The 53,180-nt window shown below is 53.1% G+C and carries 71 protein-coding genes (1 of these 71 running past the window's edge); 16 read left to right on the top strand and 55 right to left on the bottom strand.

Features of this window, described 5'->3' with window-relative positions; all coding sequences use genetic code 11:
* The 8 genes in view from JFQ59_RS10620 to JFQ59_RS10585 are tightly spaced (at most 38 nt apart) and all read right to left on the bottom strand, a layout consistent with a single transcriptional unit that may run on beyond the window.
* Positions 1-287 carry the start of a DEAD/DEAH box helicase gene (locus JFQ59_RS10620; protein ID WP_202320414.1) on the bottom strand. Its footprint begins 1,150 nt before the window's first position, so 287 of the gene's 1,437 nt are visible here — the first part of the coding sequence; it begins with the start codon at positions 285-287; its stop codon lies beyond the left edge, outside the window.
* Between the two features lie 38 nt (positions 288-325).
* Positions 326-1,090: an ATP-grasp domain-containing protein gene (locus JFQ59_RS10615; protein WP_202320413.1), complete on the bottom strand. Its 765-nt coding sequence runs from the start codon at positions 1,088-1,090 to the stop codon at positions 326-328.
* A 5-nt stretch (positions 1,091-1,095) separates the two neighbouring features.
* Complete coding sequence (locus JFQ59_RS10610) at positions 1,096-1,506, bottom strand: ASCH domain-containing protein (RefSeq protein WP_202320412.1); 411 nt, start codon at positions 1,504-1,506, stop codon at positions 1,096-1,098.
* Positions 1,507-1,517: 11 nt separating this feature from the next.
* The gene (locus JFQ59_RS10605; protein ID WP_202320411.1) at positions 1,518-1,718 is read right to left on the bottom strand and encodes a hypothetical protein; all 201 of its coding nucleotides are present in this window, start codon (positions 1,716-1,718) and stop codon (positions 1,518-1,520) included.
* A 6-nt stretch (positions 1,719-1,724) separates the two neighbouring features.
* The gene (locus JFQ59_RS10600) at positions 1,725-1,880 is read right to left on the bottom strand and encodes a hypothetical protein (RefSeq protein ID WP_202320410.1); all 156 of its coding nucleotides are present in this window, start codon (positions 1,878-1,880) and stop codon (positions 1,725-1,727) included.
* Positions 1,874-2,215: a hypothetical protein gene (locus JFQ59_RS10595; RefSeq protein ID WP_202320409.1), complete on the bottom strand. Its 342-nt coding sequence runs from the start codon at positions 2,213-2,215 to the stop codon at positions 1,874-1,876. Before JFQ59_RS10595 ends, JFQ59_RS10600 begins: the two co-directional genes overlap by 7 nt.
* 6 nt (positions 2,216-2,221) lie before the next feature.
* Entirely contained in the window at positions 2,222-2,437 is a 216-nt protein-coding gene (locus JFQ59_RS10590) for a hypothetical protein (protein WP_202320408.1), read from the bottom strand.
* Positions 2,430-3,188, bottom strand: coding sequence for a DUF5131 family protein (locus JFQ59_RS10585; RefSeq protein WP_202320407.1), 759 nt, complete (start codon positions 3,186-3,188; stop codon positions 2,430-2,432). Before JFQ59_RS10585 ends, JFQ59_RS10590 begins: the two co-directional genes overlap by 8 nt.
* Before the next feature lie 137 nt (positions 3,189-3,325).
* Between JFQ59_RS10585 and JFQ59_RS10580 the strand changes: the two genes are divergently transcribed.
* The 3 genes from JFQ59_RS10580 (at position 3,326) to JFQ59_RS10570 (ending at position 5,050) form a co-directional block, all read left to right on the top strand.
* Entirely contained in the window at positions 3,326-4,114 is a 789-nt protein-coding gene (locus JFQ59_RS10580) for a ParA family protein (RefSeq protein WP_202320406.1), read from the top strand.
* Positions 4,115-4,118: 4 nt separating this feature from the next.
* The gene (locus JFQ59_RS10575) at positions 4,119-4,466 is read left to right on the top strand and encodes a hypothetical protein (protein ID WP_202320405.1); all 348 of its coding nucleotides are present in this window, start codon (positions 4,119-4,121) and stop codon (positions 4,464-4,466) included.
* Positions 4,467-4,750: 284 nt separating this feature from the next.
* Positions 4,751-5,050 (top strand): hypothetical protein, encoded by a 300-nt coding sequence (locus JFQ59_RS10570; protein ID WP_202320404.1) that lies wholly within the window; start codon positions 4,751-4,753, stop codon positions 5,048-5,050.
* Here the strand turns inward: JFQ59_RS10570 and JFQ59_RS10565 are convergent.
* The gene (locus JFQ59_RS10565; protein WP_202320403.1) at positions 5,040-6,299 is read right to left on the bottom strand and encodes a Cdc6/Cdc18 family protein; all 1,260 of its coding nucleotides are present in this window, start codon (positions 6,297-6,299) and stop codon (positions 5,040-5,042) included. The genes JFQ59_RS10570 and JFQ59_RS10565 overlap by 11 nt on opposite strands.
* Before the next feature lie 247 nt (positions 6,300-6,546).
* Here JFQ59_RS10565 and JFQ59_RS10560 point away from each other — a divergent pair, with 247 nt between their 5' ends.
* The gene (locus JFQ59_RS10560) at positions 6,547-7,074 is read left to right on the top strand and encodes a lectin MOA-related protein (protein ID WP_202320402.1); all 528 of its coding nucleotides are present in this window, start codon (positions 6,547-6,549) and stop codon (positions 7,072-7,074) included.
* 294 nt (positions 7,075-7,368) lie between these two features.
* Complete coding sequence (locus tag JFQ59_RS10555; RefSeq protein WP_202320401.1) at positions 7,369-7,665, top strand: winged helix-turn-helix transcriptional regulator; 297 nt, start codon at positions 7,369-7,371, stop codon at positions 7,663-7,665.
* 16 nt (positions 7,666-7,681) lie between these two features.
* Here JFQ59_RS10555 and JFQ59_RS10550 read toward each other — a convergent pair whose 3' ends face one another.
* Positions 7,682-8,728, bottom strand: coding sequence for a tyrosine-type recombinase/integrase (locus tag JFQ59_RS10550; protein ID WP_202320400.1), 1,047 nt, complete (start codon positions 8,726-8,728; stop codon positions 7,682-7,684).
* Positions 8,729-9,102: 374 nt separating this feature from the next.
* Between JFQ59_RS10550 and vapB the strand changes: the two genes are divergently transcribed.
* The 5 genes from vapB (at position 9,103) to cas6 (ending at position 11,338) form a co-directional block, all read left to right on the top strand.
* A complete protein-coding gene (gene vapB / locus JFQ59_RS10545) occupies positions 9,103-9,324 on the top strand; it encodes a type II toxin-antitoxin system VapB family antitoxin (protein ID WP_202320432.1) in 222 nt (73 codons plus the stop codon).
* A complete protein-coding gene (locus JFQ59_RS10540; RefSeq protein WP_202320399.1) occupies positions 9,314-9,736 on the top strand; it encodes a type II toxin-antitoxin system VapC family toxin in 423 nt (140 codons plus the stop codon). The genes vapB and JFQ59_RS10540 overlap by 11 nt, the downstream gene beginning before the upstream one ends.
* A gap of 93 nt (positions 9,737-9,829) precedes the next feature.
* Positions 9,830-10,162: an SAM-dependent DNA methyltransferase gene (locus JFQ59_RS10535; protein ID WP_202320398.1), complete on the top strand. Its 333-nt coding sequence runs from the start codon at positions 9,830-9,832 to the stop codon at positions 10,160-10,162.
* A gap of 76 nt (positions 10,163-10,238) precedes the next feature.
* The gene (locus JFQ59_RS10530; RefSeq protein WP_202320397.1) at positions 10,239-10,580 is read left to right on the top strand and encodes a hypothetical protein; all 342 of its coding nucleotides are present in this window, start codon (positions 10,239-10,241) and stop codon (positions 10,578-10,580) included.
* A gap of 14 nt (positions 10,581-10,594) precedes the next feature.
* Positions 10,595-11,338, top strand: coding sequence for a CRISPR-associated endoribonuclease Cas6 (cas6, locus tag JFQ59_RS10525; RefSeq protein ID WP_202320396.1), 744 nt, complete (start codon positions 10,595-10,597; stop codon positions 11,336-11,338).
* Between the two features lie 210 nt (positions 11,339-11,548).
* Here cas6 and JFQ59_RS10520 read toward each other — a convergent pair whose 3' ends face one another.
* The 5 genes from JFQ59_RS10520 to JFQ59_RS10500 form a co-directional block, all read right to left on the bottom strand.
* Positions 11,549-12,127, bottom strand: coding sequence for an AAA family ATPase (locus tag JFQ59_RS10520; RefSeq protein ID WP_202320395.1), 579 nt, complete (start codon positions 12,125-12,127; stop codon positions 11,549-11,551).
* 153 nt (positions 12,128-12,280) lie between these two features.
* Positions 12,281-13,177 carry a site-specific integrase gene (locus JFQ59_RS10515; RefSeq protein ID WP_202320394.1) on the bottom strand — a complete coding sequence of 299 codons (897 nt, stop codon included), beginning with the start codon at positions 13,175-13,177 and terminating at the stop codon, positions 12,281-12,283.
* A gap of 85 nt (positions 13,178-13,262) precedes the next feature.
* Entirely contained in the window at positions 13,263-13,814 is a 552-nt protein-coding gene (cas4, locus tag JFQ59_RS10510; RefSeq protein WP_202320393.1) for a CRISPR-associated protein Cas4, read from the bottom strand.
* Positions 13,802-14,053 (bottom strand): hypothetical protein, encoded by a 252-nt coding sequence (locus tag JFQ59_RS10505; protein WP_202320392.1) that lies wholly within the window; start codon positions 14,051-14,053, stop codon positions 13,802-13,804. The genes cas4 and JFQ59_RS10505 overlap by 13 nt, the downstream gene beginning before the upstream one ends.
* A gap of 72 nt (positions 14,054-14,125) precedes the next feature.
* Positions 14,126-15,676: a hypothetical protein gene (locus JFQ59_RS10500; RefSeq protein WP_202320391.1), complete on the bottom strand. Its 1,551-nt coding sequence runs from the start codon at positions 15,674-15,676 to the stop codon at positions 14,126-14,128.
* A 136-nt stretch (positions 15,677-15,812) separates the two neighbouring features.
* Here JFQ59_RS10500 and JFQ59_RS10495 point away from each other — a divergent pair, with 136 nt between their 5' ends.
* Both JFQ59_RS10495 and JFQ59_RS10490 read left to right on the top strand, forming a co-directional pair.
* Positions 15,813-16,715: a PAS domain-containing protein gene (locus JFQ59_RS10495; protein ID WP_202320390.1), complete on the top strand. Its 903-nt coding sequence runs from the start codon at positions 15,813-15,815 to the stop codon at positions 16,713-16,715.
* A gap of 86 nt (positions 16,716-16,801) precedes the next feature.
* Complete coding sequence (locus JFQ59_RS10490; RefSeq protein WP_202320389.1) at positions 16,802-17,521, top strand: phospholipase C/P1 nuclease family protein; 720 nt, start codon at positions 16,802-16,804, stop codon at positions 17,519-17,521.
* A gap of 61 nt (positions 17,522-17,582) precedes the next feature.
* On the opposite strand, the gene JFQ59_RS10485 is transcribed toward JFQ59_RS10490, so the two are convergent.
* From JFQ59_RS10485 to JFQ59_RS10325, 34 genes are all read right to left on the bottom strand, one after another.
* Positions 17,583-18,074: a hypothetical protein gene (locus JFQ59_RS10485; protein ID WP_202320388.1), complete on the bottom strand. Its 492-nt coding sequence runs from the start codon at positions 18,072-18,074 to the stop codon at positions 17,583-17,585.
* A 5-nt stretch (positions 18,075-18,079) separates the two neighbouring features.
* Positions 18,080-19,075, bottom strand: coding sequence for a hypothetical protein (locus tag JFQ59_RS10480; RefSeq protein WP_202320387.1), 996 nt, complete (start codon positions 19,073-19,075; stop codon positions 18,080-18,082).
* Positions 19,076-19,096: 21 nt separating this feature from the next.
* Positions 19,097-20,209 (bottom strand): bifunctional DNA primase/polymerase, encoded by a 1,113-nt coding sequence (locus JFQ59_RS10475; protein ID WP_202320386.1) that lies wholly within the window; start codon positions 20,207-20,209, stop codon positions 19,097-19,099.
* 10 nt (positions 20,210-20,219) lie between these two features.
* Positions 20,220-20,678 (bottom strand): hypothetical protein, encoded by a 459-nt coding sequence (locus tag JFQ59_RS10470; RefSeq protein WP_202320385.1) that lies wholly within the window; start codon positions 20,676-20,678, stop codon positions 20,220-20,222.
* A gap of 8 nt (positions 20,679-20,686) precedes the next feature.
* Positions 20,687-21,658: a transcription initiation factor IIB gene (locus tag JFQ59_RS10465; RefSeq protein WP_202320384.1), complete on the bottom strand. Its 972-nt coding sequence runs from the start codon at positions 21,656-21,658 to the stop codon at positions 20,687-20,689.
* Entirely contained in the window at positions 21,655-21,816 is a 162-nt protein-coding gene (locus JFQ59_RS10460) for a hypothetical protein (RefSeq protein ID WP_202320383.1), read from the bottom strand. Before JFQ59_RS10460 ends, JFQ59_RS10465 begins: the two co-directional genes overlap by 4 nt.
* Positions 21,817-22,041: 225 nt before the next feature.
* Positions 22,042-22,176, bottom strand: coding sequence for a hypothetical protein (locus JFQ59_RS12600; protein WP_269140586.1), 135 nt, complete (start codon positions 22,174-22,176; stop codon positions 22,042-22,044).
* The gene (locus JFQ59_RS10455) at positions 22,173-22,346 is read right to left on the bottom strand and encodes a hypothetical protein (RefSeq protein ID WP_202320382.1); all 174 of its coding nucleotides are present in this window, start codon (positions 22,344-22,346) and stop codon (positions 22,173-22,175) included. Before JFQ59_RS10455 ends, JFQ59_RS12600 begins: the two co-directional genes overlap by 4 nt.
* A gap of 10 nt (positions 22,347-22,356) precedes the next feature.
* A complete protein-coding gene (locus JFQ59_RS10450; RefSeq protein ID WP_202320381.1) occupies positions 22,357-22,683 on the bottom strand; it encodes a hypothetical protein in 327 nt (108 codons plus the stop codon).
* Positions 22,680-23,378 (bottom strand): hypothetical protein, encoded by a 699-nt coding sequence (locus JFQ59_RS10445; protein ID WP_202320380.1) that lies wholly within the window; start codon positions 23,376-23,378, stop codon positions 22,680-22,682. The genes JFQ59_RS10450 and JFQ59_RS10445 overlap by 4 nt, the downstream gene beginning before the upstream one ends.
* Positions 23,379-23,404: 26 nt before the next feature.
* The gene (locus JFQ59_RS10440) at positions 23,405-24,895 is read right to left on the bottom strand and encodes an ATP-binding protein (RefSeq protein WP_202320379.1); all 1,491 of its coding nucleotides are present in this window, start codon (positions 24,893-24,895) and stop codon (positions 23,405-23,407) included.
* Positions 24,896-24,949: 54 nt separating this feature from the next.
* Positions 24,950-25,783, bottom strand: coding sequence for a hypothetical protein (locus JFQ59_RS10435; protein WP_202320378.1), 834 nt, complete (start codon positions 25,781-25,783; stop codon positions 24,950-24,952).
* Positions 25,784-25,890: 107 nt separating this feature from the next.
* Positions 25,891-26,931: a zincin-like metallopeptidase domain-containing protein gene (locus JFQ59_RS10430; protein ID WP_202320377.1), complete on the bottom strand. Its 1,041-nt coding sequence runs from the start codon at positions 26,929-26,931 to the stop codon at positions 25,891-25,893.
* A gap of 40 nt (positions 26,932-26,971) precedes the next feature.
* Positions 26,972-27,427, bottom strand: coding sequence for a hypothetical protein (locus tag JFQ59_RS10425; protein ID WP_202320376.1), 456 nt, complete (start codon positions 27,425-27,427; stop codon positions 26,972-26,974).
* Positions 27,424-27,762, bottom strand: coding sequence for a hypothetical protein (locus tag JFQ59_RS10420; RefSeq protein ID WP_202320375.1), 339 nt, complete (start codon positions 27,760-27,762; stop codon positions 27,424-27,426). Before JFQ59_RS10420 ends, JFQ59_RS10425 begins: the two co-directional genes overlap by 4 nt.
* 222 nt (positions 27,763-27,984) lie before the next feature.
* Complete coding sequence (locus JFQ59_RS10415) at positions 27,985-28,443, bottom strand: hypothetical protein (protein WP_202320374.1); 459 nt, start codon at positions 28,441-28,443, stop codon at positions 27,985-27,987.
* A gap of 1 nt (position 28,444) precedes the next feature.
* Positions 28,445-28,954: a hypothetical protein gene (locus tag JFQ59_RS10410; protein ID WP_202320373.1), complete on the bottom strand. Its 510-nt coding sequence runs from the start codon at positions 28,952-28,954 to the stop codon at positions 28,445-28,447.
* Positions 28,954-29,598, bottom strand: coding sequence for a hypothetical protein (locus JFQ59_RS10405; RefSeq protein ID WP_202320372.1), 645 nt, complete (start codon positions 29,596-29,598; stop codon positions 28,954-28,956). The genes JFQ59_RS10410 and JFQ59_RS10405 overlap by 1 nt, the downstream gene beginning before the upstream one ends.
* Positions 29,588-29,842, bottom strand: a complete 255-nt coding sequence (locus JFQ59_RS10400) for a hypothetical protein (RefSeq protein ID WP_202320371.1) — start codon at positions 29,840-29,842, stop codon at positions 29,588-29,590. The genes JFQ59_RS10405 and JFQ59_RS10400 overlap by 11 nt, the downstream gene beginning before the upstream one ends.
* Before the next feature lie 308 nt (positions 29,843-30,150).
* Entirely contained in the window at positions 30,151-32,310 is a 2,160-nt protein-coding gene (locus tag JFQ59_RS10395) for an SNARE domain-containing protein (protein ID WP_202320370.1), read from the bottom strand.
* Between the two features lie 11 nt (positions 32,311-32,321).
* Positions 32,322-33,128, bottom strand: a complete 807-nt coding sequence (locus JFQ59_RS10390; RefSeq protein WP_202320369.1) for a hypothetical protein — start codon at positions 33,126-33,128, stop codon at positions 32,322-32,324.
* A gap of 16 nt (positions 33,129-33,144) precedes the next feature.
* Complete coding sequence (locus JFQ59_RS10385; RefSeq protein WP_202320368.1) at positions 33,145-33,306, bottom strand: hypothetical protein; 162 nt, start codon at positions 33,304-33,306, stop codon at positions 33,145-33,147.
* A complete protein-coding gene (locus tag JFQ59_RS10380; RefSeq protein WP_202320367.1) occupies positions 33,303-33,782 on the bottom strand; it encodes a hypothetical protein in 480 nt (159 codons plus the stop codon). The genes JFQ59_RS10385 and JFQ59_RS10380 overlap by 4 nt, the downstream gene beginning before the upstream one ends.
* 9 nt (positions 33,783-33,791) lie before the next feature.
* Positions 33,792-34,391 (bottom strand): hypothetical protein, encoded by a 600-nt coding sequence (locus JFQ59_RS10375; protein WP_202320366.1) that lies wholly within the window; start codon positions 34,389-34,391, stop codon positions 33,792-33,794.
* Positions 34,392-34,589: 198 nt separating this feature from the next.
* Positions 34,590-35,873 carry a vWA domain-containing protein gene (locus tag JFQ59_RS10370; RefSeq protein WP_202320365.1) on the bottom strand — a complete coding sequence of 428 codons (1,284 nt, stop codon included), beginning with the start codon at positions 35,871-35,873 and terminating at the stop codon, positions 34,590-34,592.
* A gap of 37 nt (positions 35,874-35,910) precedes the next feature.
* The gene (locus JFQ59_RS10365; RefSeq protein ID WP_202320364.1) at positions 35,911-37,140 is read right to left on the bottom strand and encodes a hypothetical protein; all 1,230 of its coding nucleotides are present in this window, start codon (positions 37,138-37,140) and stop codon (positions 35,911-35,913) included.
* Between the two features lie 174 nt (positions 37,141-37,314).
* Entirely contained in the window at positions 37,315-38,223 is a 909-nt protein-coding gene (locus tag JFQ59_RS10360) for a hypothetical protein (RefSeq protein ID WP_202320363.1), read from the bottom strand.
* On the bottom strand, positions 38,214-38,366 hold the full coding sequence (locus tag JFQ59_RS10355) for a hypothetical protein (RefSeq protein ID WP_202320362.1): 153 nt from the start codon (positions 38,364-38,366) through the stop codon (positions 38,214-38,216). Before JFQ59_RS10355 ends, JFQ59_RS10360 begins: the two co-directional genes overlap by 10 nt.
* A 412-nt stretch (positions 38,367-38,778) precedes the next feature.
* The gene (locus JFQ59_RS10350) at positions 38,779-39,039 is read right to left on the bottom strand and encodes a hypothetical protein (RefSeq protein ID WP_202320361.1); all 261 of its coding nucleotides are present in this window, start codon (positions 39,037-39,039) and stop codon (positions 38,779-38,781) included.
* Positions 39,040-39,043: 4 nt separating this feature from the next.
* Entirely contained in the window at positions 39,044-39,622 is a 579-nt protein-coding gene (locus tag JFQ59_RS10345; protein WP_202320360.1) for a TSCPD domain-containing protein, read from the bottom strand.
* Positions 39,623-39,891: 269 nt separating this feature from the next.
* Positions 39,892-41,379 carry a UvrD-helicase domain-containing protein gene (locus JFQ59_RS10340; RefSeq protein WP_202320359.1) on the bottom strand — a complete coding sequence of 496 codons (1,488 nt, stop codon included), beginning with the start codon at positions 41,377-41,379 and terminating at the stop codon, positions 39,892-39,894.
* A gap of 84 nt (positions 41,380-41,463) precedes the next feature.
* On the bottom strand, positions 41,464-41,955 hold the full coding sequence (locus tag JFQ59_RS10335; protein ID WP_202320358.1) for a hypothetical protein: 492 nt from the start codon (positions 41,953-41,955) through the stop codon (positions 41,464-41,466).
* Positions 41,956-42,789, bottom strand: a complete 834-nt coding sequence (locus JFQ59_RS10330; RefSeq protein WP_202320357.1) for a hypothetical protein — start codon at positions 42,787-42,789, stop codon at positions 41,956-41,958.
* Between the two features lie 96 nt (positions 42,790-42,885).
* Entirely contained in the window at positions 42,886-43,692 is an 807-nt protein-coding gene (locus tag JFQ59_RS10325; RefSeq protein WP_202320356.1) for a DUF2080 family transposase-associated protein, read from the bottom strand.
* A gap of 84 nt (positions 43,693-43,776) precedes the next feature.
* Between JFQ59_RS10325 and JFQ59_RS10320 the strand changes: the two genes are divergently transcribed.
* Positions 43,777-44,034 (top strand): hypothetical protein, encoded by a 258-nt coding sequence (locus tag JFQ59_RS10320; protein ID WP_202320355.1) that lies wholly within the window; start codon positions 43,777-43,779, stop codon positions 44,032-44,034.
* A gap of 28 nt (positions 44,035-44,062) precedes the next feature.
* On the opposite strand, the gene JFQ59_RS10315 is transcribed toward JFQ59_RS10320, so the two are convergent.
* The 5 genes from JFQ59_RS10315 to JFQ59_RS10295 form a co-directional block, all read right to left on the bottom strand.
* Complete coding sequence (locus JFQ59_RS10315) at positions 44,063-44,398, bottom strand: hypothetical protein (protein WP_202320354.1); 336 nt, start codon at positions 44,396-44,398, stop codon at positions 44,063-44,065.
* Between the two features lie 178 nt (positions 44,399-44,576).
* Positions 44,577-45,104: a ribonuclease HI gene (gene rnhA, locus JFQ59_RS10310; RefSeq protein ID WP_330999876.1), complete on the bottom strand. Its 528-nt coding sequence runs from the start codon at positions 45,102-45,104 to the stop codon at positions 44,577-44,579.
* A 52-nt stretch (positions 45,105-45,156) separates the two neighbouring features.
* The gene (locus tag JFQ59_RS10305; protein WP_202320352.1) at positions 45,157-45,930 is read right to left on the bottom strand and encodes an MYG1 family protein; all 774 of its coding nucleotides are present in this window, start codon (positions 45,928-45,930) and stop codon (positions 45,157-45,159) included.
* Positions 45,931-46,212, bottom strand: a complete 282-nt coding sequence (locus tag JFQ59_RS10300) for a hypothetical protein (protein ID WP_202320351.1) — start codon at positions 46,210-46,212, stop codon at positions 45,931-45,933.
* A gap of 20 nt (positions 46,213-46,232) precedes the next feature.
* On the bottom strand, positions 46,233-46,385 hold the full coding sequence (locus JFQ59_RS10295; protein WP_202320350.1) for a hypothetical protein: 153 nt from the start codon (positions 46,383-46,385) through the stop codon (positions 46,233-46,235).
* A 182-nt stretch (positions 46,386-46,567) separates the two neighbouring features.
* On the opposite strand from JFQ59_RS10295, the gene JFQ59_RS10290 reads away from it, so the two are divergent.
* Entirely contained in the window at positions 46,568-47,104 is a 537-nt protein-coding gene (locus tag JFQ59_RS10290) for a hypothetical protein (RefSeq protein ID WP_202320349.1), read from the top strand.
* A gap of 409 nt (positions 47,105-47,513) precedes the next feature.
* Here JFQ59_RS10290 and JFQ59_RS10285 read toward each other — a convergent pair whose 3' ends face one another.
* Entirely contained in the window at positions 47,514-51,092 is a 3,579-nt protein-coding gene (locus JFQ59_RS10285) for a type IV secretory system conjugative DNA transfer family protein (protein WP_202320348.1), read from the bottom strand.
* A gap of 54 nt (positions 51,093-51,146) precedes the next feature.
* On the opposite strand from JFQ59_RS10285, the gene JFQ59_RS12820 reads away from it, so the two are divergent.
* Positions 51,147-51,353: a MerR family transcriptional regulator gene (locus tag JFQ59_RS12820; RefSeq protein ID WP_407928342.1), complete on the top strand. Its 207-nt coding sequence runs from the start codon at positions 51,147-51,149 to the stop codon at positions 51,351-51,353.
* Positions 51,350-53,180, top strand: a 1,831-nt coding sequence (locus JFQ59_RS10275) for a PKD domain-containing protein (RefSeq protein ID WP_202320346.1), incomplete at its 3' end; no start/stop codon positions are given. The genes JFQ59_RS12820 and JFQ59_RS10275, both read left to right, overlap by 4 nt.

The following is a 53,180-nucleotide window of genomic DNA, read 5'->3' as shown; positions in this document are numbered from 1 at the left end:
AGCTCGGTGAGCCACGCGGTGTAGCGGTTGATAACGAAGACGTTGTAGCTCTCGGTCTGCCTCTCCAGCCAGCCGACGTGGAAGTCGACGAACCTCGGAACGATCACGTAGTACTCGTCTCTGGACTTGGGCAGCAGGAGGTAGGGCTTTCTCAGGAAGGCCCTGAACTCTTCACCGTCGAACGGTACGACAGGTCCGTGGTCGGCCTCGAGGAGGTCCTTAAGACTCCGGAGTTCCTCGATTATCCTGTCCACCTTCTCTGCGACGGTCTCGTTCTCCCTCTCCATATATACGCCTCCTCTTTCGGAAAACTATAGGAGTGGTGTCAGGGGAGATCGAGCGTTTCTTTCAGGTCTGGAACAGTTTCGGTGTAGTTCCCGGTGAGTTCGGGTCTCCAGGACACCTCTCCGAGGGCCATGTCTATCAGGATCCACCGGCCGTCTCTCGTTCTCGCGAAGTCCACGCTCCAGTAGTCGTCGAACTCCGTGGCCACCTCTCTGGCCACGCTCAGGAAACGCTCCCTCTCTCTTTCGGCGGTTCTCCTCATCTCCGCGAGCAGTTTTCTCCAGTCTGGCCTGTCCGGGAGCAGGATGGCGTCTTCCGGCCAGTAGAAGAACCACCTCTCCACCTCTCCGTCCCTCACCATCACCCTCACCTCGGGGGCTATGGGGAGCTTACCGGAAAACGCCCTGAACCTCCAGTCGAGCTCGACGAACTCCCTCAGGACGACTGCCCTCGTGAACAGGTCCTTCAGGAATGAGTCCGCGATCAGGTTGTAGAGGTTCGGTCTCACGTCCTCCTCCGACCCGACGTAGCACGTGTCCACGTAGTCGTGCTTTCCGCTGTACACGTCCGTCCGCATGAACAGTGGGTACGGTGAGGGGTCGAGCCTCGCTGCGAGCCTCTTCAGTTTGTTTACTATACTTTCCGGGACGCCCACTTCGAGCCACTGCAGGTCCACGTCTATCTCCAGCCACACCGATCTGGGTGTCGGTGCGACGTCCTTCACCTTCGGGTACCAGTAGAGGAGGCTGTTCCTCTCGTCGTGGAGGAGTTCGTAGTGCCTCTCCAAATCGTCGACCGCCGTCACCTTCGTCACCTCCCGCCGTCCAGCTTTCTGAACCGGATGACCATGAAGATGTTGTCCCAGAGGTACTCTTCTCCGTACATTCGCGTGAAGAACTCGAAGAACTCCTCGACGTCCCTGAATCCGTCCCTCCTCACGATTTCCTCCTGCTCCTCCACTGGTATCCACGTCTTTCCCACGTGGTCGTCGTAGCGGTAGATGCAGTGGCTGTCTGGATCTAGAAAAACCGTGAACACCTCCGTCGGCTCTGCCTCGAACAGCTTCTCGCACTCCTTCGTCCTCTGCTTCCAGTACACCTGAATTCTTTTTCTCCTGACCTTCAGCAGGTGGTACCTGTTCTCCGAGTAGGGGCGGATCGTCTGGTCTTTCTCCCCGCTCAGCAGCTTGTCCCTGAACGTTGAAAAGCTTATCGCGACCATAAAGACGCCCCCTAGAGGTAACCGTTCTCGGCCTTTCCCCTAGTCAGTTCGTACTCGACGCTTCTGCGATCCCTCGAGACACTCACGGTGACCGTGTACTCCTCGTCAGGGGAGTGACGCCACTTCTCGCAGTGCTTCCGCAGCATTTCTCTCTTCTTGAATATCTCTCCGCACTCGCACTGGTACACGGCGAACTTCAGGGTGACCGGCACGGTTCTTCACCTTGCGTCCTCTTCGTACTTTCTGAGACTGCACTTGGGGCAGACGTGCAGTCGTCTCATTCTCTCACCACCTTTGTCTCTCAAAATCTTCTGATAGTACCTTATGGAGTGTCCTTTGATCATCTCCGCTCCACATTTCGGGCATTTCACCATTGCTCAGCACCTCGTTTGAGGTCTTTGATGTCTTCTTTTAGTTCACGTATTATTCTCTCAGCCTCCTTTTTGACGAATCCTATGTTGTCTTCAGAGATCGTCCTGATCAAAGTCAGCAGGTTTTCCACCGTGTGCTGGTAGGCCCTCAGAGTGTTCACGGTTATTTTTGCCATCCTGTTCAGGTCGCCGTTCACTGCCCCCAGTACTGTTGCGGTTTCTTTCGTGCACATCGGACAGTATGTCGGCTCCCCCTCCGTCACGTACACCTTGGTGCCACAGCACTGGCAGGTGTACTCCTTGGCCGTGACGTCCTTTTCGCCCGTGTACACCAGCATGGATTGTCACCTCAGAATGTCTGCTAACTCTTCCTTTATCCTTTCGAGCCTGTCTATAGTCGCCTTCAGCTCTTCTAGGCGGGCTTTTCCGTCCATCTTCTCTCTGAGAGTTTCGAGGGGTGCGAAGAAGACGGCGAGTGGGAACCCGTAGTACTCCGATATGAGCCTCAGTTTCTCGAGTTCTATCTCCACCGTATCGGTTTTCTCACCTTCTTCACCCATTTTCATGCACCTCAGTCGGAAAGGTGCATGAAACTGTGTCGAGACGTTCTTCTGTGGTGAACCGGGCTTTTCTTATGGTCTTTAACCTCACCTCTGTGAAGTCCAGTCTTTCGAGTAGGTCTAGTGTTTTCGTCAGGGGCGGTTCCGGCAGTCTGCAGTTGTGGTTGTCGTACCCTACGTAAATGAACTCCGGCTCCACGGACTTTATGAGCCTCGCAAAGTGAGACGGAGTACTGAAATCCAGAATTGGCTCTATCGTTATGTACTTCCGGTGATGTTTCAGCAACTTCATGGCCGTTATGCGATCCTCCGGAAGGGGGGCGTTGGAGATGTCGTGGTAGGTGGGGTACTTCTCGTGAACGAAGGTGGATAGGTCCGTTTCAACTGTCGTGCCGAGTACGACATTGTCGGGTATTTCGAATTCGCTCTCTAAGATGACGAAGACGGACGGATTTTTTGACTGGATGTAGAAGTCTCTGTCTGGATGTTTTTCAATCACCTCGAAAACGGTTTTCACCCATTGATACTCGGCCCAAGCAATGTCACCGTAGGCACACACAAAAATTCTTCGAGAATTTGGGAGTCTCTTGAGTCTTTCCGGGTGGAAGTGAGGTTTGTAACTGTAACACAACTCACACCACGGCCGTCTTCTCTTAGCCTGTCTGCGAAAACTGGGGATACAGTACTTACAGTCGAACTCGCAGCCCACAATGGGGTTCCACGTTTTGACCCCTTCGTACATCTTTGACATGGGTTTAGTCCGCTGAATTATTAATATCCTTTGTTGCTGTCTCCTCGTTGGGGGACACACACCCCTCATTTCCAGTCGAGACCCGGGACGGGTATGAAGCTATAAGTATTTATATTTAAAAGTGTCTAAACACTAATATGATTAAACTCGCGTGTGTGAATCAGAAGGGGGGAACAGGTAAAACGACTACTGTCCTGCATCTCTCGTACATACTCGGACGAAAAGGGTTGAAGGTCCTGGCCATAGACCTTGACCCGCAGGCACACCTGACGTCCGCGTTCGGTATAGACCCGGACACCGTCGAGGTGGGAATGGACGACGTTCTTGAGAGTTACACGCAGAAAGGAGAGAGGACGAAGGTCACCGATATAACTGTACCCATCACCGTCGGCGGTGCGGAGATAATGCTGGCCCCTTCCAACGCGTACCTGGAGAGGTTGAACATCACCCTCCTTAACGCCCTGGCGAGAGAATCTGTACTTTCGTCTGTTCTCGAAGATGTAGATTCCTTCGACGTCGTACTCATAGACTGCCAGCCTACCCTCAGCATACTGACCCTGAACGCGTTGGTTGCGGCAAACTATATCCTGATCCCGGTGGAGACGAAGGGTCTCTCGGTACAGGGGCTCCTCATGCTCTTCGACACGATCGAGCAGGTGAAAGAAAAACTCAACAGAAATCTGCAGATACTAGGCATACTGCCGGTGAGGTATCAGAAACGCCTGAAGTCTGCACAGAAAAACCTAGAGAGGTTGAGTAGCTTCTCGGATGTCGTTAGGGTGTACCCTCCCGTCCCGGAAAGTGCGGCCTTTGAAGAAATGATAGAGGACAAAAAGACGCTTTACGATGTCGAAAGTACAACGGCGAAGAGGGCTCTGAAAATATACGAACAGGTGGCCAGCGACATCGTAAAGCTCGTGAGGTGATACTGTGGGTGACCTGCAGCTTGACGAGAAGGTGAAGAAAAAGAAGGCTGACCTGATCACCTCCCTGATCGACCAGAAGCCAAAAGTTGAAGCCCCCGAAACAAGAAAACCTCCCGAAAGAGTGGAAGGAGAGGAGAAGAGACCCAAACAGAAGAGGAAGAGGAAACTCGTAGGTTTCACTCTCGACCCAGTAGCGAGAGACAGGCTCGCAGCAATTGCTATAGTCGAGGAGGAAAACATGTCCCAGATAGTGGAGGGCCTCGTCAACCAACTGTTCAAGGAAAAATGGGAAGAGTGGGACGAAGACACGAGAAAATTCTTGTTGAGGAAGTTTCCCAGAATTTTGCCCTGATCCCTTGGCGTAGCGATCTGTTGTAAACTCTCAATTTTTGTGATTTGACACTTTAAGCGGGGCTGTTTACTCTTAGTGTATGTACGCTTAATTGTAAGAATGCTTATACATACATACATTTAGACACACATTCGGTGGGGGAGACACACCCCTCATTTCCAGTCGAGAAACTGAAAGATATGTATCTTGGAAGTGTGCTATTTGCTACCTTTTTTCAATTTACAAAATAAGGAAGGTTCAGAGAAGAAAAAATCTTATCAATTCCTATGTAAACATTCCGAACAATGGATGTCTACGATGTAATCATCAGATCGCTTGATCCCAGTTCAAAGAAGGTCCTCTATGTGGTAGCGAAGCTCAACCTCGAAGGTGAGTCCAGTCAGAAGGTTCCGAAAATCGTCAGCGAGTACATGAACGTCTTCAACGAAGACATCACGATGGAAAAGGCCAAAAAAGCCTTGAGAACGCTCGTGGACATGGACATATTGAAAATGAGAGGTAGAACGAGCAGAACGTACACGCTCCTCTTCGACGCTAAGGTTCTTAAGGAACTCCTCGAGGAGAGCTTGAGGATCACTTCCTGAAGTTGGCGGCCATGTTGTGAAGTTCGTCTATCGTCAGAAAACTGAATCTCTGGTCTTCGAGTATCGTCTGGATGTAGTATTCTGGTTTGCCTCCCAACACGACGGTTCTCGTCAGACCGTATCTACCTCTGTGAACCTTCACGGTGTCGATGAGTTCGAGCTCGCTCAACGTCCTGATGAAATCTCCCACCCTCCTCAAGGTGAGTGGGGACACGCCAATACTCCTGCAGATACTCTGGTACATACCGTAGATTTGTCCGGTCGTAACCTTCACGTCTTTTTGGCCGTATACCTCCGAGAGAACTTTCGAGAGGCTCGCTATGGACAGTAAAACGATCTTTTCGTGGGGGGGTAGTTTTATCACCGTTTGTCCGATAACGTCTTTCTCAAGTTCTTTTAGGGCTTTCTTCGCGTGTTCAACGGTGACGATGTCGCTTTTCTCCCTTTCGGCGATCATGACGGCGAGCTTCAGGAGGGCAATTGCCCTCCTCGCATCTCCGTCCTCGTGAGCCCCTACGGCGGCGCAGTACTGGATCACGCCGTCTTCGAGGACGTCCGGGTAGAGTCCCTCCCTGGCCCTGTCCTTGAGTATCAACTCCAGTTCGGGTGACGTGTACGACGGAAAAACGATCCTTGCGGGGGATAAACTGGAAAGAACGGACGACTCCAGGTTGTCCAAAAACGTCGCGGAGTTGGTTATACATATGATGGAGATGCCCCCCCTGTCCACCGAAAACCTGGATAGGTTATACAGCACATCGTTCGGTCGCGTCATCAGGTTAGCCTCGTCGAGGACTATTGTTACCGTCCCCCCAAACTCTTCGACGGCGTTTTTCAGCTCTTTGTAGTGTTTGCTGATGCTGTGCCCGACGAAACTGACCTCCTCACCGGTAATGTCTCCTATTATTTTCTCCAGAATTTTTCCCTCTGAACGGTGGTCTCGACACAGGACGTACGAGTATTTGTAGGACGTGTCCGAAACTTCACGGTCGAGAAACTCGCTCACGCCTTTGAGTGCGTATCGGACGACTACGGACTTTCCCACGCCCGGTCTACCGTGGATGATGATGTGTGGGTGTTGCACACCCCTCGTGACGTATTTCAGGTAGAACGCCAGTTCTTCGAGTTGTCTGTCTCTACCGAGAATACGTGGAGGGATGTAGCTTTCGAGGAACACCTCAGGTCTTCTCATGAGAATGGATTCACTTTTCAGCAGTTTTTTCATGAAGTTGTAGCCATCGTCACCCATAGTCGATATTTATTGCGGTCGTATATAAGTCTAACCTCATTTCCTACATTTCCACTGCAACCCCTCATTTCTTGTCGAATGCACTCCTCCCGTCCTCGCACCGTTCTCGACTGGAAATGAGGGGTGTGTGTCTGTCTAAACGTCTTGGTGTTTAAGCGTTTATGTGTTTATACACTCCCTCGACTGGAAACGAGGGGTCGTGTTTTTGCATGAACACTTTTAAAATAAAATCGGTTAAGGAAAGGTTATGAGAAAGAGGGATGTCGTACTATTCTTTCCACTCGTGTACGCTGTGGCGGTCGGCGCAGCACTGGCGGTCTACGAGGCTACGTATCACCCTCTTCAAACAGTATCTACGCCACCTCCTAATTTTCCCGTCCACACACTCACGAGTGGAGCGGTTGAAAAACTCGTGAGCGAGATCGTCCCCAAAAATTACGGCCTTCTCGATAGGAAGTATGCAACTACGGATGTGGCGAACCTGTCTAAATTGGCGGCGGCCTTTTTGTCGACCAAGAAGGAGTACAGAGAAGATCTGTACGACTGTGACGACTACGCTATCGCGTTTAAGGCTTTTGCCTCGGAACGCGGTGTGACCGCGGTCGGGATTGTGTATAACTGCAATAATGTCTCCCCGCACACGTTCAATGTTCTCGTGAGTTACGACGGTGAGGTTTTCGTCTTCGATGCTACAAACGGTGCCTTCTTCCCGTATGGGGCTGGGCCGCCTGACGGGCGATACGAGCTTGGTGGTTGTGCGTACCTCATAATATAGCGTGTGTTTTCGCTCTCGTTATTTACAGTCGGCACGCCTTACATGAGGATTCGTGGTGTCTCTGTGTCGTTTGTGAGGGTGCACGCTCTCCCGGGTCTCGACTGGAAATGAGGGGTGTGTGTCTGTCTAAACGTCTTGGTGTTTAAGCGTTTATGTGTTTATACACAAATACAGGTCGGGAGTCTTTTTGGTTGGGATGAATTGTGTTGTCACGAGAGTCAGAAATGTTTTTTTCCCTGTTGGTAGTAGATACTTCACTCTCGCCCTCTAAAAACTTGGAGAGAGGGGGTGGAGATGAGGAAATGTTCACTTGACGCGAAACCCTTCTTTGGGGATCCGGAGGTCCAGGGGGTTCTGAAGGTTCTAGGTAGAAGCGGTGTGAGTGACGTACTTCGGAGTCTTGAAAAGGGGCCTCGCAGGTTCTCTCAGTTAGTGTTCGAATCCCGACTGAATCCGAGTGCTTTGAGCAAACGTTTGAGGGCTCTGCAAGAGCTTGCTATCGTGGAGAAAAGTCAAGATATGTACCGGCTTACGGACAGGGGGAGGAGGATTACAAATGTTCTCAGGGCTTTTTTCGAGGTCGTAGAATAGCAAGCTTTGCTCCAGATCAGGGTCGCTTCACGATGACCTTCCCGTTCGGCAGCGTCGTGACGTAGACCCAGCCTCTCTCGAGGTACCCGTCCACTTCCTCGCAGCTCACGACCTTCTGCGTTGGTTCTGCCTCCTCCCTTTCCCTCCCCCTTTCCTGCAGGAGCAGTTCGCTGGCCCTCTCGTACTTACTCCTCATGTCCTCCACAAGCTCGGGGGGAAGTTTGTTCTTGTTGGTCGTGTAGACTGCTTCGATGTCCCCCCTGTGACCCATCCAGAACACCCTGTAGTCCCTCGGGATTATCCTCGCACCCTCCGCCATGAGCATGTACGTGTCGAAGAAGTGTCGCAGGGCGTAGGGCCTGAACTCGAACCCGCAGAGCCGTATCACCCTCCTGACGGCCGTGCTTATAGACCCCGTCTTCAGAAATTCGCCGTTCTTACCCTCCACGAGTGGTTCTGCAGGTTCGACGTTTCCCCTCTTCTTCAGGTACCTCTCCACCACCTCGCACGCGCGGTCGTTGAGGAACGTGAAGTACTGGTGCCTCGCCTTGCTCAGCGACGGCCTCACCACCACCCTCGCGGGTGTGACGAGGAACTTCGGGTCGGGATAGAGAGACAGTTCCGGCAGGTCCTCCACCCTCAAACCGTTGCTGCCGTCGTGGTTGCCTATGACCTCCGGCCTCACGCCCGCGTAGGCCATCAGCGCTATCACCACTTTCGTCTTGAGCGGGGCGTAGTCGATGAGCTTCTTCACGTCCTCCGGCTTGGGAACCGCCTCCTCCCTAGCCACCCTGCTCTCGACGTCGAACCTCAGTTTCAGTTTCATCTCGACCCCGTTGAACCTCAGCCAGCTCCTCACCGCGTAGTATACTGCTCTCGCACTGCTGGCAGGGTGTCGCTTCACGAACTCCACGAGCGCCCTCTCCGTCCTCTCGACATCCTCGACCACCTCCCGGGGAGTGATCGACGCGAACTCGCAGAACCTGTCGAGGGCGTTGGAGTACACCTTCGCCGTGGTTAAACTGTGGGACCTCAGGGAGAACACCCACCTCTCAAGGTCCATGCAGACACTCTCCTCGACCGTATTTAAGTTTTCCCGATAGTAGTGTCTGGTAAATTACCCTATTCCGTACTTGAAAATCTGGAAAACGTATTACAAAAATTTGTAACGGATGTAAAAAGGTTCGGAACTCGGCTCTTGGCTTATGTTTTCATCTGGGTCTCTTATCGTATGTGGCAAGTTTTCCATGTTTTTCCGCAACTGCAAGGATCGCCACATCTGTGAACCCCCTCTCGCTCGCGCAATTGGATGAACGAACCCAAAAGGGGCTACCAAACTCATGGATGTGTTGAGAACTGGAATTGATGGCTGAAGCTCCGTGGAGTAGGTGAGAAAGTGGAGAAACGTTTATTTACGGTAAGAGACAACTAAGGTTGATGACGAAAGTCGTATATAGTGTGAGAATACCCGAGGAGATCAAGAAGATGATGGAGGGTGTCGACGTCAACTGGCAGGATGAAATAAGGCGATTCATTGAGAGGAGAGTGCGGGATGAATATGCGAAGAAGTTGCTTATGGAAGGGAGAGAGTTGAGAAACAGGATGAAAAGCAGCGTTTCTGCTGCGAAGCTGATCAGGGAGGATAGAGATGGACGGTAAAGCCGTTCTCGACTCAAGCGTTGTGGTTGCCTTGTTTTTTAGAGAGGACGCGTCCGAGAGGGCTGAGGAAGTCGTTATGAGATTTCCTGAGCGATACACCGTTAGCCAGATTTATTCAGAGGTTGCCAACGCTGCGTGGAAGAGGGTTAGGATTTACGGAGAAGATGCAGCTCTCGTTAGACGAGCTTTAGAAAAGGCTATCGACTTCGTTGATGGAGTCTGCGAGGTCGTCGACGCAAAAAAGGTTCTGAGTGCGGCCTTTGACCTCGCAATCAGTTGCGGTGTGACGGTCTACGACGCTCTCTTTCTTGCTCTCGCAGTCGAACTGGAGGCAAAACTCATCACGCTGGATAGAGAGCTCTGTAAGACGTTGAAGGGCACGAAGTACGAGAAACGGGTGGAGCTCGTGTGAGGTCGGTTGGAAATTCGATGTTTCCAAAGGTGTCGTGAATGGGTAAACAAAAGAAGAAAATAAAAGAAAAAGCGGGTCGAAATAGGGGAGCACATGTTAAAAAATGAGAGGAGTTATTACGTGGAGAACGACGGTCTTTTTCTGGTTATAGACAACATTATCGAGAGGTATACCTTCACACTTAGCGGTAGTAATAGCGATAGTATCAATCCAGATATTTTGGGATATATATTCGAGAAGACCATCAACTTCATCTCGGGAACCGGGACGAACGAACAAAAAATGAAAGGTGCCTACTACACTCCTGACGATGTCGTGAGGTTCATTGTCGATAAAACGCTGACACCTGTGCTTCACAGAAAGATTTTGGAAGGGTTGAAAAAGGCTGGATGGGATGATAAGAATCTCGGGCGTCATAGCATATAGCACTCAATTATAATTCACTCAAAATCACTATTACAAATAGTTGTAATTTATAAACTGTCCTGAAATACATTATCTAATGAGAAAGTGTTGGATCCTTACTATGAAGGAGAGGGAGTTCATCGAGGACTGGTTGAAGGTGGTAGATGGTGAAATGGAGCTGCTCGAATTCTACGCAAAGTGGGGGTCTAAGAAGGGCGAGAGTGGAGTTTACGACGACTATCAGAAAGTCAGGAAGGGGGAGATGTCTCTCGAAGAGTTTAGAGAAAAATGGACGAAGAGGGGCGACTGGAAGGACTACGTCAGGGTGATGAGGCACAGGCTCGAGAGGAAGAGAAAGAACATCAAAAGGATCGTCAGGGAGATCAACGAGGAGCTGAGGTTGCTGAAGGAGTTTCACGAGCTGAGGGAGTTGCCGTGACCGGTGGTGGTGGGATGAGGGTCGACGTCGAGCTCTCCGTGGTTCCGGGGACCGTGATACCGATGGACCACCAGTACCTGCTCGCCTCGTGGATATACCGCACCTTCGAGAGGGTCGACGGGGAGTGGAGCTCCAGACTGCACGGGAGCGGGAGGTACAAGCTGTACACCTTCAGTCAGTTGATGATACCGGGGAGGAGGTTCAGGGTCAGGGGCGACCGCATGGAGGTGCTGGGCGACATGGCGCACCTGCAGTTCTCCACCGCCAGGGAGGACGTGTTCGTCAACTTCGTGAGGGGAGTTCTGGAGGCGGGGGAGGTCGTGGTCGGAAGGGCGAGGTTGCCGGTTTTGCAGGTGTACGTGGTGCGTGAGCCGGAGAGGATCGGGAGGAGGGAGCGGTTCTACACCCTCAGCCCCGTGATCGTCTCGTACACCGCGGGGGGCAGGGAGGTGTGGCTGACGCCGGAGGACGAGGGGTTCGTGGAGCTGGTCTCGAGGAACCTCGAGAACAAGTACAGGGCACTGTACGGTAGGGATCCCGACGGGTGCGTGGAGAGGATAACGCCGCTCAGGGAGCCCAAGAGGAAGCTGAAGAGGGTCGGCAACGCGATGCACAGGTGCGTCGAGATGTACTTCGAGGTGGAGGGGGACGAGGAGCTGATCAGGCTGGGGTACCAGGTGGGGTTCGGCAGACGCAACAGCATGGGCTTCGGGATGGTCAAGCGCGTCGTCGACCGGGCCGGTCGGAAAAGTTTATAAGGGAGAAGGTCAAGGAATGACGTCAAGTCCTCCCAGTTGGGATTGAAAGAAAGAAGTAGTAATATAAAATCGAAAAATTAAGTCCCTCCCCGACGTGGGTTCTCTTCGTTTCCATTTTTCGTGGTTTCAGTCACTTCAACTGTTCCAAGGAAAAGCCAGATTGCGGACGACGGAGTCAGGTGTGTCTGAAGAGGTGGCGGACTTCCGTGACTACGCGTGGAAGTCTTCTCGTCTGAGAGCGTGCTCCAGTACTGGATCCACGATCCTGTACTGAACGTTTCTCCCCTCCACTGTTTTCTCGATGTAGGTGGCCTTGAGGAGGGTGTTGAGGAGTCTCGACAAGGACATGTCGGGTATCTCTCTCCTCTCGCTCCTTTCCAGAGCTCTCTTTATGTCCGACCACCTGTTCTTTCCGCTCGCGATGGCCTTTGCGACCTCGGCGAGTCTCCGGTCTGCGGGAGCGTGTTTTTCGAGGAACGACTTGAACTCGTCCAGTGCGAGCTCCCCCGCCTCTTCCAGTACTTCGTCGACTGACTTCGTCGTCGCCTCTCCGGTCTGCACGCTCTTCCAGCCGAAGTTCACGAGCCAGCCGACTACCCCGTCCAACCTCTCCACGGCGTACTCGATCACCTCTCTCTGCACCTCCATGTTCACTTGCTCGAAACCTTTCGTCAGAAAGGCCACGCTCTCCGAGTGGCTGAACCTGTTCAGCTTTATCTCGTGGAAGTACCTGCCGTAGAGGGGGGCACGCGCGTCGTTCGTTCCTAAAAAGTCGTAGAGTAGTCCCACCTCCGACCCGCTCAGGATCACCCTGAGGTCCTCGGGTCGAAGTACATACTATCACCGTGATAGTTTACTATCACCGTGTGAGTAAATAAACCTTTCCGACGAACGCTGGTGTCTCGCGGAGAGAAGCTTGGGCAGGATACCGTAAGGGTGGGGTCAACTTTGTGCGGTTTCGAGGTACAGCCTGGCCATGTAGTCGAACTTGCTCCTCATGTCTTCGATGACGTCAAAGGACAAATCCATCTTCTCGTGTCCCATCCAACATGAGCCGTACTCTCTCGGGACGAGGCGCGAACTCACCGCTCTTAGTAACTGCGACTCAAAGTAGTGGCGGAGGGCGTTTGGGGGGAAGGTGAAACCTGCGAGTCTTATGGCGTCAGACGCGAGCTTACTGGCGTATGCGGCATTGACGAACCTTCTTTTCCGCTTCACTACGAGGGGGGAACTCTCGTTTAGCGCTTCTCCGTCGCTCTTTCTGATCCGGAGGTAAGACAGGATGTAGCCGCACGTTTGTCGACTTGCGAATGTTGTGTACTCTCCTCTTTTGCTGAGCTCGTCTCTCACGACGATCTGTGCCGGAACCCTCTCGAACCTCGTTCTTTCTATGTCGAGATCTGGGATGTCGCCGAGCCTCAATCCATCTGTACCGTCGACATTGCAGATTGACGTTATCGCGAGTCCGGAAAATGCCATCAGGGAGAGTATCACTTTCGTCCTGGTGGGAGCGGCGGCGAGTACTTTTTTAACAATCTCTCTCGTTGGAGTGGTCTCGTTATCGCGAGTCCGGATCCTGGCGTAAACGGGCCTGCCGTTGAACTTCAACCAGTTCTTCACGGCGAAAACTACGGGGCGGATGCTGCCTTCCTTACCCCCGTTTCTATTGACGAAGTCCGTGAGGAGGGACACGACATCGCTGTCATCCATGGTGAGCAGCTCTCTGGGAGTTACGCGACACTCGCTGCAGAACCTGTTCAGTGCGCGAAGGTACGTCCTCGCCGTGGAGGGGGAGCGGTGTTTGAGGTAGAGGTACCAGTTATCGAGTTCTGGGAGCATCACTTGAAATCTACTCGAAAAGTAAAAGTGTGTTACGTGGTCGACTTCCCTGTTTGTACACTCATCTGTCTAAGTGTATATACAGTTAGGTGTTTATACGCTTACGCGATGTTGGACAACGATAAGCCATCGAGCAGTTCTCGCACTTTCTCTTGTTCCTCGTGGGCCTGACGTTTCCAGTTCTTAGAGCCAGTCTCATCTCGTCGAGTGTGTTTATCAGTTCTGTTTTCAGGCGTTCGTCGAAGAGTATCTTAAATGGTTCCCCGTCCGCGTATTGGATGTAGCCGTGTGGAACTCTCCTTCCGGTCACCTCTTCGATTAGTGCACAGTACGCCGCGAGTTGCATGACGTGTCCGGGGTACGGGCTCGCCGGTCTTTTGGAACTCTTCAGTTCGACCGGGACGTAGTGTCCCTTTTCTAGGACAATTCTGTCGGGTTTACCCTTGAGCATTAGCTTGCGTGAGAAGAGGACATCGCTGGGTAAACCGCCTACGCCGCTTTTTCTGACGACGAACTTCGAAAGATCCATGTACACAATGTTGGCAGTGCTACTGTTCTCGGCAGATTTTTTCAGGTGGTGGGCGTATGCAATTAGTAGTACTCCTCCGACGGTGGCTAGGACGATCAGGTAGTCCATAGTCGCACCAGCAGAAAGATTAGGGCGAGTACGAGAAGGGCCACGCCGGCGTAGTACACTTTTTTTGCGGATTCGAGGTTTCGGCGAGCCTTCAGAATTTTTCTCTGTTCTTCTCCGTGGTGTAGTATCCCCCTACCGATGTTCGTGGATTTTGGCGTCACGCCGCTTCTGTGCATGTACCACGCCACGGGGCAGTAAATGTACTCTTCCAACTCGGACGCGCTAATGACCTCTTTCATCTCGTACCTTACATATCACGGCTTCTTATAAAAGTACTTTCTCACCGTCTCCGACTTCGGGAGAAAAAAGGATTAGGGTGGGGTGACGTATTCCACGTCGTCTTTCTCGAAGGCTATCCAGCAGTGGCCCAGGTCTGTCAACCACACGGTCGTGGGTACGACGATGGAGTTGAGGCACGGATATGGTACTCCCCTCGCCCTCTCGGTGAGTTTTTTGACTTTTATCCACTCCACACCTTCGACCGTTCTCTTTTCGACTATGTAGCCTTTATCGAGCTGTGACAGTATGCTCTCCTCTACAGGTGAGAGAGCTTCGCCGTATTCTGTTTTCTCCACCACTCTGTTCAGGAACTTTTCAAGGCTCTCCTCGTTGATTTCTGGTAAAGGCACGAAATCGACTGCCGACACCATGGCTCCACAGTCACACGTGGAAGGATACGTCTCATCGCTCTGGCTGGAAAGAAGATACGTCTCTTCTTCTCCACAAAACGGACATTTCAGGGTCGCTTCATGTAGTTCTGCAGGTTCTAATGTTATAAATCCGTCGTCGGTAATGGAAATGTCGAGGAGTGGGTCGAGGAGAAAGAAGGGGCTGTCTGGGGGAAGATCACCGAGTTGTACGGGCAGCACCATCTTTTCTCCCTGCGGGATGAACAGTTCTGACGCAATCTCGATAGCTACCCCCGGTACGAGATTCGAAGGGTCTTCGACCTCTTTACCGTCAACCAGGACGGAGAGTTGGGAGTCTTTCAGCCTGTGGAAAACTGCCTTGATTTTGCTCACTATTAGAGGAGAAGCGGATTCCGCAATGAGGAGTCTCTCTTTGTCGAAGTTTTTTCTGTAAAAGACGACACACAACTCTCGATGGAGCGGTTTCTCTCTTTTGGTGAAGTAAACTGCCCCATCGTAGAGGGAATCGTCGGGGTAGTTGAGGTGGCAGTTCTCCGGTGTTTTTCCGGTAAGAGCACCCGTATGGAGCGGGCTGTCGCCCTTTGCCGGCAATGTGAGCGGCCCATCTGTCCCCGCCTCGGGCGTATGGAGCACGTCGATGAGTCTCTCTTCGAAACTCTTCGGAACGCCTTCCAGTTTAGCGGCTGAGTACTCTACAACTCCTGCTTTTACTCTCTTCCCTCTTACGCCAAAGTCTGCTATCCCGGTAACCGAGAAGTTCAGTCCGTCAGACACATCGACAGACACGTTGACTCCGCACTCGCAGATGTCGGGATAGATCACCCCGGACTGTGAGAGTGCGTACTCTCCTTCCGCTCCGCAGAACGGGCAAGTTAGGCGAACACGCTCAATTTTCTCTTCAGCGTGGAGCCAGAGGTGCGAGCCTAAGGGAGTGTACTCGTAGGAAACGAAGGGTCTGAGTTTTGGCAGTAGGTAGAAAAACTCCGACCTCATGTCGGGGGTGAGCTCCATTACTACCCGCGATACGTCTGGGGCGTTTCTGAAGTTTGGGGACTCCAGCTCGATTTTACTGCCCACATAGATTTCATCTGTTTTTGCCGGTCTGCCGTCTTCGAGAATCCTTACTCCCAGCTTCCTGAAGATCTTGTCTCTGTCCCTTAGGAAGTTTATGAGAACCTCGTCGGCGTTGTTGGAGAGCAGCAGCTTTCCCATGATCTTTTTCCGGACGCGTGAATATATTAGCGTTGCCGCTAGGGCCACCGTTGAGAGGAGGACTTATATGGAAAGGAGGTTCATAAGTACATGTCGAAGGTAAGTTCTGCGTGGCTGAGACGCTCTCGTAGGTGAGGTGGTTAAACTGGAAGACGAACTCCGCACGTTCTTGAAGGCGGTGAACACCGTCGTGAGGAGGTACACAGCCATCTTCGAGAACGCGCCAGTTTCCATCCTCGTCGTCCGTGCAGACGGGACGGTTGAAGACGCCAATCCGGCGGCGGTAGCGAAGATAGGTACCAACCCGATTGGAAAGTCAGTCTTCGAGCTGTTTGACGAGAGTGTCGCCCAGGAGAGGATGGGCAGAATAACGCGTGCAATTGAGGGGGGAGAATCAATTGCGGTGAGGGAGAGTAGGGACCACATTCACTTTCACACGGTCTACTGTCCTCTTCGAGAGGGAGATGAGGTTAAGTGTCTCGTCGTGGCCGTCGACATCTCTTCTGAAGTCTGGACGCAACGGCTGTGTGAGACCATCAAGGATGTGGGGAGGGTGATTCTGAGGGCTCCGTCCGTGGGAGAAATTGTAAAGGGTGTTGGGGAGACTCTACTGGCCGTGGATGACTTTAGGTGTGTGGAAGTGTGTATAAGGGGTGTGAGACACTCGGCAGGGGAGCCGGACAATTCTGGCGATGTCGTGAGGCTGCCGCTGGTGGTGGGTGGCAGGGAGATAGGGTACATTGAGATCCACGCGGCGCGGGTGCTGTCGGAGAAGGAGAGAAAGCTGCTGGATGCACTCGCACAGGACGTATCTTTTGCAGTCAGGCTAGTGGAGATTCAGGGGCAGCTAAATAAAAATTTGGAGAAAATCGTCAGGCTGATAGACGGGATAAGGAACCCTCTGACCGCCATCGTCCTGACAGGTGAACTTAAGCTCTCGCCGGAGTGGGACGCCGTCGTAAAGGAGCAAGTGGGGAAGATAGTAGGGGTTCTTGAGCTGTTAGACGATGCGTGGGAAGAGACGGAGAAAATTCGATGAGTACGGGGAAGAGGTGAGTTGCCGCCTCTGGTTCGGCCGCGATCCAGTTCACAATACTTATATGTGAAAGAGTCGAAGAGAAAAACGTGGAGCCGGACGACCACCTTCGGATTACGCTGGCGGTCGTGCAGAATATGGTTCAGTGTGGCGCCAACCTGCCGCAGGAGTTTCTTGCGGGGCTCGAGGACGGTATACTCGACCCTTTTAATGAGACGCCCCTCGACCCCCTCGGCCACCACGACTACTCCAAGAACGCCATAAGGAAGTACGTTGCCAGGGCGAGGGAGTGTAACAGGAAGGGAGAACTTTACAGCGCGGGCTACAATGCTGGTAGGGCTATCCACTACTTGCAGGACAGGAGCTTTGGCGGCCTCGTGTTGCATCTTGGAGGCAGACACTACAAGAAAGAACTGGAGTTCTCCTTCGAACCTATTGCCGATCCTCAGATCCACGATGGATTGGTGGACTCTACGAACGACTGGAGTAGAGTAGATTGGGTCATCGACAATGCGGAGATGAGTTACACGTTGGAGGGTATAATGAAGAAGGCCTGTTACGTTACGGCTTTCGTCCTTAACTCAGTGTTGACACCTGATCCACCTGAGAACGTTAGTAAGAGGAAGAGAAGGCTCGCAAAACTCAGGCTCGTCGCCACAGTGGCTTTAGGTGCCGTTGCCACGACACTCGTGGCCTGGTTTTATCCTATTCACGGTTACAAGGTTCTCGGACTCCTCTTTGCCTGGTTGCCGGCGAGGGCGGCGTACGTGAATTACTCGTGCGTGCGTAGGTGGTACTCGAAACGGTAGAGAGACACACCTCGGCGAGATGATAAACAAAAAAAACAACCGTGGAGTGGTTGAGAAGACCTTATGCCGTTTGCTCGGCCATCTCGATCTCTCTTACGTGTTCTTCCATTCTTTTTGCGAAGTTTTCGTCCTTTGCGTTGTTCAGGAGTTTCTTGACCCTCCTCACGGCGTCCCTGACCCATAATCTTCTCGTCGTCTCGTCCGCTTTTCCTATCTTTTCAACGCGGACCGTGGTGAAGGTCTCGTTTACGACTCTGAGTTTTCCGCTTATCGCTACGAGGCTGAACTCTTCTGCGAGTTCGGCCGCTTTTTGTTGGAGCTCCGGTGTTTTGTTCGAGATCCAGACGGACATTCCTCCTGTCGGATCCGCGAGTCTCAGTCTTATCGTTTCTCCGTTGTCGCGGCACTCGAGGATCGTTGCCACGAGGAACACCCTGTTCACTTCGTCCCCCAGGGGCGTAATTGCGAACTTCGTCCCGTCCTTTTCGACCTGTTCGTGGGTGTTGAGGATCTCTGTTATGAACAGCCTCTTTGCGGTTTGTCTCTTCGGCATTTTTGTCACCTCTCCTCTGTGATTTGTTTCTCTTCGTCCTCGAGAATGCTGATTAGTTCGTCGGTCGGGGAGTCGGTGTCGTTCAGGAGGTCCGTGAAGTCGATCACCTCTTCTTCTATCTCGTACTCCTGCGTCTCTGTGGGTTCGTCCTTGACGAACTCGAACTCGTCGACGAGTATCGTGTCCCTTATCTTCCTGCCTTTTACGGTGATGTATTTCCCGAACAGGGCTTCGTCTATCCTCTCCCTCACCACGTCGAGGTTCAGCTCCGCTTTTGCCATCTGAAGCGCCTCCTTTTTGCTTATTCCGGTGAGTTTCTCGACGAGCTCGTCGTTGAACAGTGCGCTGATGCACCTCTCCCCGTCGTCGAGTGTGAGTCTGACTTTGTACGTGATGGTAGGCTTAATTTTGCCGTGCTCGGGACAGCTCTTTTTCGGGGCGTGCCTTCCGCACTTGGGGCATGTGGGGATGAGTCCGCTGTTTCTGGAGGTGTCGACGATCACTCCCGTGAACTCCGTTTTGTTGTCCGGTAGTTTTATCTTCACGTCCACTTCTTCCGTGTTCGTCGTCTCGAGTATCTGGAGCTCTTTTCGCCCTCTGAACTCGACGACCCTCGCTCCCTCAATTCTGTAACATTTGTTGTTCTCGAGTGAAACTTTGTTGTTTCTGGACCACCAGACCACCCTGCACATTCCGGTCTCGTCACCGACGAGTGCCGCTGATGGTCTCCTACCGTCACCTTCGTACACTTTGACCACTCTTACCGTGACGTTGGCGAGCTCGCCCTCGTGCAGAGTTTCGAGGCCGTCCAGTTTTGTGTCGATCGGTTTGACGCTCGTTTCTCTGTCCTTCAGGATCTGGTTGACTATTGCCTTTACCGCTTCTTTCTCTGGGACTTTGTACTCCGCGATGAGCAGGGTCAGTTTGGATTTGACCTCCTCCTCGTTTACCTCGTACTTCTTACACATTTCTCTGGCGATACTTTCTATTCTTTCTTTCATGATCTGCTCACCTCACCGGGGCTATGCGGGCTGAGGGACCGGCGTTCTGACCGTCGTCGCAATCTTCCTGCGTCTGTTGTAGTCGATGAACCTCTGGGTGGTATCGTAGTTGTAGTCGCTGGCGAACCGGAAGATTGCGTGTATCTCCTCGTCGCTGTACCCCTCCTCGATGAGCAGGTTGACGAGGTACACCCTCGCGATGTGCTCCAGTCCTCCCGGGTTTCTGTGTTCTTTGTAGTACTCTGATCTGGAGTGTATTCTTGCGATGGCGGGATCTCGGGTCAGTTGTCCGTACTGTTGCATTGCGAGGATGTACTCTGCGATTCTCTTTCTTCTGAAGAACGGGCTCGTCTCGCCGTATTTCGTGGTTGCCTCGTCCGTGGGTGGGGAGCCCGAAACTTGGACTGGACCGTTCGTTGCGTTCCCCCCCTGCTCCAGTTCTTCTGCGGCGAGCTCGTCTATGACCGTGAGGTCGTAGTCCCAGTCTGCGTAGTTCGGCTCTTCGAACTCGGAGACGTTTGCCTTCGACTGCCTTATCACTTCCTCCACGGTCATGCTCAGCAGCTTCTTCGGGTGTACCAGCACCGTCTTCAGGTTGGTTTTGGAGTTGATCGTGTGTGGGAGCCTGCACAGTCTGGCCCTCTCGAAGACCGAGGGGTCTGCGTGCTGCAGGGAGTACTTGGCTACGACGTGTGCTCCGAACCTTTTCAGTGATGAAGGTATTTTCAGCTTCACCGGTTCGAACGTGATGTGCACGTGGAACCCCTTTGCGCCGCTGAACATGACCAGAGGGACGATGGAGGTGTTCAGGAGCTTCCTTACGAGTTTCTTCGTTTCGGCGAGCGAAACGCGTAGGTCGTCGCTGTCGATGTCTATGAAGAGCCGGTCGATGATTGCGGCGTCCCTGTCCCACATCCTTCCGTTCTCGAAACTGCCGTCGAAGCTGTAAACCGTGACGAAGCGGTCTTTCGCGTTTTGTTCGTTTTCCAGCGCGAAGGACGTCAGTTCTTCGACGTTCGTGACGTAGAGGTTTCTCACGAAACCTCTTGGGAGTTTTTTCCCCACTTCCCTCGGGAACCTGTCGTGCGTGAACACCTCCATCACGGAGAGGACGTCTTCACTCACGTTTGACACGTTTGACACCTCACCGGGGGATCGGTGTCTCCGCGAGGGGTGTTCTGACGTTCTGGTCACCGATCCTGCTGCAGAACTGGTACCACTTTTCGAGGCTTTCTCTCCTTCTGGTGAGGTAATTGGGAGCGATGCCGTCCATCTCTGCCTTAATTTTTGCGAGCGTGGTGAGTTCCGCTTCGGTGAAGTGTTCTGCTGACGTCTTGATGGCGTTCGTCGTGGTGCTGTCGACGAGTTTTCGGGGTAGCAGGCTGGTTCCGATGGCCCTGAGGAGTTTGAGGTCTTCTTCCAGTGCTTTCGAGAACACGACGTCGTTTTTGATCTTGAACACGTAGTTGAGCTCCAGTCGATCGGCGAACAGGTAGAAGAGACTCTGAAGGTAGGTCGTGTCTATTCGTTTGCGGAGGTTGATTTTGAGTTCGCCCAGGACTTCGGCGACCACGAAGGGGTCGCGGATGATGGTCAGCTTCATGCTACCCCTCATCGGGAGTAGAGTAGCAGGTTCATGTTCAGTTTGTCGATTATCTCCTTGTAGCGGTTTCTGATGGTTACCTCGGTCACTCCTACCTTCTCGGCGATCTCTCTCTGGGTTCTCGCGTTCTTCGTCAGGTGGGACGCTATGTATATCACCGCCGCGACCAGACTCCGTGGGTCTCTGCCCGTCGACAGGTTGTTTTCTATCACCTCGCCTAGGAGTCTCTCTGCCTCGTCTCTCGTCTTGGTGTCTAGCTCTAGGGCGAAGGAGTACCTCCTGACGAGGTCCCACGGGTCGGTCGGGTTGGCGTTTATGTTGAGCTCCCGTACGATTGCCCTGTAGGCTCTGCCGATGTTCCTCTTCTTGGCGTGGGAGAGTTTCACCACTTCGTTGAGCGTCCTTGGTAGGCCGGCCTCTCTCACCGCCGCGTACACCGACGCCGCTGCGAGGGCGTCACAGTGTCTGCCTTTCGTCAGTTTCAGTGTCCACGCTTTTTTGTATATCGTGGCGGCTCTCTCTTTTATGCTCGGAGGGAGGCCGAGGGAAGACACCAGCCTGTCTATTTCGGTCATGGCTGCGACGAGGTTTCTGTCTGCCGAACCGCGTATTTTCTGTTTCTTGTGGGCGTTCCTGATTCTCGTGGCCAGTGCCTTTGCGTTCTCGTCGAGTCTTTTGCCGGTACCGTCTTTGTTGCTGTATCCGATCTCCGTGGAGAGTCCCCTGTCGTGGAGTGCGTGACTGATCGCCGGGCCGGTCCTCACTCTCCTGATGTGTGCGGACTCGTAGAATGACCACTCGGGTCCCGGGTCGATGTACATCTCGTCCACGACGAGACCGCAGTCTTGGCAGTACTTCTCGCCCCTCCTGAAGTCCATTATCAGCCTAGAACCGCCGCACTCTGGACACATGTCTGGAACGGTTTCTGTTTCGGTGTTCCTTTCAATTTCGATCACTCTCTCCCGCTCCGTTTCCATCATTTTTGACACCTCGCCGGGGTGCTGGTGTCGTTGTAGAGCCTGGAGGCGTAGACGTTCGGCGGGTGTTTGAGGGCCAGGGTGGGCAGTACTATCTGCGGGGGGATGTTCTCACTTTTCAGTTTTGAGATGGTCTTGAGAGGGATGAACAGGTTACCCATATCTAAATCACCTCCTGTCGTTAACTCCGTCACGATGCCACGGCGAGAACAGGGTGCACTTATCTCGTGTGCGGAGTCAGTTTTTGACGCAGAACAGTCAACCGCCGTCGCCGGGTTCGGTTAGAGTAGCTGGTGGTTTGAGATATAAAAGGATTACTATTTTTTTAGCTTTTAAAAAAGTAATTACAGTTTTTTAAGTCTTACAGGGCCATGGCCGACTGGGGCTTACCCACATGGGCTGCGGAGTTCGGTCGTCACTTCGAGGGTGTCTTCGCGCTCAAGTTCGTCGAGCAGGTTCTCGAGTCGTTCCGCGTGAGCGGTGAGCAGCAGCTTTCCGTTCGAGATGTAGGCGTTGATCACGCTGACACCTCTGTCTCGTCGTCTCGCGCCTTCTTTCTGACGTGTGCCGCGACCTCGAACTTCGAGAGGGCTTGCAGGAGTTTTCTGGCTTCGAACTCGCAGCTGTCACCTGCGTAGCCTGCGAAGTCGGCGTGGATCTTTCCGTTCCGGATCCTAATCCTTACGGTCACGGGCGTCACCTCACTCGATGTCGAGTGCGATGCCCTCGCTGCCTATCCTCACGCTTACGCTCTTACCAATTGCGTTTGCGACCTTCACGAGTTCTGACGCCACCACGGCGTCCCTCACGATGTCGAGCGTCTTTTGTAGTTCGCTCCTCGTCACGTAGTCGCTGTCGGCGGTTGCCACGATCTCTCCGTCTCTCGCGTACACGGTTATGTTGTTGACGACGATGTTTCTGTCCGTAACCTCGACCCTGTATCGCTGCTTCAGGATTTTTGCCGCCTCCTTCAGCATCTGCGGCGTGCAGTTTCGGACTTTTACGCTGGCTGACACGACGACGCTCACCTCTCACCACCTCCACTGGGGATAGTGGGAGTGAGTCGTCGTTTACTGGCGTCTCGCTCCATCGCTTTTTTCAAAGCTCTCACCCTTGGAGATATCGTCGGTGCGTGGCCGAGTGCTTTTCTGACCTCTTTTACGTCGAAGCCGAGCTCTGCGATGATCTCTGGCCTCTTTCGTAGGAGTTCCAAGACTATCTGTGTAGCGAGGCTGTCGGCTCTCGTGGTGTTCACTCTCACGTCGCCGAACCTTCTGGCGAAGAAGTAGATGGTCCTTACCGGGTCGTACCTGCTTGGCAGCGTTCCGTGGTTTATGATCTCCGCTTCGGCTTCGGCGAGTTGTTCTTTGTCGGGTTTTACGAGTTTCTGTAGGTTTTTAGTTCTTATCCTGAAGTTTCCGTGCTCCTCTTCGTGCTCACCGTACTCCACGACGAACCACCCCTCGTACTCGGCGTATGTCCTCCTTCTGCTGCCGTAGGAGATGTTTACGTGTACTAAACTCCCCAGCGGAGCCGTGGTGTACGTTCTCTCTCCGACGGACGCCACCTTTTTGCCTGCTACGAGGTACGTTCTGTCTTTGTACTCTCTCTCGCGAAGGGAGGTGTACACCACCAGCTCTCCGTGTCTGAATCGGTCGGGACCGTCGTAGCTGTACTCGAAACCGATCGGGACCGTGGTGTTTTTCTCGACGGACCACATCATGTTACCACCGCCGGGGAAGGGTGGCGTCATCGCTGGTTTCTGAGCAGACTCAGGTCGTTGCAGAACCTGCTGGCGAGGTGCCGGTACTCTTTGATCTGCCTCTCCCTCGCTGCCATGTCTATCCTGAACGTTTCGAGCGCCTCCTCGAAGTCGTCCCAGCAGACCTTCTCGGCATTTCTGCGGAAAGCCACGCGTGCGGCCCTTATCACCAGTTCCTCGAGTTCTGCCCCGCTAAAACCTTCCGTCCTCTCTGCCAGCTCCGTTAGCTCCACGTCCTCGTCGAGCGGTACCTTCCTCGCGACGCTCGTGTGCACCTCCAGTATGCTCTTCCTCGCCTCGGCGTCTGGGTGCAGCACGGGTATCATGTAGTCGAACCTGCCGACCCTCACGAAGGCGTCGTCGAGATCCTGTGGGCGGTTCGTTGCCGCGACTACTATCGTCTTCCTCTCCTGCTCACCCAGCCACTCCAGCAGTATCGAGAAGGTTCTCCTCGTCGTCTCGTGTTCACCCGTCTGTCCTCTTTTCCCGAACCTGTCGATCTCGTCGACGAACAGCACGGCCGGTGCGACCTCTTCCGCGAACTTCAGGGTCCTGGCCATCGACCTCTCCGTCTCTCCGTACCACCTGCTGACGATGTTCTCGGTTTTGAGCCTCAGAAAGGGCAGGTTTAGCTCTCTTGCCATTGCTTTTGCGAAGAGCGTCTTTCCCGTACCGCCGGGACCGAAGAAGAGTATACCTCTCGGTGGTCTCAGTGCCAGCGTTTCCGCCCTCTCCCTCTCCTCGAAGACCCTCACGATGTTCTGTTTTAGGAAAAGTTTGATTTCGTCGTACCCGCCGACCCTCTCGAATCCGAACTTTGGTTCCTCGATTTCCAGGAGTCGAGTCTTCTTTGCGACCTCCACCTTGACCGCCGTGATGTGCGAGGCGGTGATTTTTCTGCGGATCGCTACGGATTCCACCAGTGCCGCCTCGAATTCGTGTAGCGTTAGTCCTGCTCCGGCTGCCACGGTCTGCTCGTCCCATTCGACGCCGAGGTCGTTTGCTATCTCCTCGCAGAGTGCCCGCCTCTCCTCCTCAGTGGACAGGGGTACGTCGATCACTATGGCGTTTCGCGTCACGTCTTCGGTCAGCTCCGTGAATCCGAACACCACTACCAGCGAGTCGCTCTCGTATATCTCGTAGTCGAAGGCCCAGTCCTTCAGGAAGGCGTTGAGCACGTCGCTCCTCGTTGCGGGTAGTATCACGAGAGCCGTGTGCTCGCTCTTTCTGAAAGTGCTGTCCGCGTATCTTAGAGCCTCTTCCAGACCCATCGGACCCCCGAACTCTGACCTGATCTCCCTGTCCTTCTTGGCGTTTTTGACGCTGAAGAGTCCACGGACGCTCCAGAGAGATGTGTTGTAGCCTGCGCTTTCAAGGGTTCTCAGGAGTTGTTCGAGTCTTTTTGGGTCGTCGCTTGGTACGATCGCTACCGTGCTCACCTGGGCGCTTCTCTTTCTCAGGAGCGTTCTCGTCCACATGTTCTCTCCTCCGGTAGGGGAGGGGGAGTAGGTGGTGGACGATGCACACGCCACTCACCTCGCGGTGAGCTTCTTTACGAGGGCTCTCGCCCTCGCGTTACTCATTTGGTCGGTTACTTTGCCGTAGAACCTTTCGAGCATGGCGTCCATCTTGTACTCCATGTCTTTCGGGATATCGATTCCGTATTCGCTACAGATCGTTTTGACGTTTTCTACCTCTTCCGCTACGGCTTTTCTCACGCTCGGCAGGTTGGATATTCTCTTGAAGTTCTTGAACTTCTTCGCGAGATTTTCCAGTCTCTCCTCGACATCTTTCTCAACCTTTTTTCTTATCTCCTCTGCGGTCTTTCTGATCTCGGCCTTCAGCTTCTCGTCGGCGACCCTCGCTATCGTACTCTCGTCGATGCGCAGCGGTAGGATGTTTACCGTTATCCCTTCCACTATCTTGATGGGCTTCACTTCAGTCTCTCTCTCTGCGAGGTACTCCTTTACTCTCTCCGTGTACTCTGGGTACAGCTTTACTCTCTCGTTATCTATTTTGGGTAACTTTCCGTGTATCAGAAAGTCGTTGAGCATCTGCTCGTATGTGTCGTATTCTTCTCTCACCCTGTCGATATCTCTCAGGAACTTTTTGAGGCCGCTCTCGCTCATCAGGTACCATGATGGGTCTACCCTTACCCCGTACTTCGTTGCTGCAGTCCTCGCCTTCTCGTTCAGCCTGTGGAGTTTGTTGAGGAAGTAGCCACGTACTAGGCGTATCTCCTCTCCTCCTGCCAGATACTCGTCGATGTACTTTGGTAGCGATTTCGATATTCTGCGCTCGCTTGGTAGGTGCATAGTTACGAGGTACATGTTCTGTTCTGCAAACGCCCGCGTTTTCACTTTCATGTGTTCTCACCTCGGTGGTATGCTTTCGTTCAGTAGGTCTATGTAGTACGCTATGGTGCTCCTGTCGATTTTACACTCTAACACGATCCTGCGGACTTCGACCTTCATCACACCACCACGCGGGCTGGCGGTGTGGTGGCACTCACGCTCTCGTTCAAGTTTGTCGTGTGATGGTCTCTCCTCGTCCTCTCCACCACGTATCCCACCACTCTCTCCACCCTGTTCAGTAGTCTGTATACCGTCTGAGGACTCACGTTCTGCAGGTAGTACTTCACGTGCTTTACGTTCGCCTTGTATCCCAGCAGGTACGCTATCACCGCTGCCGACAGCTCCGCCACCACTTCCCTCTCTTCCTTACTGCCATTCAGCTCGTGCAGCTTGTCGTCCACCGCGTGAGCGAGTTCGTGCAGGAACACCAGTAGGTCTGGAGATGCGAGGACAATCTCCTTGCGGTGTGGAGAATACCACCCGTAGTACCTGCCGTCGAATGGCGTTGCCCTGACTTTCAGCCCGAGCTCCTCCACTATCTCATGAAACTCGCAGGGTATCTTCAGTTGTTCTTGCAGTTTGTCCTCTTCCAGTGGTTCGCCCTCCGTGTCCTCCTTCCTGAACACCGGCGCCGCTTTGAATCTCACGAGCTTCTCCACGTAAAATACCTCTACCTCTTTCAGTTTTAGAATCTCATCTGCAACCCAGCACTGCCCGCAGTGCCCTCGTACCTCTGAACCCTCGACGACACACCTCTTCCTGCAGTGCTCCTCCCTCAGCTCCTCTATTTTCTCCGTCACTTCCTTTCTCTTCACTGGCACCTTCTTGAACACTGGCACGAGGATGTGGAACGCCTTCGCTCCCTTCTTCACTCTCCTCCCAACCTGCTGCCACTGCCTGAATCCTCTTGCATCAGTTGTGCCGTGGGCGAACATGAGCATTCGGTTGAAGAAACTCCAGTTGTCCGAGGGCTTGTTGCCGTTCACTCTGAAAACCGCCAAGGCCACGTACTCCAGCTTCTCTCTCTCGATGAGGTCGAGGACTGTGTTTATCGCGTTTCTGACCTTCTCTCTCCTCGATTTACCATTGTTGGTTTTTAGTTTACTGTTAACAGTTAGTTGACAGTTTTTGGTTGACCGGTTTCCACTATCGGCGGACATAGACACCACCTCGTGGGGGGTGAGGTGGAGACTGGTCTCGTCATCTCCAGACCACGGCGTAGACTCCCGTCCTGTTTACCCACTGTAGTCCTCTTACGTACACTCTGTCTCCTCTGTCGTCGTCGACTTGCGTGTATATCTCTACCTCTCGTTCGCTCAGGCTTTTTTTCAGGCAGTCGGCGAAAGTCTTGGCGAGTTCCAAGTCGTCGAAGGTTTCGAAACTCACTCCGTGCAGAGAATCGTGGGCGGTTATGACTTCGGGGAAGACCTCGCCGCTTCTGGGAGCGTCTTTTTCCGCATTCTCGTAGTGAGTTTTCAGTTTCGTGGCCAGTGTAGCGTCTGTCAGAAAGCGTGTAACCTCCTTTAAGTGGGCTTTTGGCAGGAATATTTCGGAATGTGAGCCGGAGAAAGTGCACTCGGTGGCAATACAGACGCCGCCGTCGTAGGCCGTTAGGGTGTATTTTCTTACTCCATCGCAGAATTTTACCTGCTTCATGGTAGCACGCCCTTAAGAGCTTTCGTCGTCAGCTCTTCCTTGAACTTTCTGCAAGCGAAGGGCTTGTACTTCCTGTACTCTTTACTGTGGGGAGAGTAGTGGTTCTGACATCGCCTGCATAGCTCTTCGAGTATCAGCCCCAGCCCTTTCTTGTGGACGTCTATCCTGTCGTAAAAGGCGTCTATGAACTTTCTGGCCTCTTCGATGTTGCCGAACCAGAACGTGTCGCAGCCCTGCCCGTTGCCGAGGTATACCTGCTTTCCGTACGCACTCAGGTCCCTGCTAATCGGGACGCCTCTGTGTGGCTTGTAGTTGCGGATTTTACTTATGCCCATACCAACCACCTCCTCGTCGGTGGGGACAGGAGAGAGGAGCAAGTGGAAGAGTAAGTCTGCGTTGTCACCTCAATTTGTGTGTGGATGTGCGTGAAGCGCGTTACTTTTATTGTTTCTTGTGGAAAAAAATGGTTACGTGGTCGGTCAAAACATTGTGTTTGCAGTGAAAATACCGTTATGACTGCTGTAGCTAGAGACCGTTAGTGTTCTAGCTTTGTGAGTTTACTGTACGTAACCTCCGCAGTTTAGGCAGATTCTGGCGATCCCTTCTTCCTCGACGAACTCGTGGACCTGTTTTTCGAAGCACATGCACTCCTTTCCGTATCTTGGCAACCTTTTGATGCCCCTCCTGAGCTCGTCTTCTAGCTCTCCAATTGCTCTGGCAACCTCACTTGGAGTGAGGCAGTGGTGTATCTTGGAAAGTCGAGGTACAACTATGAACCGCTCTGAAAAACACTTGAAGCACTCGACGTAAAGAGTGGCCGGTTCTGGTGGTTCGTATCTGCTACCAGGGTGTCCTTCGTCGAACCATATCACTGCTACCGGGAGGCGGTGGTGGTCGACATCGTAAACGACGTAAGGGACGTTCTCGCCACAGTTGAAGCACGTCTCAGTCTCGAGGGAGTCTTCCAGCTTCGGTCTGCTGGTCGGTTCCCCTTCTGTGTCCTTATCCGAGGACATATCAGCACCTCGTGGGGGAAGTGGTGTTGGCTTGAGAGCTGGACGGCTCTTTCAGTAGTTCTTCTGCCAGCTCCTTGACATGTGGTTTTTTCGCTGTCAACTTTCTCAAAAGTAAGTCGTTCGTCACATCGTCGATAGGAGTGTATATGAACGGTCCGTCCCACGAGTGGGAGATGTCTACTTTTCTCGGATTTCTACCGTTCTTCAGGGCGAAGTACGTGAGGACTCTCGAGTAGCGGGGGTAGTCGTGGAACTCGAACTCGCTCTCCGTATCTTCGCCTTCGAAGTACATTTTTTCGAGGTGTGTGGCAATCTTTTGCATGAGCTCGTAGGTGCTGTCGTCGACCTCTACTGCGACGATAGTCCCGCCGCACTCGGGGCACTCTATTTTGAGAGGGGCGCTTTCAGTGGCGTATTCATCGTCGCCGAAGCCGTCTCGGATTTTCTGGTACGTCATCGTCTTTGCGTATCCGAAAAAGAAGCAATTCGTGCAGAAGTACGCGTCGGGCATTAGTCCTCACCTCTTTTTAGGCAACTCTTTACGGTATCGATCACTTCGTCGAACTTGTCGCTGCGTATGACGTCTATGAGGGCGAGAGGTACTTCCTTTCGCTTGACCGTGTACCCCTCGGGGTAACTGCGCACCTCCTCGTAGATCACTTTCACGGTGCCGTTCGTCGTCTTGGCAACCATCATCCCGACTGCAAAGCCGGGAAAGCCGAGACCGAACGCGAGTCCGCCCGCTCCTGCTTCCTTGCTAAACTCTTTGTAGTACAGCACTTCCTCCACGTCTGCCAGCGCTTCTGGGTCTCCGAGGTCTGCCCCCTCGTCGAGTTTTATCGCCGCCTCCAAGAGACCGTTTCTAGTGTGATGCCTCAGCTTGGAGATCACGTCCTCGCCCTGTGTCACGAAGTAGAACTTGTACGTCTTGCCTGAGGAAAGGAACAAGGTGTTGCTCACGATACGCTCGATTCTCTGGTGCGCTCTCAGTATGTTTTTCGTGGTAGTATCGTTTCGGGCTACTTTTTCGAGAGACTCCTGTTTCACGACGAGGTAGTAGCCTAGCTCGTCCTCCAGGATGAATGCGTCGTCGAATCGTTTCACGATTGCGACGACCCTGAACTCTCCCACCGTGTCTCCGACCTCAACTTTCACTTTTTTCACCTCTTTTGATGTGGAGCTGTTTTCTGACCTTGTTTACCGAGTGCCAGATGGCCTTCGTAAAGTCCTCGAAGGACTTCGACTTTGCTGCAACCAGATCGTCGCTTACTCCGAATTTCACCGCCGAATTTTTGGCTGGCGGGAGCGGTACTGGTAGTGCTGGTCTAGCCCTGTCTTCCATCTCGAAATCCACGGTGTAGACAATTGTAGATCTGTCGGTTCTACACTTATACGACATTCTCGATACCTTCATCACCGGGGACATGGGAGGGTGCTCGGTATCCGCTGGCTTTTGTAGTCTCTCGTGCTCTCGCGCTCAGTTTGTAGGCTATGTGTGAGAACGGGGGTGGGCCTACTCGAGAATGTCTATCTTCTTAATTTTGTGGCCGTTAATCAGCATTGCCTCTCCGTCGTCCATGTCCAGCAGCAAAAAGTAGTCTGGAGCTGCGAAAGCTACGGTGACGACCGACGGGAAGCTCGTCGAAGCCTTGGAGGGAGACCTCGTTGAACATTTGCGTGTGTAGGTGAGACATCTCTCTCCGGTGACTACAGGAAAGAGAGAGCGAGTTCCTTCGCTCTTGCCGTATCTCTCGTGTACTTGCTCACGACCTTCTTCACATCTTCTGGCAGAGCCTCAACGTCTTTTGCTAAGTGGTCCATTCCAGCGAAGATCGCCGACCCCTCGTACTTGAGGTATAGCTGGAGGTCGCGCAGGTCCCTCAGCTTCTCCGATGTGGCTATCATCTCAGGGGGGAGGAGGGGGTTTATGACTGGCAGACCGTTTGTGGTCTCTGCCAGTCCCGTCAACTTTTCTGACACCTGACCGAGCCTCAGTATTCCTACGGACTCCGCTATACTCCTTATCTTCTCTTTCTCTGCTTCTGTTATCTCCCGAATCGACAGGCCCTTCTCTATGCCGCTGACCTCTTCGAGTAGCCTTACCAAGTGTTTGTAGGACGGGTTGAGTATTGGCGCTATTTCCGAGTTTATGATTATCCGAAGCAGGTCTGCTGCCTCCTCGTTTAAGAAGTGTCTTACTTTCGACCAGGCTTTCGTTCGGTCTACGAACGTTTTGATGGATATTCCTCGCCAGTTACAGAACGGGAGCACAGCGTAAACTCTCGCGATTTTGTTCAGGTACGGTAGCAGTTCGGTTCTGTTGTCAGAGATCAGGTAGTATTTTTTTGAGTCGGGGAGTTCAGAGAGAGTGTACACTTTCTTCCCGTCGGTCACCAGGGTGAGTTTTTTCGTCATCTTCGTGTAGTCTTCGTAGCTTACGAGGAGCTCGCCGAGAATCGCCTTCAGCTCTTTCAGTTTTTTGTTTCTCTTGATTATCACCACCGTTGGTGGGAAAGACTCGTCTTTCAGGGACGTTATTTTGTCCGTGTACACCACGAGTGTTCTCGTAGTCAGGGCGAAGTGTGCGAGGCCGTGGAGGTCGTAGTATTTCGCCTTTTCTAGGCCGGTGAATTTGGGGGCGTAGGTGGCTATGAGGTTGGGTTTTCGTACGCTGACTTCTTTCACACCCATTTTTTCCAGAAAACGGATCAGCCTTGGATCGTCCACATATACTACCGTTCTCTTCTCCGTCGACAGTACCCTGCACTCTGGAGCAGTGAGCCTCTTTCTGACGTAGCCGTTGTTGTTCACGTTCAGGATGTGGACGAGCGGTGCACGGCCGTTGCTGAGAGACAATCTCTCTCTAGCGTATCCGTAGTACGTGACCTCCGTGAGGAGTATTTCGATCGCCTCGAGCATCTCTGCGTAGTGCGGAACGAGCACCTCTGCCATCGAAGTGAACTTGGGGTTCTCCTTCACGGTTCGCGTTAGTCTGTCTAAAGTCTCCCTGACGCGCGTCAGCCTGCTCTCGGTGAGCCGCGTCAGTTCCTTCAGCCAGTCTTTCGAGAGTTCCAACTCTTCGATTATGTCCTTCGCGTCTGCGATGATGGATAGCGCTCTCAGGTCTGTGCAGTCTGGCGTCACGATGTTTGGCAGCCTCACCTCCACGCCGTGGATCGTTATGACGTCTACCTGCCCTTCCACCTTGGCGACGAGCCTGCTGGGCAGTGGACTGAAGGACAGGGACACGCCGTTGACGACGACATCGCCGTGAGAACATCCTTCGAACTTCTCTATCGTGACTCCCTGGCTCTGCCAAATCACTTTGCCACTCTTGCCCTCTGACGGAAACTCTCTTTTCCTCATTTCTTTGTCGGTGTACATCTCTACGGTGGTTGGGACCTTCACTTCCCTGAGTCCCTCGTTGAGCTTTGAGTAGTCCCACCACGGGGAGAGGTTTGGTTTGTGGATTTCGATGCTCGTCTTGCTGGGATGTGAGTTCGCGGTGTCCGTGATCGCCGCTCCCTCGCCGTCTATCACGGCCACGTACTGGGGAGTTGCGACTCTGATTTTGGCCCCCCTCGCGACCTCTGCGAGAAAGATTTTTCCGAGTTCGTTGGACTCGAGAGGATATAGAGGTCCTTTGCCCTCTCTGTATCCGAGCCACGTCTCCACACAGTCGAGGGGGAGACTGTAGGGTGTCTCGAGCGTGTACTTTCCTTCGCGGAGGGTGATCCTCACCTCCTCTGCACCGCTGACCGTGAGCCCGTATACGAGAATTTTGAGAATGGAGTTGGCGCTGACGCGGTACTTTTCCAGCTCGGAGAAGGTGGTGACGTCGTACTTCCACTTCAGTTTACTCGTCACGAAAAACCACCTCACCGGGGAGTGGGGGGTGGTGATCTCGTCACGCTCTCCAGAGGTTGTTTGCGTGTCACTGCTCTACCGCCTCTCCATTCTACGCCGTAAACGAGGGCTTCTGCCACCTTTCTCGCTACTTTCTCGTTCAGAAGAGCGACGTGGAGCTTTCCGTTCTTGAAGAAGACGATGTCTTTTATCACTCCGGAGAAGCTGTACTTTCTTCTCGGTGTAATCTCGTGCAGGATCCAGAACGCGTTCTCCACACTGCTAGGGATCGGTTTTGAGGGAGGGTAGTTGTTGCTGACCACTATCGCGAGCCTGTGAAGAGCTGCCAGCGACTCTACGGTGTCGTATTTGCCTATGTTGTTCTCGAAGTTGTACGTGTGTTGGAGGACCAGCTTTCTGCCGTGAAGTATCTGTCTCATTTTCTCTTCTGGTTCTTGCGAGAAGGGTAGCAGGTTTCTCGCCTTCTCGAGCACATTTTTGAGGGCTATTTCGTCTGCCCTCTGTTCGAGTGTGTGCACGACCTTTTCTGCAAAATCTCTGAAGCTCGTGTCTCCGTTGGCGAGCGCCTTCTCGAGTGCGTCTTTCATGTCGGAGTAGTACACGTAACTGTAGTTTTCGAGGATTTTACCGGTGATCTCGGACAGGATGTCTTTTTTCATCTCGTGGAGGAGGTCGTAGTATTCGCTCGCTGTGTATCTCTCCTTAGGCCACAACTGAGAAAGGGCTACATCGACGAGTAGCGTGGATTTCACGAGAATCTGGTATACCTGATCTGCCGTTTCGCAGTACGTTCTCAGGTGAGGGGGGAGATCTGTCATCTCGTCCCTCCATTTTTCACAAAAGTCGTAGTCCAAGCTTTTTCGCTGTCGAAGCGTTGAGCATCGAGTGCCAGCCTCTCTCGTTGACGACTTCGGCGATCTTGTCTCCCGCCGGACTGTCGAGCATGAGTTCGAGGCACTCGTCGAGCTTGTCGTTTACGATCTTCAGCTCTTTCACGCTACCACCTCCAGCGTGCTCTGCCTGACGTCAATTTTCTTTGGCAGCTTTTTGGCAATTTCCCTGAACGTCTCCCTGAGCTGTTTTGCCCTTTCTTTCTCCCTCCTCTCCCTCCTCTTCAAAATCTCTCTCTTGAGTTGCTTTAGCTCGAACTTCTCCTGCTCAGTCAGCTCTCTGTATTCGAGCTCTCTCACTCTCACTCCGAGCACTTTTTGAGTCAGGTTGACGAAGATGTTCGCGAAGGTCTCGTCGAGCGGTACCATGAGCGATGCAGAGTGCAGAAAGGCCACGACTTCCGCGTCGCTCACCTTTTCTTCCTCCGGTACGTCCTCACCTGCTAACTCTCTGGCGAGGATGTTCAGGCGGTGCAGTTTGACTTTTTCCGCGAGGGAATGGGGGACTTCCATGCTCTGTGCTAGGATGATGGTGGGATTTGATGCAAAGTACAGCTTTCTCACGAACTCGTCTCTTTTCACGTTCTCACCTCACAGTAAACTCACGGTGACCGTCTTTAGGATAGAGACGTCTGTGTTGGCCTCTTCCAATTTCTTCGCAAAGGTCGCGAGCTCGTGGGGTGCGGGGTCGTAGAGGTGGTACGCTGGCAGTGCCTCTCCCCTTTGAATTTGTTTTACCGTTTCGACGTCCGAGATTGACCCCGTCAGCCACACTTTAAACCACGCGTCCTCGACGAGATCGTATGCGAGCAGGGCGTCTTCGTGAATCCACGCCGCCACATACCTCTCGTTGACAATTGGGCTGTAGTCCACGTCCACTTTCTCGGTCTCGTACGACTTCTCGAAGGTGATTGTGGCGCTGTACTCAGCTACTCTCCCATCTTTTATGTCTACTTTCCAGATCGGGCCGTCCTCTCCCTGAAACTCTACGAAACCCTCTACTGCGTCTGCTATTGCCGCGAAGAACAGGTACAGGTTGGCGGGCATTTTGAACGTGTACTCTCTGAACGTGAGGTGCTCGTCTGAGATTGTGAAGATGTGGTCCATGTCGAAGGTCTCTATGGTCTCCCTCACTTTCTCGTCGTTGAGCACGAAAATGTCGTGGGACCTAACCTCCACCATGTACCCCATCCCATCACCTCACCGGGGGGCTGGTGGTGATGGCAGGGTTGGCAGGTTGTCTGGTAGCACCGCAAAAGTGCTCATCAGTGAGAAAATGAGTCACTTCCACGGCGGGATGCTGCTCCCTGCACTAAAGTGCGAGCCCTCTCGCAGTGGGGTTATGTCTCACTCGAGCGAGACACACTTGTGTTTTTTTGTCTTACACTACTAAGACACAATTCGGTGTTCTCTGAACCTCACTACCTTCCCGAACGGGATCGTCGACTCCGGAACGCCGTCGGCGGTGAGGACCCACAGTGTCGGAACTCTCGCCCTCCTCGGGAAAGTCCCGTACCCGTCCGTGAAGTATATCACGAAGCTCGCCCTCTTTCTCTCTGCGTACTCGAATACTGGCCTGAAGTCCGTCCCGCCCCCTCCCCTCGCTTTACCCATCGCCTTCAGTACATCTTTGACCGACCGCACGTCCTCCACTCCCTGAACCTCCGCGTCGCAGTAGACCAGCGACAGTTCGACGGACATCTCCCTCGCAATCTTTACTACTTCCGAGATGGCTTTGCTCAGGGACCTCTCTTCCATCGAGGCAGATGTGTCTATTGCCACTACCCCCCTCGCGTGCTCTCCGTATTCCACTGACGGGAGGAACACGTTCGGCGGGCTGCTCTTGCTCGGCCTGAGGTATGTGTAGTCTGACGGGATCGCTTTCACGACAAATCTTCGCAGAAACGAGAACAGGTCGAGCTCGGGCCTCTGCAAGTCTTTTATAGTCCTGTCCAGTCCCGCAGGTGTTTTTCCCGCCACCTTGGAGTAGTTGAGTGCCTCTGTCAGAAGCTCGTCTGCCGGTTTCACGCTTTGCCACTCTCTTTTCCCATCGCCGCCGCTACTCTCGTCGTCCGTCGTGTCGTCGCTGAAGTACATCGACTCCTCGTTTTCGTCCCCGTCGTCTCTGAAGTCGAGGTCTTTTATCTCCCAGAAGACCTCCTCGCACATTTTGGCGTGAGGATCTTCTACCACGACTGTGCGTCTGGAGTCGGTCAGGGGCACGCGGGTCCTGTTGGAGGAGAGTACATCCGGAATTATGCAACCCTGTCTAACCGTGACCGTTTTTCCGTTTACCAATTTCGTTTTCGGCAGTCTGAATCCGTTCAGCGCGAGGATGGCGTTTATCACTATGTCCTCCGCGATGTTCATCTTGAAGTGGAATCCTTTTTTCTCGTCGTCGCTGAGGTGCTCGCTCATTGTCTTCTTGAACTCCCTGGCCCTCTTTGTGTGCCCTAGGAGATAGTGCAGCAGTTCGTGCGTCAGAACTGCCACGAGCTCGTCGTCGTCGAGTTTCTCCACGAATGAAGGGTTGTACACTATCTTTGGTCCGGCGGGTTTGGGCTCGTCACTCGCCACGACCGGGATTTGCATTATGCAGTAGCCGAAGAACGGGTGCTCTCTCAGCAGGCGAATCTTGGCCTTCTGCACCCTCTCGCTGGGTGTCAACTTCATGACTTCACCTCTACCGTCTCCCACTTTTCTCCGTTCTTCATGTAAAGAACGGTAGCAAATCCACGAGCACGTTGCCGTACACGCTCTCCTGTACGACTTTCTGCGTGATCTCTCTGTCGTGGGCCTTCATGTTCGTCAGCACGAGGACGGCGAACTCGGGCAGTCTCTCCTTCCCTCTCATCTCCCTGAGGGCTCTCGCTGTCGACTCGTCCCTCGTCGATGTGTACTCCTCGAGGAGGGTCAGGTACTCTCTGAGCTTTCCGTCGTATATTCCCGTGAACAGGTGGGCGGCGAACTTCAGTAGCTTTTCACCCAGCTCTGGAACTTTTGAGAACGCACTCGTCATCGCCGCTATCGCCGCGAACTTGTTGGCCACGTCAAGCTCAAGGAACTTCTTCGGGTCGTTCAGCAGTTCCTCGATGTTCACCTTTCTCGTCAGCTCCATGAACTGCCTGAACTGCTCTCCCGCAAACGTGCCGCAGGCCTTTGCTACCGCCCTCCAAGCTGTTTCGTCTGGTTTGCCCTTCATGAGCTTCGACGCCTTCTCCCAGCCTCTTGGTGTGGGGAACACCCTCGCGTCCTCGATGTAATTGAAGAGCATGTCTTCTCTGTAGCTCAGGAAGGTTGTAATCCTCCCGTCCACGCCTTTCTCAGTTGCCCAGTAGAACCACCCCTCTCTCTTGGTGGGGTGCTTGAACACTGGTATCGCCAGCTCGACGTGAGTGAACCTCGTCTTCAGGGGGTCGGGTAGTTCGTAGGTGAAAGCCCTGTCCTCGTTGACGTTTCCGGCAGCTACAAACACGACTCCCTCTGCTATCTCGAGGTCCTGCACCCTGTGGTCGAGGACGAGCTCGTAAGCGGCGTTCTGAACGAGGGGTGGAGCGAGGTTGAGCTCCTCGAGAGCCACTATGCCCCTGATCTCTATGCCCTCCTCTTCCTCCCTCTGCTTGCTGATCTTCCACAGCCAGTCCGGGTAGTGCCACTTCGACACTCCGTTGTCCTTGTACAAGACGCCGAGGATGTCCGTGGGGTTCATGTAGGTTAGCCTCCTGTCCAGGAGGAAGAAGTGCTCCCCGTCGATTTTCGACAGGCTGGTGGTGAACTTCCTGTCGTACTTTGCCGCGAGTGCTGTTGCCGTCTCCCGGATGGTGTACGACTTTCCAATCCCCGTCCTACCCCAAACGAACAGCGGTTCACCACTCTCGTAGGCGTCCTCTATGTCACGGGCGAGTTCGTTATGATTCACGATCAGGACATCGACACTCATCACGGGGGTGATGGAGGAGCGATCGCTTCGTGTCAGCTCCGTCTAGGTAGAAGAACTGACCACTGCGATTTGTATAATTGGGTGAGGTGAAAGAAAAAAAGGGGTGACGGGCAAAAATATGGGGGGTGCCCGAAGAGGTTTACCCTGTACGGCTACAAAAACACGAAAAACGCGTTATACTGCTATTTCTTCCGATCCGTGCTTCGGGGACAGGAAGATGTCCCCCGAATCTGGATCGTACAGGATGTCGCTGGCGAAGTGGTCTGGCGTAGGTTCCGGGACGAAAGGTTCCTCGTCTTGTGGTGTCTCGTCCTGTGCTTGTATTTTTATCCTCGGACAGAATGCGTTTGGGTCTATGGGTATTAGCAACCTCACTTTTGCTATACCTTCTAGGCCTTTTATGTCCTTGTACACTATGAGGAATGGTCTTTTCTCGCCGTACCCTATTCCGGGTTGGTTTATTTTTCTTTTTATTTTTGCGATCGCTTCGTCCACGTTTGGCGTACGGCGTAGTACTGAGTTTGCCCACAATAGAAGTTCTCTGCCGTATTCCTCGTCTGGTATTTTTAACCACACTGTCCTCTCGCATGGCAGGAGTACGGGTTCGTGGATGATTCCGTGTCCTTCGATGATTACTCTCTCGTAGTTTTTATACTTCAGTCTCGGCGTAGCCTTGCTCTTCTTCGCTTCTTCGCCCACCTTACGGCGGGGGTAACCGCAGTGGAATACTTGGCACATCTGGCACTTGTGTTTGATGTTGTACATTGTGGACGTGTGCTTTATAGTGGTGACGAGTAGTAATGCTTGTAGTTCCGGGATCTCAGTGTTTTTTAGGTGGGTTGCTATAATTGCTCTCTCGTTTGGAGAGCTATAGCTTAACGCTTCTTTTACGAGCAAGTACAGATTCTGCAGCTCTGACCTCCAGTTGTAGTAGAACTGCTTGTCCTTCTCGGACACCCTTGTTGCCACGGGCGTTCTGTTGAGAGTTGCTTGTTTCTCTAGCTGCATCATTTTTTCTATTTGTCTGACCTTGGGATATTGTTCCTCGAGCTCTACGAGTTCTCTAACGATTTCTAGAACCATGCCTCGCACCTCCTCGTCACTCCTGGGATGTCCTCTCCAACCAGTCCGGGGAGCAGTCTCTTCCCGAACGCCAGTATTGCGTCGCCTCTTCCCACGAGAGCCTTCGCACAGCTAACCCTTTCAAAAACTACTTCACGTTCCACCTCCGACACCTCCTTCCGTTGTGCGATTGACAATTCGCACGAACAAATATAAGTGTTTCTCGTGTCGTCTGGGCGTGTGGGGAGCAACGCTTATATACTTCCGTGAAGGAATGGTAGTTGGGAGGGGCCGAAGAGGTAGGTGATTGGTGGCACGTTCCGACCGACACCTCCTTCCGTTGTGCGCCCTGTGGCTCCTCCCTGTAATTGCAGTTTTGACGTAAAGCTTTATATTCTCCCGTCTCTACTAAAGCATGGGGCGGGGGTTAAGAGTGAAGGGGTGAAGAAGTGGCGACCGCTCACGCCGCCGGGTTTGGCCTCACCCGCCCCTCCGACAAAAAAAAACTCGGTGGAGCGGTTTTTCTAAAAAAACGCTTCTAAATTCCGTTGACTCGAGAAAAAGGTTCAAGAAAAATTACGCTCTCTCGCAGAAGTTTTTGATCTCTTCCTTTACCGACTCCGGAATCTCGAAGATTGGGAGCAGGTTGGCCCGTATTTTGCTTATGACTTCTCCGGCGTCCCACGCCTCTTCTGAAAATAGTGTGATCCTGTGTCCTCTCCACGTCTTCCTCACGCCCCTGACTCTGTAGCCGCCTTTTCTGACCCTCTTCGTTATCTCGATGTACTCTGTGCCGCTCCACGTTTGGCCCATCGGAATTACCAGTCTGTCGCTCATGCCGTCACCCACACTTCGAGTAACCGCAACCGTCACACACCAGGCAGCCCTCTCTCGGTTGCATGGTCGACCCGCAGTCGGGGCACGCGTGTGGTGCGTACCTTCTCTCTTCGATTTCACTTTTGTTTTCGCTTTCACCCCTGTTTCCGTTTCCATTCACTTCGAAAAACTCGTTTAGTGGTGTGCTCGCGTCTGCTCCTGCTTTGGCCTTGTGAAAATCGCCCCTGAGGTACTTCTCCAGCGTTTTTGCCACCGCGTCGGCACACGATGTTATCTGCTCCCCGTCCTGCCAGGTGATGTTCGGGCACCTTATCCCTTTCAGTCTTCTGATCAGTTCCTCTGGATTCACGTCGCACCTCAAAGCGAGACTTATCATTTTACCGAGGGCCTCAGTCTGCGAGGCCGAGCAGCCGCCGCTCTTGCCCAGTCTCAGGAACACTTCCGCTATTCCGTGTTCGTCTTCGTTTATCGTGACGTAGAGAGTTCCGCACCCCACGCTGACTTCGATCGTCCTTCCTACCGTGACCCTCGGTCTCGGTCTTGGCACGATGTACCTCGGTTGGGCTCCTACCGTCTCTACCATTCGGACACCTCTTTGGGTAGCAGTCTACCCCTTATCACCCCGTAAAACTCGTTTACCTCCTCCACGACGTAAACCACGTTCTCGAACTCCACGTGCACCACCTCCTTTTTTTAGTTCCACCCGGGTCACGAACGAGAACAGTCGTTAGTTGGTTCACGAGGAAGTATCCTAACCGTTCGAAAACAGTCAACCGCCCGCCGGGTTTGGCGTTTGGTATTACTCCCGTACGAATATAAGTGTTTCCCTCCACGCGAAAAACGTTTTGGAGTTCACCTCTTTCTGAAGATCGAGAGTATCGACTTCAGGATCCCCTTCTCTTTCTTTTTCTCCGGCGGATCCAGGGTGGGAGTAACTGCGACGTTCGGGATCTCACTCACCTCCGTGGACGTGGAGGTGTGGACACGCGCGGTGACTGTGGGAGGTGTGCAGGCCGTGGAGGCGAGGGGGTCCGTGACCTCTGGGGGCGGAGCTAGGACCGCGCTGGCGGCGACGAGGGAGGAGGAGTGTGGGGGAGCGTGCACGGTGATCGTGAGGGTCACGTTTGAGTGGCGGGCGGGCGGAACTTTTTGCCAGTCCGATGTGAGTTCTTGAACGAGGGCGTCCTCCGGTAGCTTGGAGGTGACCCAGTTGGTCTCGCCCAGAATTGGTACGACGTGCAGCTCCCTCTTTGCCCTCGTCAGGGCGGTGTACCAGATCCTGTCTTCTTCCTCTGGGTGGGACGCTCTTCTCACCGCGTCCAGCACGAACACTCTCTCGTGCTCCATCCCTTTCACCGCGTGCACGGTGTCGATGTTTATGGCGTTCCAGTTGAATCCGTCCCTCTTTACGAGGTTCACTCTCACTCCGGCCTTTTTGAATAGTTCCTCGAGCAGGAGACAGTAGCGGTTGTGCCTCACGACGACGAGCCCCGAGCGGTGAGCTGCGACGTAGTTCACCGCTTCCTCGAACGTCGTGGGTTTCAGGACTCTCAGCGTTCCCTCCTTGCTCTCGTCTACTGGCTTTGACCTCTCCCTCCTGAGCTGTTCCTTTATCACCAGTCCTGCGAAGTCCCACAGTTTCTTTGGAATGCGGTAGTTCCTCTTCAGGACTTTTACCCTGTTGGAGAAGGACAGGAAGAGTTCTGGCCTCGCCCCTTGAAAGCTGAAGATCGACTGCATGTCGTCCCCCGCTGCGATTAGGATGTCCGCCTCGAAGATTGCGTCGATCACTTTCCACTGCAGTGGTGAGAGGTCCTGAGCCTCGTCCACTATCACCGCCTGAGTGTGGATCTTCTCGTCGGCCTGCAGTGCCAGCTCTAGCATGTCTTCGAAGTCTACGTACCCTCTTTCCCTCTTGAACTTCTCGTACTCTGCGAGCAGGGTACTGAACTTCTCGTAGTCGACTTTGTAGTGCTCGCAGAACCTGTCGAGTGGTGGGCGCGTCAGGTTGACGTACAGGGAGTGGAGCGAGAAGAACTCCTTTGCCGGAGAGTGTACGTACGGGTTGGGGTCGTAGTGCAGCCCCACCTTCTCGCAGAAGGTCGCCCTGACCTCGTCGTCCATCACTTTTACGCCGTGTCTTTTCCTGACGAGGGACAGGCAGAGGGAGTGCAGGGTCCTCGCCTCGATCGCCCTGTCTCTGTCCCTCCTCCTGAACTCGTTTATCGCCGCGTTCGTGTGGCTGACGAAGACGCACTCGTCGAACTCCTTCGCCTTGTTGTACAGGTAGTAGGTCTTGCCCGTTCCTGCGTCGCCGATGAGCAGCAGCCTGACCGTCATGCTTGCCCACGGGAGTGGTAGGCGGGGTGTTGGGAGAAAGTATAAAAGTGTGTGTGTTTAAGTGTCTAAACGTTTATACAAAAGTTAGGAAGCTGTGAGCTCCTGCAGCCTCGCCTTCGCTCTCTCGAGGGCGTCGACTACTCTCTGTCTCTCTTCCTCGCTGTGTGGCAGGTCCACCTCGGCGGATAGGGCCTTGTCGGTGGCGTAGATTGCCTCTCTGAGCCAGAGTTCGTGCTCCTTTGCGGTTATCGTGTTGACGAACTCCGGTCTGACGAAGATTTTGCCGTCGACCGCCTTTATTCTACCCACTACTGCGACGTAAGCTGGAGCGTCGATGCTTTTTAGGGCTACGAGGGCCTCTGGCTGATACTTTGAGCAGAAGATCGTCAGCTTGCCAGTGCCGTCGAAGATCTGGGCCTTAACGACGCCGTTTCTCTCCGTCACGTCGACGAGGACTCCCGTGACGAACACTCTCTTGAGTGCTCTTCCTGTTGCTGAGACTAGTCTATCGTTGACCTCCTTTACAGAGTAGATCTCTGCGGCGAACGTCCTCTTCGCGGGCATCCTCCGCATCATTCACACCACCTCGGTGGGGATTTCGGTCGTGAACTCGATCGACTGGGGGACCCTGTTCAGGTACTCCACCCTGACGTACTTGCCGATCAGGGAGTCGATGATGACTTGCCTCACGGCTTCGTTGTCGAACTTGTTCTTGATCTCTCTGGCCTTTTCGAGCGTGAGTCCCGTGAGGGCTTCTATGTGCTCCGGGAGGAGGGTGAACCTCCTCGCGACTCTCCCGTTGTCCACGACGACTCTCGCCTCGACCCTTTCGACGGGCTCCTCTACCTTTCCGTGCTCTGTGCACGCGCCCCCCTTGAGGGGCGTGCCGCACTCTGGGCAGCGGAGCACGTGACCGCTGTTCTTGGCGACGCTCACGACGACGCCGATCATGGTGAGCGGCTTGACCTCGATGTCCTCCTCCAGTTCTCTCGCGGTGGTGTTCTTGGTCACGAGCAGGCTGCCGTCCTCGTTCACCATGACGTTCTTGAACCGGTACACCTTGCCAGCTTCGAGTTCTACCTCTGCGTTGCTGGTCAGGATCATCCTCGCGTGTCCCGTGTCGTCTCCCACCCTTGCGAAGGCCTTCGCCTTTCCCTTTCCTTTACTGATACTCAGGACTTTGGCGACGATCGTGACGTTCGTCTCGCTACCGTCGATGTCGGCGATCTTCTTCGTGGCGTCCTTTATCTGCACGCCCTCTTCCTTGAACTTCTTTATGACTGTCGCAGCGGCCTCCTTTTCTGGAATTCTGAACTCTTCGATGAGCGTTTTTAAGATCGTTCTTACTCTTTCCTCGTACTCCTCACCGACGACGCTCACGACGTGTTTTACGACTTTATCCAAGCTCATTTTTTCATCACCTCGGTGGGGGGTTGGTGGCTGTCCGAGGACTCGCGAAAAAGTGTAAAAAAAAGAGCGAGTGGAGAGTTTTGAGAGTGGGCGCTCTCACCGGTGTGTGAGGAGGGCCAGGACCTCGCGACCTATCCATCTGGCGGGGACGTATATCCCCGCAGAGGTGCCCGCCTTCTTCGGCGTCTTCACCACGTAGTCCTTACCCTCTACCCCGTTGAACCTCAGCTTGACCCCCGCCTTCGTCAGCTCCTTGTCCGTGACGAGTTTTGTCACGTCTGCGGGCGTCACGTCTACGCTCTTGCTCTGGTGGAATATCAGCCACAGCCCGAAGTCTTCCGTACCCTCGTCCCGCTGGACGAGCGTCGCCACCACGTCCATTCCGTTCTCGTCCCTCGCTCTTAGAGTTTTCTCTCCCACCCTGTGGATGTCCGCGGTGTCGAATCTGAAGTGTAGGCTCTCGGTTACGTCGCCCTCGTCTCCTATCTCCGAGCTGACGCTGGCGTTGCAGTTCGTACAGCGGTACGGGTACGCGTGAGGTATGTAGCAGGCGTAGTACTCCTGCTCGTGTCCACAAAACGGGCATCTGGCCCTTACGGGCTTGCACTCTATCGTGTACACCCTCGCGTCGCTGTACTTCGTGACGTTGTCCTCGACTTCCATGCTGAAGGTGAGCATGAAGGCGGGGGCGAGGTTCTCGAAGGCGTCTATCAGCGCGGGATCTGGGTCTATCTCCAGGTACTCTTTACCCTCTTCGTCCCTCTTCACGGCTTTGAACTTGTCGGACCTCAGGGAGAGCTTTATCTCCACGCCCGCTGCCGCTAGCTTTTCGTAGTTCTCCGCCAGAATGGAAAGAAGATCTGGCGACGGTTTCAAACTCAACTCGGAGTTCTCGAGTCGCATAAGTATCATATACTTATAATATTATAAGTTTTTCCTTTTTCGGCCACTGAGGTAAACTTATATCCTCTTGGGAGTATACGAGACGTGTACGAGGAAGTCGTAGTCTCTCTGGAGGAAGTTCTATCCCGAAATCCAGATCCGGAGATTTTCACCCAGACTCTGGACATGCTCGACGACCTCTATGGAACGGTGCCCGACACGCTGCCGGTGGTGTTGCTCGCGTCGTGCGTGGGGTATGTGATTGAAAAGCTGGGCGAAGGGAGTTATCGGGTTGTGAGTGTCAGGTTGGAGGGAGACAGTTTGGTGTTCAGGCTCAGGAAGTTGTGCGAGGAGACGGTGTAGGTGACAGGAACAGAAGAGGTGGAGAGACTCAGGCGCGGATGTATCTAAGCTTGCGGTATTGTTTTTTCCTTATCAGGTTGACGAACGCTACCTCCTTCGCTCTGTACTGTAGCTCCAGCTCCTTGATTTCTGGACAGTTCTCGCAGTCCCCTTCTTCTTGGCTGTCGCAGTGGTCGCATGGCGTGTGCTTGAAGAAGGAGAGCTCGTCGCACTCGGGGCAGTAGAAGAACCTGTCGTCCCTTCTGCGTCTGCTTACCGGGATTTTTCTTATTTCTTTCTCGCCGACGAGTTCCAGCGCAATTGGCACTGGAACGTGTCCGCCGCTCGGCAGCTCTATCAGGTCGTAGTACACGAACTCACTCATTTACACGTCACCTCCGTTTGGGGTTGAGGGAGGTGTCGGCGAGGGAGTTGTCACGGGGTGTCGCTTCGAGTGTCGCCGCGGTTTCTTTCGTCTCGTATCTGTCTTCTCGGGCATTCTGGAAGTTCCCAGCAGTATGGTGATGCCAGATCGCACGAAAACGCACACGGTAAGAAGTAACTCATCGTACGACCTCCTCGTGAGCTGTCACGACTTCTCGAAGTTCTCGCACCTGCTCGTCCTCGCAGGTCTCCCTGAGTCGCTGAGCTGGTTTGGACATGTACCTCACTTTCTTTTCTTTGGCACGGCAGTACTCCTCGTACGCCTCCCTGCTCAGCCTGTCCGCCACCTCGTTCTGCTCCCTCGGGACCCATTCAAAAGTGATGTTCTGAAAGTTCTTCGCGAGCTCAATTGCTTTGAGGTAGTACGGGTAGTACATTCCTCCCTTCGCCCTCCAGGTGCAGTTCATCAGGTTGATGACGAGCTGACTGTCGCCCCTGACGACGATTCTCTCACTGTACCCGTTCTCCAGTAGCCATTCCAGTGCTGCTACGAGCCCTGAAAACTCTGCCACGTTGTTGGACATTCCTTTACCCTCGCCAACAACTCCGTAGCCTTCGTGGACTTTGCGGTTGTCGATGTAGACGACGAAACCATATGCACCTACACCGCCCGGATTCCGGGGCTCGCAGAGCCCGTCGAAGTACACCGACACCGACACGATTATCGCCCCCTTCGGCCATTAAAAATAACGGGAGAAGTTATTCAACTGCGTGGAGTGTCGCTTCTTCAATGTGTTCTGGATCCACGACGGCCATGAAGCCGGTGGCGTGCACGAAGTGCGCCGGAACCCTGTCCCTGATGCGGTTGAAGTCCACTTTTGGATGGTCGTCGACTCTGGTGAGGGTCCACGCGCCTTTAGTGCGCTGGTTGGGTTGGATGACGATGGCGACATCTGGGTGCACTTTCTTGACGAATCGTATGGGTATGTTGTCGTCCACTCTGGCGACCCTGAGACCCTTGACCTCGAAGACTTCAGCGTGCCTTGCCTTCTTCAGAAACTCGGTTTGTTCTTTCAAGAGTTCAATGAACTTACTGCCTATTGCTATGAGCATATCGTGCAGCAAGTCACCTGGTTTGACGATCTTTGCCTCGCTGAATAATCTCAGTATCACCTCGGCGATGGGGTCTCTGAACTCCGGCAGTCTAACGTTCCACTTCTGCTGACTCTTGAACGGACCCATCGTGTCCCAGTCGCTGACCCACTGGAGTTCGTCGATGTTGTCGATGTCTATCTCTGGGAAGAATTTTCTCAGAACTAATATCAGAGAAGCTGGAAGCTCAGCCGAGTGGTGGTGGTCGAAGAACCTCTCACCGTCGTGTTTGCCGCCGATATCGACGACGATTGCATTATTAATGTCCTCTGGAACCTCGCTGACTCTATGTACAACTGCACTTGGGAACTTTGTCAGAATTACTGACACGGCCAGAAACTCGTCGGAGTGTGCAAACCCTCCATGCGTTATAATTTCCATTTACACATCACCTCCGGTAGGGAGAGGGGGTTCGTCTTCCAACCAGTATATTCCGATAACTTTGAATTCCCATGTGTTCGGTTTGATGGCGATTTTTGCTTTCAGTCTGTGGTTCTCCGCCTCGACCACGTAGTCCATCCGTTTCCCGTTCCACGTGACCTTAGTCGGAGACATGTTCATTCCGTGAAGGTACCTCGAGAGGTTGATCAGTACTGTGTCTGGTATGCCGTCGATGGCTTTAGACGGGTTCAGGGCGAGCGCGATCCAGTTCTCTGAGACCATCTCCCTCACCTCTTCGTGATCTACTCTCTGGCGAAAACTACGGCCGGGTAGAAGGAGAGCAAGTTGTAAGGGGCCGTGCAGGTATGACACCTCACGCGGAGAGCGTCTTCCGGAAAGTTGAGCGCCACTCTGAACCTCTTACCGCAGCAGAGACACGTGACCTCGTGGTACACGATACCACCTCGGTGGGGACGCGGGAGAGGTGGCCTGCGGGTCTCCGGAGTTCGACGGCCCTGGCGTCGAGACGTGGCTTCGGTCCTTTGTCGCGTCTGCAACCTCGCGCCCGTGCGAAAAACTACGAACGTGGGGTAAAAACACGAAAATAGTTATATGGTCTTTGGGCGAAAGTGAGACCGTGTACGACAGGGCTTTTGTCAACAAGGTAGTGGTGGCTATACTAAAGACGGGGGAGAGGATTTACGGAGTTCTTACCTCCTACGACTCGTCTTTCTTCTACCTCTCGAACTGTTGTGTCCTACGCGAGAGCGTTCTGGTCGAGACGGACTTTGCCATACTAAACCGCGGAGAAGTGAGGGGATTGGCCTCCGTTGAGAAGAGCGTCGTTCACGGGGTCGACGTTAGGGAGATCGTCGTTCGCAGTGTGGAGGAGAGGGGCGTCAGCTCGGTTGACTGGAAGAGTGTCGTCAATCGAAGGGTTCACGTTCGTGTGGGTGATGTTACTTTCGACGGGACGTTCGTGACCGTCTTTGAGGGGGCAGTTGTGCTCAGGGATGTCGTTGGCAGGTTGGGACTCGACGAGTTTGGGGTACTCGCTCTCCCCCTCGAACACCTGGTGTACCTCTCCGCTTACTCCGAGAGGAAGGTGTACCTCAAGGTAAAAAACAGGAGTCGTAAGGAAGAGGTACGACCTATAAGTGTGGTCTCGGTGTGACTTGCCCTCTCCTCGAGGTCGACCACTTGGTCGACGGTAGACTGGGGTTACCTTATGTCTGTGGGGGTATTTTCGTTTTCGGTTTTGCGTAAGTTGTTGTAGATTTACCTGCCAGATAACTGTTTTTCACTATGTTATTCTATAGACTAACATACGTTCGAATTACGAACTAAGCCCTCGTTTTTAGGGCAGAGTACTATGTTAGGCCGTAGTGTAACATAGGGAGTGTAGAGGCTGGATAACTGTTTTTTACTATGTTATACCATAGAGTAACATATCAGTAACTATGTTGGGCTATAGTATTACATATTGAGCGTCGGGGGGACGCTTATTCCTCAGTTGACTCTCTGCGACGAGCCTGGGTGATTGACGAAAATCGACTATATGGTTTTTTTCAATAAAAAAGTTTTTACGAGAAGGTGAAATCATCTGGGAGTTTCTTACACCTGTAAGTACCTACCGACAAGTCCCCCTTGTATATAACGAGGACGTATACCTTACCGGGGACGCGGGTGGGCAACAGTTCATAGTTTACTCCAGGCTCACGAAGCATGTTCTTTACTTTCTCCACGGTTTCTTGTGCCGCGAACAGCGCTACTTTCTCTCCGTTAGGTAGGACGATCACTTTGTCCTCTATGAAGAAGAAATCCACATTCTTCTTTTCGGGCTTGTCTTTCTTTGGTAAAACGTCGGCAGTAGTGCTATCCTCCTCCCTCTCGTACGCGGGACCGTCAGTTTTTGTGAGAGGGGGGGCGCTTGTCTCTCGATCGCTGACTTGTGGACCATCTTCGATGGATTCTAACTCGTCGCTCGGCAGGGGCGATGGTATCGAAGGTTGCCGTGAGTCAGATGGAGCACTTTCGAAAGTTTGTGTGGGCGTTCTGCACTCGTCCACTTCCGAGGCGTGCTTCTGTGTACTCGTACCGGAGTCTTCAAACCTAATCTCTACTATCGTACCATCCCGAACGATCTTCGCTCCGGGCACGTTCTTGTATTTGTCGAGGAGCTTATTTACTTCGTCCTCGCCCAATAGTTCTTTCATTGCTTCAATGTCGAAGACTATTGGAGCCGTTGGTTTCTTTACTAATGCGTCTTGTTGCCTTTCTGTTTGAGAAATAGGCGAAGGAGGAATAGAGTGAGAGGCGACTTCTCGAGGCTGATAGGGGTCGTCGTGTGTCTCTTTTTTGCCTTTTGACGTTTCAGAGGGTGGGGCGTAGAATAGCTTAACCACTTCCTTCCCTCCAAACTGAGTTATTTTTCCCGTCACTTCGTCGAGGAGGAAAACCGTCACGGGTCTAGGCTCAGATTCGTTGTTGTAGTACTCTTCTAGGGCCTGAGCTACGTGTTTGACGTTGCTCCTGTGTACCCAAATGTGGATCTCTGCGAAGTCGTTGACAGAGGACTTTGTCAGATTTCTAAGGACGAACTCCTTCCTCGGGTGGGCTTCTATCTCGACGGCTATTGCCTTGGAATACTCGAGCTTCATCCCTCTAAACGGGATGACTACCATGTCGGGTCGGTCTTCGGAGATCGTCAGCTTTATCGGATTCACGCTGTTGTCCCTCACGAGGTAGTAATTGATTGCCTGATCTACCAGCTCTTTTCCCTCTTTTGACGGAGCTGAAGGGTAGAACAGATTGTAGAAGTCTTTTTTAATTGAGAACTCTGGCGTTTTCGAGCCCGGAACGTTTTCGATGTAGTTTTTCTCGAGGAGTGCGTATACTGCCTTGTTGACGTGTTTACTGCCCACTGGAAGGAGGGCCTTTATTCTCGCCGTCGACAACTGGCCTTGCTGGGCGATTAGCGTCATAATCTTGTGGGCTATGAAAAAGGGGGGTTCAATGTACTTCAAGACGGGGCATATCACTTCCTCCAACTTGGGCGGATTGGACGTTGAAGGCGCGTAGAGGGTCGTACATATTTCGCTTCTCGCAGGTGTCGTTTCTACCTTGTCTATCTTCGCCAAGATCGGCGGCAAGTCTTCGTTGGGAGGCGCGGGAATCTTTACTACAGCCTCACCCGTTCTCAAGTGAGAGACGAGTTTCTCGATGTCCCTCTCGAAATTGGGATCCAGTCTCTTGAGTACCTCGACATCCAGTCCCCCGACCTGAAAAATTACTTTCGTGGCGCAGTTGGTGAGGATGCTCTGGAGGAGGGACTCGTCGATTTGTTTCGTGTGCTGGTGGGACAGTACGAGGTGCAGCCCGTACTTTCTCGCCTCGCTGAGTATGGTCTCTACCGTAGCGAGCCCCTGCAGGTTCTGAAACTCGTCAATAATCGTGTATATGGGAATCCTGTGATTCACGGGGCGTGAGATTGCGTAGTACCAAATGTAGAGTAGGATGGTAGCAGTCAGGAGGGATGAGACTATCTCGCCCACTTTGGCCTTGGGAACGCTGATGGCTATTATCTTCTTCCTCTTGATAAACGAGTCAAATGGGATGGTTGTCTGACTCGTCAGGGTTCTCAGGACGGCGTCGTTGGCAAAAGGCTCGAGTCTCGCGAGAGCTGAGATGAACGACTGCTCTGGCATGTCTCTCAACACTCTCAGTTGCCTCTCGAACTCTTCGTCCTCTATTTCGAGGTTTAATGCTCCTGAATAGAGCATTAAGATCGTCTTGTACATCATGCCCAGCGTTGGAGAGTCGGTTTTAGTGTAAAGGTACCTCAGTACTACTCTGAGCAGGTAGCGAACGTTCACTGCGTTTTCCAGTAACTTGAAGACATTGGTGAAGAGACCGAGGAGAGCATCAGTGGCGAGAGTTATTGCCAAGTCCCTGTCGAGGTGAGGTGGTAAGTCGAGAGGGTTAAAAGCGAAAGGAGAATCGATAGGGTGGAGGTATATAGCGTCTGGGATCTCTCTCGCGATCTCTTCCGCAAAATCGCCGTGTGGGTCGATTACAATTATCGCTCCAGGTCTCTGTTCATTCAGTCCGTGAACGAGGGTTTTGAGAAAGGTCGTCTTGCCGCTTCCACTCTGACCTATAACGTAAAGGTGTCTCTCCAACATCTTAGGAGTGAGAAACACCTCAGCACCGTCTGGGGTCCTTCCGATTGTAAAACTGTCTTCGGTTTTCTTGACAGTAATGCGCGTTGGTAGCTTCCTCTCGGCGGTAAACTCGACGGGGTGGATCTTGGGATCTGGCATCCTGAGCCACGAGGAGATGATCTTTTGCGTCGAAGTCAGGTTGGTGTGTCCGATAATCCCACCGACGAGGAGGTCTTTTGCCGTTAGCTTTGGTGGTCTGACTTTGTCGAGAACCTTCAACCAGTCGTCGAAGAAAATTTTTTTCCAAGTTATTCTCTTGTTTATCTTCGTCGTGAGGTCGTTTGCCACGAGGTCTCTTTTTTTCTTGTCGTCCGAGAGGACCATGACTCTTACCAAACACGGAATTTCCTTTATCACGTTCTGCAGGTATTTGAGAAGCGGGTCGAGGGGGTTTTTGTCTCCGATGTGTTTTATCTTGCTGCGGATGAGGTAAACCAGCCTTGGATCGTTTGAGACGCTGACTAAAACGGCAACATTGTCCGGAGCGGTGTCGAGCGTCCCCATGATGTCGTGAACGGCAAAGTCGAAGTCAAGGAATTCCTTAGCAAATATTCTCTTAAGAGCCGCCTCTTTTCCGTAAATCTTCGTTTTGACGTATATGTCGTTCCCTGTGGCTTTCATGTACGCTACGTCTTCGTCGGTGAGCTGAGATCTGTCGAAGAGCAGAGGATACTTGAGCTTCGGGTTACCGAAGTACTTTAAAGTGGAGAGTGGCACATCGGCAGACACGTAGGTCTTTATTTGGTCGTCTTGCTTGAGGTAGAGGAACGTAAATTTTGGCGGGAGGGACCTATCTACCGTGAGTTTGTGATCGATAATTGGAGTAACCTCGTACCACTTTTGTCTGATGTTCAAATTTAGGGGTTTTCCTTTGCTCGACACAATCTGGGGTGCGAGCTCTGTTTTTTCGAGTGGCGACGTAATCCTAACTGTCCCCATCGGGTATATAACTCCGAATATCCTTTTATAGTTTTTCGCAGTATTGTATCGGTGATGGTGAGTGACGGTAACGACTCAACGAAGAAAGACGTTAGACTATACAGAATGAAAGAGGCGAGTGAGATCCTCAACGTTTCGGTTCACACTTTACGTAGGTGGTGTAATAAAGGGTTAGTGAAGTGCATACGCCTTCCAAACAACCACAGGCGTATCCCTGCCGAGGAAATAGAGAGGATACTTAGTGGGGGGAGAGACGAATGATGGACGCACAGACCTTCGTGGAGACGATATTTAGCTGGGGGCTTTACGCTGGGGCGGCCATGGCGATAGGGCTCTTCATTTTGGCGACCATCTACAGGGCTATGGGCAACGAAAACTACAAGCGAGCGTACTTGGCATCACTCATTGCTTTAATTTTGGCCGTGTCCGGGTGGGACGCTGTAAAACAGTTAGTCGGTACGGTGGACACTAGCCTTTTCCCGGAAGAGTGGATGATCTACGCGATAGCGGGGGTATCTTTTGTCGCGTCTGTTATATACTTTAGTCTTGGTAAGATAGAAGAGGGGAAGTGGCAGCTTTTTGCCACTGTGTTGTGCATCGTCTCTATCTCCCTGTTCTCAACTCTCGCCGACATGGCTGGTTCGGGGAGCGATATGTGGTCTGGGCAGGGATACATCGTTTACATCACGACGAAAGACAGCTACATCAAACCGGGAGACACTGCCACGTTCAAAGTTATTGCCGACAGCCCCAAACCTCCCTACGAGTTCGTCATAGACTACGGGGATGGAGTGGTCGAACAGTACTCTTCGAGCAGCAATTCTATAGAGGTCACGCACACGTACGAATCGGAGGGATCGTACGCCGTCGTGGCTACGGTTACGGACGGAGACGGAATTACGGGTGTGGGGTACGCGGGAGTTGGTGTGAGTCCAGGATACTCTTTGCCTTTCCCATTCGGGGCAATAGTGGATTTCGTGCAGAACACATTGTTTTCGTCGCTCGGAGGGATGATAAACACGCCAATACAAATGCTCTACTACGCGCCTTATTTCAGGATTTCGGACGACAACATGTACTATCAGTGGTACAAATCAGTTACGACGATTGCGATGGGCGTTCTGGGTGTGTACCTGCTTCTCCGCTTTGCGTATTCGGCGATGCACGGAGAGGACCCCGGTAAGGAAATCGTCGTTGCTCTGAAAGACGCGATAGTCGTGGTCATTCTAATGGTGTTGGCTCCGTACATATACAACATCTCGGCGGGGGTTCTCAACTCGATCACGAGCATTTCAGCTTCGCAGATCGACCTCGGATGGGTGTACGGCGGTTTGGCAGGACTTGCTACGTTAGGAATGGTAATCGGGTACTTCACGCCGGGGTTCGCAGACCTCGCAGCATTTGCAGTAGTCGCCTGTTTGATCACGCTAATAATGGGCATGTTGAGGTACTGGATTATCTACAGTATGATCGTCGCGTCACCGATTTTGCTCGTGTCCTACCTACACCCCGCGTTTAAGAGGGTAGTCGGACACTACCTGACTCTCCTCAGTGGGCTCTTACTCGCCGGACCAATTACTGCAATAGGCTTAGCAATGATCACGAACAGTCTCAAAAATTCGGATATCGCCGGATTAGTTGCGTACATGCTATCGGCTCCCATCGTATCGGGGCTCTTTCCGTGGTTGATTGGGATAATGATCTCCGGAAACATCGTCGGTGGTGCCCCCATGCTCGCGGGATTGGGTGCACGAGCCGTTGGCAGAGCGGCGATGTTATCTGGCAGTTCTGCCGCCGTGGGTGTCGCCGCAGGTGCCACTGCGAGTGTCGCCGGTAGGGCCGGAGCTGGTACGGTGCGAGTGACGAATGGTAGCGTAGGCGGAGCAGGGGGCGTCGGCACGACTACCACGACGGTAACATCGAATGTTCTTAGCAGGGCACAAATTCAGTCAGTGGGGAGTGCGCCACTACCTCCCTCGAGTGCATTTCCAAGAGGGTCGAGTGCAATTGTTTCGAGAGGGGCGGGTGGCCTCCCGGATGTAGGCTACGCACCGTCCACGAGGGCCACGTTAGCTGTCCGCGAGCAGG

The sequence above is a fragment of the Archaeoglobus neptunius genome (genome assembly GCF_016757965.1).
GTDB lineage: Archaea > Halobacteriota > Archaeoglobi > Archaeoglobales > Archaeoglobaceae > Archaeoglobus > Archaeoglobus neptunius.
Note: the sequence above shows the minus strand (reverse complement) of the source record. Positions and strands in the feature narration are given on the sequence as shown.

What these genes read in the sequence shown, in the direction of transcription:
- JFQ59_RS10610 (WP_202320412.1), bottom strand. Translation starts at nt 1,506, where the DNA reads ATGGTCGCGATAAGCTTTTCAACGTTCAGGGACAAGCTGCTGAGCGGG.
- JFQ59_RS10600 (WP_202320410.1), bottom strand. Translation starts at nt 1,880, where the DNA reads ATGGTGAAATGCCCGAAATGTGGAGCGGAGATGATCAAAGGACACTCC.
- JFQ59_RS10595 (WP_202320409.1), bottom strand. Translation starts at nt 2,215, where the DNA reads ATGCTGGTGTACACGGGCGAAAAGGACGTCACGGCCAAGGAGTACACC.
- JFQ59_RS10590 (WP_202320408.1), bottom strand. Translation starts at nt 2,437, where the DNA reads ATGGGTGAAGAAGGTGAGAAAACCGATACGGTGGAGATAGAACTCGAG.
- JFQ59_RS10585 (WP_202320407.1), bottom strand. Translation starts at nt 3,188, where the DNA reads ATGTCAAAGATGTACGAAGGGGTCAAAACGTGGAACCCCATTGTGGGC.
- JFQ59_RS10580 (WP_202320406.1), top strand. Translation starts at nt 3,326, where the DNA reads ATGATTAAACTCGCGTGTGTGAATCAGAAGGGGGGAACAGGTAAAACG.
- JFQ59_RS10570 (WP_202320404.1), top strand. Translation starts at nt 4,751, where the DNA reads ATGGATGTCTACGATGTAATCATCAGATCGCTTGATCCCAGTTCAAAG.
- JFQ59_RS10565 (WP_202320403.1), bottom strand. Translation starts at nt 6,299, where the DNA reads ATGGGTGACGATGGCTACAACTTCATGAAAAAACTGCTGAAAAGTGAA.
- JFQ59_RS10560 (WP_202320402.1), top strand. Translation starts at nt 6,547, where the DNA reads ATGAGAAAGAGGGATGTCGTACTATTCTTTCCACTCGTGTACGCTGTG.
- JFQ59_RS10555 (WP_202320401.1), top strand. Translation starts at nt 7,369, where the DNA reads ATGAGGAAATGTTCACTTGACGCGAAACCCTTCTTTGGGGATCCGGAG.
- JFQ59_RS10550 (WP_202320400.1), bottom strand. Translation starts at nt 8,728, where the DNA reads ATGGACCTTGAGAGGTGGGTGTTCTCCCTGAGGTCCCACAGTTTAACC.
- vapB (WP_202320432.1), top strand. Translation starts at nt 9,103, where the DNA reads ATGACGAAAGTCGTATATAGTGTGAGAATACCCGAGGAGATCAAGAAG.
- JFQ59_RS10540 (WP_202320399.1), top strand. Translation starts at nt 9,314, where the DNA reads ATGGACGGTAAAGCCGTTCTCGACTCAAGCGTTGTGGTTGCCTTGTTT.
- JFQ59_RS10535 (WP_202320398.1), top strand. Translation starts at nt 9,830, where the DNA reads ATGTTAAAAAATGAGAGGAGTTATTACGTGGAGAACGACGGTCTTTTT.
- JFQ59_RS10530 (WP_202320397.1), top strand. Translation starts at nt 10,239, where the DNA reads ATGAGAAAGTGTTGGATCCTTACTATGAAGGAGAGGGAGTTCATCGAG.
- cas6 (WP_202320396.1), top strand. Translation starts at nt 10,595, where the DNA reads ATGAGGGTCGACGTCGAGCTCTCCGTGGTTCCGGGGACCGTGATACCG.
- JFQ59_RS10515 (WP_202320394.1), bottom strand. Translation starts at nt 13,177, where the DNA reads ATGCTCCCAGAACTCGATAACTGGTACCTCTACCTCAAACACCGCTCC.
- cas4 (WP_202320393.1), bottom strand. Translation starts at nt 13,814, where the DNA reads ATGGACTACCTGATCGTCCTAGCCACCGTCGGAGGAGTACTACTAATT.
- JFQ59_RS10505 (WP_202320392.1), bottom strand. Translation starts at nt 14,053, where the DNA reads ATGAAAGAGGTCATTAGCGCGTCCGAGTTGGAAGAGTACATTTACTGC.
- JFQ59_RS10500 (WP_202320391.1), bottom strand. Translation starts at nt 15,676, where the DNA reads ATGGGAAAGCTGCTGCTCTCCAACAACGCCGACGAGGTTCTCATAAAC.
- JFQ59_RS10485 (WP_202320388.1), bottom strand. Translation starts at nt 18,074, where the DNA reads ATGCCGAAGAGACAAACCGCAAAGAGGCTGTTCATAACAGAGATCCTC.
- JFQ59_RS10480 (WP_202320387.1), bottom strand. Translation starts at nt 19,075, where the DNA reads ATGAAAGAAAGAATAGAAAGTATCGCCAGAGAAATGTGTAAGAAGTAC.
- JFQ59_RS10470 (WP_202320385.1), bottom strand. Translation starts at nt 20,678, where the DNA reads ATGAAGCTGACCATCATCCGCGACCCCTTCGTGGTCGCCGAAGTCCTG.
- JFQ59_RS10465 (WP_202320384.1), bottom strand. Translation starts at nt 21,658, where the DNA reads ATGATGGAAACGGAGCGGGAGAGAGTGATCGAAATTGAAAGGAACACC.
- JFQ59_RS10460 (WP_202320383.1), bottom strand. Translation starts at nt 21,816, where the DNA reads ATGGGTAACCTGTTCATCCCTCTCAAGACCATCTCAAAACTGAAAAGT.
- JFQ59_RS10445 (WP_202320380.1), bottom strand. Translation starts at nt 23,378, where the DNA reads ATGATGTGGTCCGTCGAGAAAAACACCACGGTCCCGATCGGTTTCGAG.
- JFQ59_RS10440 (WP_202320379.1), bottom strand. Translation starts at nt 24,895, where the DNA reads ATGTGGACGAGAACGCTCCTGAGAAAGAGAAGCGCCCAGGTGAGCACG.
- JFQ59_RS10435 (WP_202320378.1), bottom strand. Translation starts at nt 25,783, where the DNA reads ATGAAAGTGAAAACGCGGGCGTTTGCAGAACAGAACATGTACCTCGTA.
- JFQ59_RS10430 (WP_202320377.1), bottom strand. Translation starts at nt 26,931, where the DNA reads ATGTCCGCCGATAGTGGAAACCGGTCAACCAAAAACTGTCAACTAACT.
- JFQ59_RS10425 (WP_202320376.1), bottom strand. Translation starts at nt 27,427, where the DNA reads ATGAAGCAGGTAAAATTCTGCGATGGAGTAAGAAAATACACCCTAACG.
- JFQ59_RS10420 (WP_202320375.1), bottom strand. Translation starts at nt 27,762, where the DNA reads ATGGGCATAAGTAAAATCCGCAACTACAAGCCACACAGAGGCGTCCCG.
- JFQ59_RS10415 (WP_202320374.1), bottom strand. Translation starts at nt 28,443, where the DNA reads ATGTCCTCGGATAAGGACACAGAAGGGGAACCGACCAGCAGACCGAAG.
- JFQ59_RS10410 (WP_202320373.1), bottom strand. Translation starts at nt 28,954, where the DNA reads ATGCCCGACGCGTACTTCTGCACGAATTGCTTCTTTTTCGGATACGCA.
- JFQ59_RS10400 (WP_202320371.1), bottom strand. Translation starts at nt 29,842, where the DNA reads ATGTCGTATAAGTGTAGAACCGACAGATCTACAATTGTCTACACCGTG.
- JFQ59_RS10390 (WP_202320369.1), bottom strand. Translation starts at nt 33,128, where the DNA reads ATGACAGATCTCCCCCCTCACCTGAGAACGTACTGCGAAACGGCAGAT.
- JFQ59_RS10375 (WP_202320366.1), bottom strand. Translation starts at nt 34,391, where the DNA reads ATGGGGTACATGGTGGAGGTTAGGTCCCACGACATTTTCGTGCTCAAC.
- JFQ59_RS10370 (WP_202320365.1), bottom strand. Translation starts at nt 35,873, where the DNA reads ATGAAGTTGACACCCAGCGAGAGGGTGCAGAAGGCCAAGATTCGCCTG.
- JFQ59_RS10365 (WP_202320364.1), bottom strand. Translation starts at nt 37,140, where the DNA reads ATGAGTGTCGATGTCCTGATCGTGAATCATAACGAACTCGCCCGTGAC.
- JFQ59_RS10360 (WP_202320363.1), bottom strand. Translation starts at nt 38,223, where the DNA reads ATGGTTCTAGAAATCGTTAGAGAACTCGTAGAGCTCGAGGAACAATAT.
- JFQ59_RS10350 (WP_202320361.1), bottom strand. Translation starts at nt 39,039, where the DNA reads ATGAGCGACAGACTGGTAATTCCGATGGGCCAAACGTGGAGCGGCACA.
- JFQ59_RS10345 (WP_202320360.1), bottom strand. Translation starts at nt 39,622, where the DNA reads ATGGTAGAGACGGTAGGAGCCCAACCGAGGTACATCGTGCCAAGACCG.
- JFQ59_RS10340 (WP_202320359.1), bottom strand. Translation starts at nt 41,379, where the DNA reads ATGACGGTCAGGCTGCTGCTCATCGGCGACGCAGGAACGGGCAAGACC.
- JFQ59_RS10335 (WP_202320358.1), bottom strand. Translation starts at nt 41,955, where the DNA reads ATGATGCGGAGGATGCCCGCGAAGAGGACGTTCGCCGCAGAGATCTAC.
- JFQ59_RS10330 (WP_202320357.1), bottom strand. Translation starts at nt 42,789, where the DNA reads ATGAGCTTGGATAAAGTCGTAAAACACGTCGTGAGCGTCGTCGGTGAG.
- JFQ59_RS10325 (WP_202320356.1), bottom strand. Translation starts at nt 43,692, where the DNA reads ATGCGACTCGAGAACTCCGAGTTGAGTTTGAAACCGTCGCCAGATCTT.
- JFQ59_RS10315 (WP_202320354.1), bottom strand. Translation starts at nt 44,398, where the DNA reads ATGAGTGAGTTCGTGTACTACGACCTGATAGAGCTGCCGAGCGGCGGA.
- JFQ59_RS10305 (WP_202320352.1), bottom strand. Translation starts at nt 45,930, where the DNA reads ATGGAAATTATAACGCATGGAGGGTTTGCACACTCCGACGAGTTTCTG.
- JFQ59_RS10300 (WP_202320351.1), bottom strand. Translation starts at nt 46,212, where the DNA reads ATGGTCTCAGAGAACTGGATCGCGCTCGCCCTGAACCCGTCTAAAGCC.
- JFQ59_RS10285 (WP_202320348.1), bottom strand. Translation starts at nt 51,092, where the DNA reads ATGGGGACAGTTAGGATTACGTCGCCACTCGAAAAAACAGAGCTCGCA.
- JFQ59_RS12820 (WP_407928342.1), top strand. Translation starts at nt 51,147, where the DNA reads ATGGTGAGTGACGGTAACGACTCAACGAAGAAAGACGTTAGACTATAC.